We start from the raw sequence: 57,671 nt of genomic DNA on the forward strand, positions 1-57,671 counted from the left end.
CTGGCCAGCCTGCTGTGCGACGAAGTCCTGCGCAGCGGCCGCCCCCTGCTGCTGCAGGCGGGACAACTGGCCGGCCTGCCGGCCGCGCTGCAAACGGCAGCCAGCGCCCTGTCCTCGTGCTGGCTGGCCGTGCCGCTGTATTCTTCCCTGGGCAGCATCGGCGCGCTGGCCTTGCAAGGCGGCCAGGATGCCGTCATCGGCACGGAGCAGGACCAGGATTTGCTGCAATTTGTCGCCAAGCAACTTGCCACCGCCATCGAACGCCGGCAGTTGCAGACGCAGATGCAATTCATGGCCATGCACGACGAACTGACCCGCCTGCCGAACCGCCGCCTGTTCCACGACCGCCTGCACACGGCCTTCGCGCGCGCGCACCGCCAGGAAGGCCGGCTATCGCTGCTGTTCCTCGACCTCGACAACTTCAAGCGGGTCAACGACGACCACGGCCATGCCTGCGGCGACCTGCTGCTGCAAACGGTGGCGAGCCGCCTGCGCGATTGCATGCGCGAAACCGACACCCTGGCCAGGATGGGCGGCGATGAATTCGTCGTGCTTTTGGAAAGCAATGCCGCGCCGGCCGACGTCAGCCTGATCGAGCAAAAGATCCACGCGGCCCTGGCTGCGCCGCTGCACCTGGGCAACGGACAGCATTTGCAGATCGCCGTCAGCATCGGCGTGGCCCACTATCCGGAAGACGGCGATACCATGCAACTGCTGCTGCGCCATGCGGACCGGGCCATGTACGCGTCGAAAATGCTGGCCGTCGCCTCGCGCTAGCGGACGCCCGCTCCTGGCGGCAGTTGCCCCTATGCTATACTTTCCGGCGATGCTAAGACTCTTCAAAACATGGCTGATCCTGCTGCTGATCGCGGCGGTGCCGCTGCAAGCGGCCGCTGCGGGCGCCACGCGGCTATGCGCGCCGCTCGCTGACGAGCCTGCCGTCGCGATGACAGCGGCTTGCCAGCATCACGCTGCGCGCTCATCGGCCGTCGCGGACAGCGCCGGCACGCCGGAAGACAACAAGACCACAGCCAAACACCCCGCGTGCGGCGCCTGCGCCAGCTTTTGCCTGGGCGCGCTGATGCCGCCTGGCCTCGCCCTGCCTGCCGCCGCCTGCAGCGGCGCGCAACAAGTCACCATCGCTACGGCCACCTTGCTGACGGGATTCATTCCCGACGGCCCGCGCCGGCCGCCGCGGCTGCTTTCCGCCTAGATTCCAAGCAAGCCACTAAGGTGGCCACGATAGCCCTATTTCGTCTGAAAGCAACACCATGATCAAACATTTCTTATTGCGCGGCGCCTTCGCCGCCATGCTGGGCCTGCCCACGTTCGCCATGGCGGCCCTGCCCGTCATCGAAGTCTACAAGAGCGCCTCGTGCGGCTGCTGTGCCGACTGGATCAAGCACCTGGAAGCGAACGGTTTTACGGTCCGCGCGAAAAATGTCGAGATGCCGGCGCAATACCGCAAGCTGGCCGGCATTCCCGACGCGCTCGGCTCCTGCCACACGGGCCTCGTCAACGGCTACGCCATCGAAGGCCATGTGCCGGCCAGCGAGATCAAGCAGTTGCTGCGCGACAAACCCAAGGCGAAAGGCCTGGCCGTGCCGGCAATGCCGATGGGCTCGCCAGGCATGGAAGGACCGCGCAAGGATGCGTATGACGTCTTGCTGGTCAAGAACAATGGCAGCACCGAGGTCTACAAGCATTACAAGTAAAAAAACCTGCACGGAAATGAAAAACGCCGCCGGAATCGCTTCCGGCGGCGTTTTTTTTATCAGGCAGCAGTCAAGAACTTACTGCCTGTCAAGACTGCATCAGATGCTGTCCAGCACCGCATTCAGGCTGGCGCTAGGGCGCATGACGGCTTCCGTCTTCGCCGGATCTGGCAGGTAGTAGCCGCCGATATCCGTTTCCTTGCCTTGTACTGCTTTCAGCTCGGCAACGATCTTTTCTTCGTTGTCGGCCAGGGCCTTGGCCACCGGCGCAAAATGCGCCGCCAGTTCCGCATCGTCCTTCTGCGCAGCCAGGGCTTGCGCCCAGTACATGGCCAGGTAGAAATGGCTGCCGCGGTTGTCCAGCTCGCCGGTACGTGGCGATGGCGACTTGTTGTTGTCCAGCAGCTTGCCGGTGGCTTCATCCAGGGTTTTCGCGAGGATTTTGGCCTTCGCATTGCCCGTCTTGATGCCCATGTCTTCCAGCGACACGGCCAGGGCCAGGAACTCGCCCAGCGAATCCCAGCGCAAATGGTTTTCTTCCACCAGCTGCTTGACGTGTTTCGGTGCCGAACCGCCGGCGCCCGTTTCATACATGCCGCCACCGGCCATCAATGGCACGATCGACAACATCTTGGCGGACGTGCCCAGTTCCAGGATCGGGAACAAATCGGTCAGGTAATCGCGCAGGATGTTGCCGGTCACCGAGATGGTGTCCAGGCCGCGGAAGGCGCGTTCCAGGGTGTAACGCATGGCGCGCGTTTGCGACATGATCTGGATGTCCAGACCCTTGGTGTCATGCTCCTTCAGGTAAACCTGGACCTTCTTGATGACTTCGTTCTCGTGCGGACGGTAGGAATCGAGCCAGAACACGGCAGGCATGCCCGAGTTGCGCGCGCGCGTGACGGCCAGCTTGACCCAGTCGCGGATCGGTGCGTCCTTGACCTGGCACATGCGCCAGATATCGCCCTCTTCCACCGTTTGCGTCAGCAGCACTTCGCCTGTTTCCAGGTCGGTGATGTTGGCGATGCCGCCTTCCGGCACTTCAAACGTCTTGTCGTGCGAACCGTATTCTTCCGCTTGCTGCGCCATCAGGCCCACGTTCGGCACGGTGCCCATGGTCTTCGGATCGAAGTTGCCATGCCATTTGCAGAAGCCGATCATTTCCTGGTAGATACGCGCGAAAGTCGATTCCGGCATGACGGCCTTGACGTCCTTCGGACGGCCATCGGCGCCCCACATCTTGCCGCCGATACGGATCATGGCTGGCATCGACGCGTCGACGATGATGTCGTTCGGCGAATGGAAGTTGGTGATGCCCTTGGCCGAATCGACCATGGCCAATTCCGGACGGTTGGCGTGGCAAGCGTGCAAATCTTTCAGCACTTCATCTTTTTGCGACGCTGGCAGGGTTTCGATCTTGTCGTACAGGTTGCTCATGCCATTGTTGACATTCACGCCCAGCTTGTCGAACAGCGCGGCGTGCTTGGCGAACGCGTCCTTGTAGAAGATGCGCACGCAGTGACCGAAAACGATCGGGTGCGAAACCTTCATCATGGTCGCCTTGACGTGCAGCGAGAACATCACGCCCGTCTTGAAGGCATCGTCGATTTCCTTCTCGTAAAACTCCAGCAGCGCTTTCTTGCTCATGAACATGCTGTCGATGATTTCGCCCGCTTGCAGGGAAACCTTCGGTTTCAGCACGATGGTCTTGCCCGAGGCCGTGACCAGTTCCATCTTGACGTCGCGCGCCTTTTCCAGCGTCAGCGATTTTTCGCCGTGGTAGAAGTCGCCATGGTGCATGTGCGACACGTGCGTTTGCGACGACTGGCTCCACTCACCCATCGAATGCGGGTGCTTGCGTGCGTACTCTTTGACGGCCTTCGGTGCGCGGCGGTCGGAATTGCCTTCACGCAAGACCGGGTTGACCGAGCTGCCGATGCACTTGCCGTAGCGGGCTTTCAGGGCTTTTTCTTCGTCCGTCTTCGCATCTTCCGGGTAATCCGGCAGCTTGTAGCCGCGGCCTTGCAATTCGCGCACGCAGGCGATCAGCTGGCCTTGCGAGGCGCTGATGTTCGGCAATTTGATGATGTTGGTGTCCGGATTCTGGGTCAATTTTCCCAGTTCAGCCAGGGTGTTCGGGACTTTTTGCGCGTCCGTCAGGAATTCGGGAAATTCAGCCAGTACACGGGCCGCCACCGAAATATCGCTGGCGACCACGTCCACGCCAGCCGGCGCGGTGAATTTTTTGATAATTGGCAGCAGGGAATACGTCGCGAGCAGCGGCGCCTCGTCAGTCAGCGTGTAGATGATTTTGGATTTTTGTGTTGCCATGTTCATTCCCTTGTATGCGGTGATGCCTGGTGGTTAACTTTCTTCATTCCAAACACAGGACGGTTAGCCTTGCTTTGGACGGCTAGTGTGCCGGCGGTGACGCCGTGCTTGCCCACCACGTATTTTAGACTGTCCTGCCGCTGTTTGTGTATCAGATGGCGACGAATCTTATATAAGACAGCAAATATCCGGATCTGAAGGCCCAGGATGGTCATTTTCCGCGCTGAAATGCCCTCCAGGCATGCGCGCGGCATGTATGCGGCCGTGGCGGCAATGAATATATTAATCATTATAAATCGTAATGATTCTCATTTATAATATCCTATGTGCAATTCCTCCCTATCAACTTTATACGCTTGCCCCTGATGCCCATTCCACATTCCCGACTCGCCCACCCCCACCTCACCACCCGATTGATCCTCGCCGGCCTGCTCGTCGCCAGCGTGACGCCGCAGGCGATCGCCCAGGCGACGGCCGATGCATCCGCCCCGCTCGCCACCGTGCTGGTCAACGGACAAGCCGAAGCGGACGCCGGCGGACAGATCGCCAAGAGCGCGCGCGCCGGCATGCTGGGCGAAAAAGACTTGCTCGATACGCCGTTCAGCGTCAACAGCTACACCAGCCAGCGCATGCTGGACCAGCAGGCGCTGACCCTGGCCGAGGTGCTGGGCGGCGACCCGTCCACGCGCTTCACGGGCCAGATCGGCGGCGTCACGGATTCCTTCTTCATCCGCGGCTTTCCCCTCAACGAGGGCAATCTGAGCGAAGTGGCATTCGACGGCGTGTATGGCGTCTCGCCCAACTACCATTTATTTACGGAGTATCTGCAGAGCGTGGAAGTGCTCAAGGGACCGGCCGCCTTGCTGTACGGCATGTCGCCGAACGGCGGCGTGGGTGGCGTCGTCAACGCCGTGCCGAAACGTTCCTTGCCGCGCGACCTGACGCGCCTGACCGTCGATTACGGCGCGGGCTCGCAGGCTGGCGCGGCCATCGACGTCAGCCGCCGCTTCGGCGAGGAACGGCGTTTCGGCATCCGCTTCAATGGCTTGCACCGCCAGGGCCACACGCCGCTCGACCACCAGACGTCGCGCGCGGAAGTGGCGGCCATCGCCCTCGATTACCAGGGCCAGCGCCTGCGCGCCTCGCTCGACGTGATCGAGCAATACCAGTGGATCGACGCACCCACGCGCCCCTTCCTCGTGGCCGCCCGCCTGCCCGTGCCGGCAGCGCCCGACGGCCGCCGCAACATCGCCCAATCCTGGGGCTGGTGGAAGTCCAACGACCTGGCCACCCTGGGCAAGGTCGAATATGACCTGAACGACAACGTCACCGTGTTTGCCGACGTGGGCGGCACGCGCTCCGACGTGTCGCGCTATTCGGACCAGACGCCGACCATCACCAGCGCGGCCGGCGACATGACGGTCACGCCCATGAACTGGAAATTCCGCGTGCGGCGCGCCAGTGCGGACACGGGCGTGCGCGCGCGCTTTCGCACGGGCGGCGTCGAGCATGCGCTGGTCGTGATGGGCAATGTCTACCAGGACGAATTTGGCAGCGTGAGCAATTCCGGCAAGCTCATCACCTCGAATATCTACCACCCTGTCGCCGTGGCCGACCCCGGCATCGCCGCCCCGGCCCGCGCGCCGAAGCTGTCCGCCTCCACCCTGTCCAGCCTGGCCGTGGCCGACACCCTGGACATGCTGGACCAGCGCGTGCAACTGACCCTGGGCGTGCGCCGCCAGCTGGTCGAAGCGAAAAACTACCATGCGACGACGGGCGCGCTGACCACGCACTACAAGCAGGGCGCCCTGACGCCGCTGGCCGGCATCGTCGTCAAGCCATTGCGCCACGTGTCGCTGTACGCAAACTATATCGAGGGCTTGAGCAAGGGCGATATCGCACCGAACATCGCCGACAACGCGGGCCAGGTCTTCGCGCCCTACAAGAGCAAGCAGTATGAAGTGGGCACCAAGGCCGATTTCGGCGTGGTGCTGGCGACCCTGGCCGTGTTCCAGGTGACGAAACCCAGCGGCCAGCTGTATGGCAAGGTCTACAGCATGGACAGCGAGCAGCGCAACCGGGGCCTGGAACTGAACCTGTCGGGCGCCGCCAGCAAGGCCGTGCGCCTGCTGGCCGGCATCACCTTGCTCGACGGGCGCCTGGTGAAGACCAACAACGCCGCCACCATGGGCAAGCGCCCCGTGGGCGTGCCCACGTCCATGGCCAACCTGGGCGGCGAATGGGATGTGCCGTACTGGCCCGGCCTGACGGCCACGGGCGCCGTCAGCTACACCGGCAAGCAGTTTGTCGACCAGACGAATGTGCAGTCGGTGCCGTCATGGACCAAGGTGGACCTGGGCTTGCGCTACCGCACGGCCATCGCCGGCAAGGCGACGACCTTGCGCGGCGGGCTGATGAACGCGTTCGACCGCCATTACTGGGCCGGCGTGGCTTCGTATGGCACCGTCTCGCAATCGGCGCCCCGCAGCGTGCAACTGTCGGCCGCCGTGGATTTCTGACGGGCGCCGGCATCCGGCATCGCCCGGCTGGCGCATGCACTGCGCGCCAGCCGCAAAGTCAGAAACAATAAATATAGCAATAAGCAGACCAAGCCACCGCCGATGGCGCCAGGACCCACCGCTGGTCCCGCCGCCATCGGCAAACGGCGACACTCCCCCAGCGGCTCGATACGCCGCCCCGCACTACATTCCATACCTCCCTGCCACCGCCCGGCGCACTGCCGCCTGCCATCCCGCCTGCCTCGCTGCGTCGACAAGGACGCAACACCGAACGACAACTACATTGATATTTATCAAATTGACTGCCCGATGCCTGGGCTACTGTCGGTGCCATCTTTGATTTGAAACAGAAACTCTGCAGCCAAGAATCGACCATTCCAGAAACAACGCCAGTTCTCGCCAGGCTCTTCATTCCCCAGCCGATAACGCTCGCCAAGTGCGGTAACACCCAGCGTCCCACCTCCCTTGCCTATACGTGCAGGGGAAACTTTTGCTAGCGATTTTGCAGCTTTTTGATTAATGAACGTTAAAAAGGAATTTCGTATGAGCACGTATTCTGACATTTGCATCGTAGGCGCCGGCATAGGCGGCTTGACTTGCGCCAACCGCCTGATCGACACCGCCGCCAGCAGGAAGCTGCGCATCCGGGTCTTCGACCTGAATGCCACCGTCGGCGGCCGCATCCAGTCGCGGAAAATAGATGGCGAAGAAATCGCCGAACTCGGCGCCGCCCGCTACTCGCCGCAGCTGCATCCGCATTTCCAGCAGCTGATGCAGGGCAGCGGACTGCCGCATGCCGTCTACCCGTTCACCGAGGTCATCTCCCACGACAGCGTGCTGGAAGAGCTGAAGGCAACGCTGCATGGCCTGAGCCCGATGCTCAAGGAGCATCCGAACGACTCCTTCCTCGAATTCTTCAGCCATTACCTGGGCGCCGCCAAGGCCACCCACATCATCAAGGCGACCGGCTATGACGCCCTGCTGCTGCCGATGGTGTCGGCGGCCATGGCCTACGACATCATCAAGAAACACCCGGAAACGCAGCACTTTACGGAAAACGCCGCCAACCAGTGGCGCTATGCCACCGACGGCTACCACGCGTTGCTGTGCCAACTGCAGTACCAGGCCCAGGCCGCCGGGGTGGAATTCCGCCTGGAACACCGCTTGCTGTCCGTCGAAAAATCCGGCGCCGACCATGTGCTCGCCTTCAGCCACCAGGGCGACACGCAGATGCACCGCACGCGCCACCTGGTGATGGCCATCCCGCCGTCCGCCATGCCGCGCCTGAACCTGGATTTCCCGAACGCCTGGAGCCCGTTCCAGTACGACTCGCTGCCCCTGTTCAAGGGCTTCCTCACGTTCGACACGGCCTGGTGGGAAGCGCTGGGGCTGACCGACAAGGTGCTGATGGCGGCCAATCCCCTGCGCAAGGTCTACTTCAAGAGCGACAAGTATGTGCTGTTCTACACCGACAGCAAGAGCGCCACCTACTGGCGGGACAGCCTGGAACTCGGTGAAGACGTGTACCTGGAGCGCGTCCGCCGCCACCTGGAAGACGTCCTGCCGCTCGATGGCCAGCCGCTGCCGCCCATCAAGGCGCACTTCCACAAGTTCTGGCCGCATGGCGTCGAGTTTTGCGTGGAACCGGAAGCCGAGCACCCGGCCGTCCTGCTGCACCGGGACGGCATCATCTCTTGCTCGGATGCCTATACCGCGCATTGCGGCTGGATGGAAGGCAGCTTGATCAGCGCCCAGCACGCCAGCGGCCTGTTGCTGCAGCGGCTAGATCAACGGGAAGACGTCGCCGCCGCCAACGATACCTTCATCACTTCCTCGACCGAGCGCGCATGAGCCTACTTGACTTCCCCCGTCTGCATTTTCGGGGTTTTGCCCGCGCCAATGTGCCGACGGGGAATCGCAATACGCACGGCAACATCGATATCGCCACGAACACGGTATCGATGGCGGGCGAGCCTGTCGACCTGAGCCGGCCGCCGGCTGAATTCCATGCGCACCTGAAACAGCTTACCCCCCGCTTCAACGCCAAGGGCAAGCCCGATCCGGACGGCATCTTCAGCCAGGCGGCAGGCCACAATTTTTGCGGGAATAATCATTTTTCGTGGGAAAACGCGAGGATCACGGGCGTCCAGCTGCGCGATGGCGAGATCGATACGCAAGACCCGCTGGTGGGCGCCAAGCTGGGCCTGTGGGGCCACTACAACGAGTACCTGCGCACGACCTTCAACCGCGCCAGGTGGATCGACAACAACCCGGCCCAGCCGGACACCACGCTGATCTACGCCGGCCAGTTCACCTTGAGCGACAAGCTGGCCACACCCAACACACCCACGCTGTTTACGGCCGACATCGCGCAGGCGCACTCGGTGCGCTGGCTCGGCAGCGGCCATATCACGGAACGCAGCGGGCATTTCCTGGACGAGGAAATCGGCCGCTCCAGGCTGTTCCAGTTCTCCGTGTCCAAGCAAGACCCGCATTTCCTGTTCAATGCGGAGCTGCCGTTGCCGGCCAGTATGCATGTCTTGCAGCAAGCTTTGGCCGACGACGAGGTGCTGGGCCTGACGGTGCAGTATTGCCTGTTCAATATGTCGACGCCGCAAAAACCGGACTCGCCCGTGTTCTACGACCTAGCCGGCAGCATCGGCCTGTGGCGGCGCGACGAGCTGGCCACCTATCCGGCCGGCCGCCTGCTGCAGCCGCGCCAGGCCAGCCTGGGACCGGTGCTGGTGAAACTGCATGCGGACCGCGTCTCGTTCAACATGCCGACCGCCATCCCCTTCACCACGCGCGACGCGGACGCCGTCTCGGAACAGCATCCCACGCATGCCCTGGGCGGCAAGCAGGCGCTCGGCGACCTGCTGCTGCAGGATGACTCCGGCACCTTGCTGGCGCGGATTCCCGAGCAGTTGTACCGCGACCACTGGCGCCATCACGGCGTCTTCGACGTGCCGCTGCAACATGCCCCCGCCGCAGGTTCGCTCAGCCTGGGCAGCGCGCAGGCGCAGTGGGACGAGGCCGACTGGGTATCGCAATCGGACAGCAACCAGCTGTACCTGGAAGCGCCGAACCGCAACAAGCACGAGCAATTTCCGCAGGCCATCACCGTGCAAAGCCGCTTCCGCGGCGAGCTGGCGGCGCCCCCGTCCCTGGCGCAGGCGGAAGACGGCGCGCTGCTGACCGTGGAGCAGCAGCCGTCGCCGCTCGGGCACGGCTACACGGCGCTGACCCTGACGGGGCGCCAGCCGGGCGCGACCCGCATCGTGCTGGGGACGGGCAAACACAAACAATACCTCGGCGTGCGGGTGCTGCCCGACGACTGGCATCTGGATGACGTACCGGCAGAGCAGGTCGACTACGCCTTCCTCTACCGGCATGTGATGAGTTACTACGAGCTCGTATATCCCTTCATGTCGGACAAGGTCTTCAGCCTGGCGGACCAGTGCAAGTGCGAAACGTATGCGCGCCTGATGTGGCAGATGTGCGATCCGCAAAACCGCGACAAGAGCTACTACATGCCCAGCACGCGCGAACTGTCGCTGCCAAAATCGCGCCTGTTCCTGAAATACCTGACGCAGGTCGAGGCCAAGGCCAAGGCGGCGCTGCCGGCACCGGCCACGCCGCACGCCATCGGCAGCAAGGCGGAACTGATCGGCGAGCTGAAAAAGGCCATCGACCTGGAACTGTCGCTCATGCTGCAATACCTGTATGCCGCGTATTCCATTCCCAATTATGCGCAGGGGGCGGCGCTGGTGCAGGCGGGCCGCTGGCTGCCGGCCGAGCTGGAGCTGGCCTGCGGCGCCGAAGACCGGCGGCGCAACAGCGGCACGCGCGGCATGTTGCTGGAAATCGCCCACGAAGAAATGATTCACTATTTATTGGTCAACAATGTGCTGATGGCGCTCGGCGAACCGTTCCATAGAGGCGCCCCGGTGCTGGGCCAGCAGGCGCGCCAGCGTTTCGGCCTGGACACGGAATTTGCATTCGAGCCATTTTCCGAACACGTACTGGCCCGTTTCGTGCGTTTCGAATGGCCCGACTACATTCCCACGCCGGGCAAATCGATTGCCACTTTCTATATCGCGATCCGCCAGGCCTTGGCCGAGCTGCCCGGCCTGTTCGAGAGCGGCGGCGGCAAGCGCGGCGGCGAACACCATTTGTTCCTGAAAGAACTGACCAACCGCGCCTATCCTGGCTACCAGCTGGAAGTGTCCGACCGCGACAGCGCGCTGTTCGCCATCGACTTCGTCACCGAGCAGGGCGAAGGCGTGGCCGTCGATTCGCCGCATTTCGCCTCGTCGCACTTCCAGCGGCTGCGCACCGTCGCCGGCAAGTTCTCCGCCTGCGGCAAGCCGTTCGAGCCGGCGCTGCCGGCGCTGAAGAATCCGGTGCTGGAAGCGCGGGCGGACTGCACGGTAGTGACGGATCAAACGGCGCGGGCGCTGATGCAGCTGTATCAAGGCTGCTACGAACTGACCTTCCTGCTGATGGCCCACCATTTCGCGCAGCGGCCGCTGGGCAGCCTGCGCCGCTCGCGCCTGATGAACGCCTCCATCGACCTCATGACCGGCCTGTTGCGCCCCCTGTCGGCGGCCCTGATGACCATGCCATCGGGCGTGCCCGGCCGCCACGCGGGACCGCCCGTGCCCGAACCGGTCAGCAGCCAGGTCAGCAGCGACTACAGCCTGGGCTGCGACATGCTGGCGCAGAAGTGCCTGGCGCTGGCGCAGTACGCGCGCAGCCTGGAGAGCGATGTCATCGGCATGGCGCCGATAGAAATGTTGGAGTTTTTTAATCAGCAACTTACCGATTTATCTCGGGGAAAGATGTCAAGAGAGGCCTGAAATGCATAAAATCATTATCGTCGGCGGAGGCCTGGCAGGTAGCCTCAGCGCCATTTATCTGGCGCAACGGGGGCACGATGTCCACGTTATCGAAAAACGCGGCGATCCGCTGCTGGAGAATGCCGCCAACGCCGACCCGGTCAACTCGCGCGCCATCGGCGTGAGCATGACGGTGCGCGGCATCAAGGCCGTCCTGGGAGCTGGCATCAGCAAACAGGAGCTCGACCAGTGCGGCGAACCCATCGTCGGCATGGCATTCAGCGTGGGCGGCCGGCACCGGATACGCGAGCTGACCCCGCTCGAAGGCCTGTTTCCCCTGTCGCTGGACCGCACGGCCTTCCAGCGTCTGCTGAACCGGCATGCCGTCAAGCACGAGGTGAAGTATTACTTTGAGCATAAATGCCTGGATGTCGATCTGGAAAGAAAGATCGTGCTGGTCCAGGGCCCGGACGGCGCCGTGCAGCAGCTGTATGGCGACCTGGTCATTGGCGCCGACGGCGCCCACTCGGCCGTACGGCGCGCCATGCAAAGCGGCATGCGCCGTTTCGAGTTCAAGCAGAGCTATTTCCGCCACGGCTACAAGACTCTCGTGTTGCCTGACGCGGCAGATCTCGGTTTCCGCAAGGATTTGCTGTATTTTTTCGGCATGGATTCCAAGGGCCTGTTTGCCGGCCGCGCCGCCACCATCCCGGACGGCAGCATCAGCTTTGCCCTGTGCCTGCCCTACACCGGCACGCCCAGCCTGGGCACGCTCAACCGCGAAGCCATGGCCGACTTCTTCAACCGCTACTTCGGCAGCCTGCCGCCTGAGCGCCGCAAGGAGATGCTCGACCAGTTCATGGCGCTGCCCAGCAACGACCTCATCAATGTCCGCTCCAGCACCTTCCACTACAAGGCCAATATCCTGCTGATCGGCGATGCGGCGCATGCCACCGCCCCGTTCCTTGGACAAGGCATGAACATGGCGCTGGAAGACGTCCACGTCTTCGTTTCCTTGCTGGAAAAGCACGGCAATGCGCTGGGCCCTGCCCTGTCCGAGTTCACGCAGCAGCGCAAGGTGCAGGCGGACGCCATGCAGGACATGGCGATCGCCAACTATGAGGCGCTGAGCAATCCGAATCTGATTTTCTTCCTGCAGACGCGCTACACGCGCTACATGCACAAGAAATTCCCCCGTGTTTATCCGCCGGACATGGCGGAGAAACTGTACTTCACATCGGTTCCCTACGATGAATTGCAGCAAATCCAGAAGAAACAAAACGTTTGGTACAAACTTGGAAGGGTAAATTAATGAACATTCTCGTCATCGGCGCAGGCCCCGCAGGCCTGCTCTTCGCCAGCCAGATGAAACAGGCCCAGCCCGGCTGGAATATCAGCATTACGGAAAAAAATACCCCGGAGGAAGTGCTGGGCTGGGGCGTGGTGCTGCCGGGACGGCCGCCGCGGCATCCGGCCAATCCACTCTCTTACCTGGAGCAGCCGGAACGGCTCAATCCGCAGTTCCTGGAAGAATTCAAGCTCGTGCATCACGACCAGCCCAACCTGATGAGCACGGGTGTTACCCTGTGCGGCGTCGGACGCCAGGCCCTGGTGCAAGCCCTGCGCGCCAAGTGCGTGGCGGCCGGCATCGCCATCCGCTACGAAACGCCGCCAGACGACAAGGCGCAGCTGGAAGCCGAGTACGACCTGGTGGTGGTCTCGAATGGCGTCAATTACAAATCGCTGGACTTGCCGCCAGCCTTGGCGCCGCACATCGATTTCGGCCACAACAAATACATCTGGTACGGCACCACCCAGCTGTTCGACCAGATGAACCTGGTATTCCGCAGCAATGAACAAGGCATTTTCATCGGCCATGCCTACAAATATTCGGACACGATGAGCACCTTCATCGTCGAATGCAGCGAAGAAACGTATGCCAAGGCCGGGCTGGAAGCGCTTTCCGAGCGCGATGCCGCCGCATATATCGCCAGGACGTTCAAAGCCGAACTTGGGGAACACGGACTGCAGAGCCAACCAGGCCAGGGCTGGCGCAATTTCATGACTCTCAGCCGTGACCGGGCCTGCGACGGCAAGTTCGTCCTGCTGGGCGATGCGCTGCAATCGGGGCATTTTTCCATCGGCCACGGCACCACCATGGCGGTGGTGGCAGCCCTGCTGCTGGTGAAAATCCTCGATACCGAAGCCAGCACGGCCGCCGCCCTGGACAGTTTCAATGCCCGCGCCGTGCCCCTGATGCAATTGTTCAAGGAGCACGCCAACAGCAGCCGCCTGTGGTTTGAAAGCGTGGGCGAGCGTATCGGACTGAGCAATGCAGAGCTGACCGCCAGCTTCGACGCCCGCCGCAAGGACTTGCCTTCGCTACAAGAAGCGCTGATGGCCAGCCTTGGCTACGCGCTGGGCCGCTAGGGAGCTGCCATGCCGACACACCCCGCCCCGCCGCTGCTGCCGATGCAATGGAGCAGCGCTTACATTTCCTACTGGACGCCGATGCAGGCGGATGACCAGGTCACGTCCGGCTATTGCTGGTTCGACTATGCGCGCAACATCTGCCGCATCGATGGCCTGTTCAACCCCTGGTCGGAAAAGGAACATGGACACTTGCTGTGGATGTCGGAAATCGGCGACGCCAGGCGTGAACAAAGCCGCAAGCAGAAAGTGGCCTACGCGAGGCAAGCCCAGGCCACAGGCGAGCAGCTGCAGGGCACGGCGCTGGCCGATGAGGTGATCCCGTTCCATGAGCTGTTCCTGCCGCAAGCGGTGCTGCTGGACGGCGGCGCCCGTCACGATGGCCGCCACACCGTGCTGGGCCGGGAGGCGGACGCCTGGGTAGTGGAGCGGACGGGCAAGCCGCCATCGGTCTTTTACTTGGAGGCCGGTGGCAACCGCCTGCTGCGCATGGTCACCGGCAATGACCCGCAGCACCTCTCGGTACGCGACTTTCCCAACCTGTTTGTCGGCGACATTCCGGACAGCGTCTTTACGTCTTGCAACACCTGATCGGGCCGTGGCGCGCGCAAGGGCCGCATGCGGCCGGAGCGCGCGCCACGCCTGGCAAGTGTTTTTGTTATTACTCTCGAAGGATATTGCTATGCCGCTGGTTGTTTACATTTTGGGGTTGACGATCTTTTCGTTAACGACATCCGAATTCATGGTGGCGGGCATGATGCCGTCGCTGGCCCTGGCCATGGACGAACCGGTGACGCGGATCGGCTATCTGATCTCGCTCTACGCCATGGGCATGGTCATCGGCGGACCGCTGAGCACCATTGTCCTGCTCAAGCTGCGCGTACCGAACAAGAAGGGACTGTTGTGGCTGCTGTGCTTTTATGTCCTTGCCCAATCCGTCGCCGCGTCCGCCACCAGCTATGACATCCTGGCCATCGCGCGGGTAGTCACGGGCGTGGCCGCCGCCACCTGCTTTGGCCTGTCCCTGGCGATCTGTGCCGACATCGTCGCGCCCAACGCGCGCGGACGCGCCGCCGCCGTCGTGATCGGCGGCCTTATGCTCGCTTCCGTGGTGGGCGTGCCGGTCGCCACGCTCATCGACCAACACCTGGGATGGCGCGCCAGCTTCTGGGTGGTGGTGGTGCTGGCGCTATTGTGTCTGGCGCTCATCACCGTGCTGGTGCCGCGCACCAAACCATCCGAAGTCGTGAGCCTCGGCAATGAACTGGGGGAATTCCGCAACCGCCACCTGTGGGCGGCGTACGCCAGCAGCGGCCTCATCATCGGAGCGATTTTCGCGGCGTTCAGCTATTTCGCGGCCATCCTGACGGAAATTACCGGTTTTCCAGCATCTTCAATCCCCTGGCTGCTGGGCGTCTACGGCGTCGCCAACGTGGTGGGCAATGCCGTGGTCGGCCGTTATGCGGACCGCTACACCACCGTCATCATGGTCTGGGGCATGGTCATCCTGGGCATCAGCCTGGCGCTGTTCGCCGTCTTTGCGCACGACAAGAGCATCAGCGTCGCCTTGTTGGTCGTCACGGGCCTGGTCGGCATGTCGATGAATCCCGCCATCATCGCCCGCGTGATGAAAACGGCCCACCCGGGGCCGCTGGTCAACACGGTGCACACGTCCGTCATCAACATCGGCCTGGGCGCCGGTTCCTGGCTCGGCGGCCTCGGCATCGCCGCCGGCTACGGCCTGCGCTCCCCGCTGTGGGTCGGCGTCGCGCTGGCCGTGCTTGGCCTCCTCAGCTTGCTGCCTTACCTCGGGCACAGATCGCGCGATTCGGTGCTGTCGCATTAGCGGCTGGCGGCACGGTTGGCATTGCCAACCGCGCGCTACCTTAATGGCGGCAGGGTCCTGTCCAATGACCATTTACAAAAAATTATTGACTTCCTCCTGCGTAAGGATAGTTGTCGCGTCACCTGATTTACCGTAGCATGACCAGGTTTCTCCTTCCCGCCGAAAATCTATAAAAGGAAATATCCTTCAAGATCAACCTACCCTGATCACACATAGCATACCGATTGAGCGCGATCGTTTACCAGACAAGCAGGACATCCTGCGCTGGAGGCTTGACATCCTGCGTCCCAATACCCTGCGACTGAAATCGCCGACCAGAACACAATTCTTGCGAAAAATAATGCGAAAAACTCATTCCATAATTCTTTCTATCATTTTGGCCGGCTTGGCCATGCCTGCATTGTCGGCGGATCAGCCACTATCCCTGCCAGACCGCTTGGCCGCCCTTCGCACGACGATCGCAATCGATCATGGAAAGATGGTTGGTTCCGGCGCGGCAGCATTGATAGATGCAGGTCTGGAGAGCCAATTCGTACTCATCGGCGAGGACCATGGGATTACAGAGATTGCGAATTTTTCGGCGGCGTATTTTGAAGAATTGGCAAGTCAAGGATTTACGACGCTGATTGTCGAAAATGGACCGGCTGTTGCTGATGCTTTGGCAAAGACGTTGAAGGCCAATACTGGCGTTGCTGGCATAGCCGCATTTAATAAGGCCTATCCGGTCGCTACCGCTTTTTACAAGTGGCAAGATGAGGCGCAATTCCTGGCCCGTTTCGCCAAAGCTGCCGGACCATCGTTCCAATTAGTGGGAATGGATCAGGAACTCATGGGCGCTTCGAAATATTTGCTCGAGCAAATGGCCGGGCAACCGCTTGCTCCTTTGGCGAAATCAAAAATCGAGGCCTTCCGCAAGCTTGAAAACGATGACTATAGCCGGGCGTCGGCGAGCGGAGACCCGCGTGATCTTTTCATGTTGAAAGTCAAAGAAGAGGAGTTATTCGCCTTACAGAAGCTGCTCACAGCCCCCAGGGACATGCCCGCCTTGGCGATGTTAAATTCGCTGATCGAAAGCCGCAGCATTTATAGCAAAAACATAACTCCGGGACAGGGATATGCATCCAATACGCAGCGTGCCAAACTAATGAAGCGGAATGTGGCCAGCCATTTGACGCTTGCGCCTGCACAGCGAATGTTGCTGAAAGCCGGCGCAGTTCATGTATTCCGAGGTTATAACCCGCTGAGTGCCGGTAGCCGGGAGATCGGCAATTATTTGGCTGAATATGCGGAAGGCCGCGGGCAGAAATCGCTGCATGTATTAGTGCTGGCGTCCAAGGGCCAGCAGGCGCAATTTGCTGGAATTGGACGCGCGTCGGCCTCAACAGAAATCGAAAAAACCGATATCAAGTCCGCCATGGCTGGCGTATTACCCTTCTTCGCCGCGGCGAGCGAGCATAAGGAATGGTCATTGTTCGACGTGCGCCCCTTGCTGGGATCGGCTAAAACCCTGGCGAATGGAAACAGCAGTGTCCAAGGCATGATTCAGGGCTACGATTTTGTACTGGTCATTCCCGATGGGAGCGCAACGTCGGACCTGTGAAAATGTCCCATGGCCTACGCTGCCTTTATATGGTCAATATTCGGTTAGCGGCAACATTGAGGTCACCTTTCTGGCTTACGGTGCACCTTGTCGCGCCGGTTGACCGCGCGCTCCATCAGCGAGCGCGTCAGGAGCTTATGAAACGGCATGATGATAAACAAATACACTCTTCCAAAGAGATTGTTTATTTTAACCAAGGTTGAAACCGTCACTTCCGATCCCGTCAGACCCGGTTGAATGCTTATCCAGATCCGGAAGTCCAGATGCTTGTCGTCACCACCGACGACGACTTCAGTCTCCGTACTTGAAATAATCGGAAACATGCCAATCTTCCCCAGCCCGCGATCACCAAAGCTAATACTTTTCTTTAGTCCGAGCGGTGCGACGATTCCGTTGCGCAAAATTATGAGCAAGGAAAGCATGCGATGCGGCTCAGCGAAAACGGCGCGCCCTGCTTGTTCGGCGTCAACGTAGGTTCTATCCCCCTGACCGGAATAGCCGTCGGAGAAATCAATGTGCGTCAATCCTGACGCCGACATGGCTGCTGCCGGTGCGGAAATGAGGAAGACTTTGTTTGCTTCGTTTGTCATGAATAAAACTCTCTCTGTAAAGTGAGTGATGGTCGGACTGCGGTTGTCTTGATTAGCGCGCATTCAAGTTTGCAAACGTGCTCTGGCGGACGGAATGCTTTCATCGTGGTCACATAGGCTGGAATGCTCCATAGCGATATCAGATGGTTTGTCCTGTGAAACATGCAAATGCAGCAATGACAACGGCTGAGGTGAGGTGAAAGAAACGTAGATTCATACGGGATCGTCCTCGATTGGCATGCTTCTTGACGGAGCTTGCAAGCGGTTTTCCAATATTGCGCCAACGCCTACTTTCGGGGAGATGGCGTCCCGGATACTCGTATCAATTAGTCGTTCATAGATTGCGCTTTGGCCGGCCGGAATAAGTTCTCTGAGTGTTTCTTGACGTTTTTCCCGGCCGAACAAGGTCTCAACGACCCAACCGATTAGATACACAGCAGACAAACAGCCACCTGCAGTCGCAACATTCCCTTTGCATACCAAGGGCAAATCGAGCACGTCAATTCCTAAGGATTGCAATTCCTCTTTGGCATCGGGATGAGTCGTGGCCGGCCCCATTGCCAGCAGACCCAACTTGGCAAGAATGAACGAGCCGGCACAGATCGATCCAATGAGCTGCGTATTTGGATTCAGCGAAAATGCACGCATGAAATCCGGGTTGGCGATAGCGCCTTTCACTCCAACTTTACCGCTGGAAAACAATACAACGTCGGCGTCATTCGCTTCGCTGATGCACCCGTGGGTCTTGATAACAAGGCCGTTTGCGGATTGGTGCTCTTCCTGTATTCCCAATATCTTCACTTGCCAGTCCGTCTTATTCCTCCCGAGGATGTCCCACATCAAGAACAAATCCAAATCGGTGAAATGATCAAAAATCACGATGACTATTTTTTTCATGTTGCGCTCCGCCGTTTGCGTCGATTCAAAATGAGACCACGGACGAGCAGTCCGCAGTTGGGAATAAGTCCATCAAATCTCTGTTTAAGAAGTACTTCTTTTCCTGATTGGACGGGCTTCAGTGCTGGCCCGCCAGGAATTGCGCCGACGCGGCGTGGCTGCTGCCACGCATGATGAAGACCGCGCATCCCGGAAGCAGAAACGTCGTATTCATTCAACGAATCCAGGGGTTGGTGGTGCGCACACGTGCACCGAGGGTTTTGAGAAGCTGGATCAGACCTAAATAGGTCCGGTCGACATAGGGCAGCTCCTCCGGCAAGGACTGCAGATGCCGAAGTGCCTGGCGATGATGGTCGGCTGATGGACGTGGGTATGGCGGGTGGTGCGTAAAGTCATACACCTCCACGGTAAACGGCAACTTCTGCCAGGCATGCCGCTCGGCCATTGCCGGCAGCAGCAGCTGGCAAAAGTCCTGCTCATTCAGATGCGGCCCAATCAGGCCCAGATCACGATAGGCCTGCTGCATGGCACGGTGGTCCGCCGGGTCGCGCAACTGGGCCGACCAGAGCGCGCTGAGCGCTTGGCAAAAGTCAGCGTCCAGCGCGCGGGTGCAGCCAAAGTCCAGCAGGCCCAGTCGGCCGTCCGGCATGAACAGATAGTTGCCCGGATGCGGGTCGGCTTGCAAGCAGTGCAGCACAAAGGTGCAATGAAAGAAGGTATCAAACAGCAACTGACCAGCCTGATCACGTGCGTTTTGATCGGGTTCGGTCAGCAACCATTCGTTGAGATGCAATCCCGGCAGACGTTGCATGGTCAGCACGCGGCGTGTGGTGCGGTCCATTACCGGCTGGGGGACCACCAGGCCCGGCAGCGTGAGATGCTGTGCGAACCATTGCATGGTCTGTGCCTCATGCAAATAGTCCAGCTCCTCGGCCAGCTTCTGTTCGATGTCATCCATCATGCGCGCGATGATATCGGCTTTGAGCAACATATCCGAGCGCTCCCCCAAGGCTTGCAGCAGGCTGCGTAGCATACGCATGTCGCTGCCGATGGAGTCCGCCATTCCGGGGTATTGGAGCTTGACGGCCACTGCCAGGCCGTCGGCCATGATGGCGGCGTGGACCTGCCCCAGACTGGCGGCAGCAAAGGCGACAGGCTCGAATTGCTGGAACAGGGCTTGCGGATCCTGGCCAAACTCCTGGCGCATCACTTTGATCACCAACGCGCGGTTCAGCGGCGTGACCTGATAGTGGGCGCGAGCCAGTTCCTGGCGCACGCCCTCGGGTAAAAAGCCCAGTTCCATGCTGAGCAGTTGCGAGGCTTTGAGTGCCGTGCCCTTGAGCTGATTCAACGCGGCGAACAGGATGCGCCCGAGTTCCGCCTCATGTGCCATACGGGCCTGATCCATTTTCGCCTCGTCGCACGTGATCGACTTGGCCTTATGGCCCAGGTGGGTCAGCCCGGCCCGCGCCACTGCCATGCCGACAATCGCCCCACGCGAAAGACGCCCGGTACGCGGCAACTGCGAAACTGTGTTCGTCTTGGTCGTGGGCGTCATGAGCGTACCCCTCCCAGGCCGCGACGGGCCAATTGCAGCAGATCCAGCAAGCCATTGCCGTCTTGCATCAGGCGCGCAAGCTGGCTGCGCACCATGAAACCTCCCAGTTCCAGCAGCTTGTCCACCAGGCCGCTGCGCAAGGCTAATACCAGCACGCCCAAGCTCAAATCGACCATTTGCGTGGTGTTGGTAAATTGGTCGGAGGTGTCGCGTAGCCAGTACGCAATGACGCCGTACACATAGTCGGCCAACAGTCCAGCCAGACTGGGCTTGAAGCCGCAAGGCACGATTTCACCGCTCGCCTCGGCCTGCTCCAGCATCTGGACGAAGGTTTGCCGGAGCAAAGGCTTGCCGGGTAGTTGCTCGCCCAACAGCAGCGTGGGAGTGCGCTCCACCATGCCGCGCGCCAGACCCACAAATTCACGGTCAGCCAGCAAACCTTCCAGCAGACTGTTGACTACCAGTTGCAGGCGTTCCTGCAGCGAAAATTCGTTCTGCCCCTCCGTCTTGTCGGCCTGCGCCACTGCGTCTGCAATTGCTTGCTCAAAATAGGCGGTTACCAGTTTCTCCTTGGTAGGGAAGTATTTGTAGATGGTGGCATCACCCACGTCGGCGGCACGCGCGATCTGCTTCATCGTGGTGCCCTCAAACCCATGCTGGGTCATCAGGTCTACTGCGGTCTGAATGATCAACCGATGGTTTTTGGCTTGTTGGGCTTTGGAAGTACGCATGATCGAAATTTGAAGAAGAGTGGAGTGTCGGAGGCAAAACAATCAAGTCTGGCCCCACCATGTAAGAAGTGCGACGGCGAGCAGGCAGACTCAGCCGGAATACCGTGCCCTGGAACCAAAAAATACCAAGGCCGCCCCGGCCAGCATGGCGACGGCGCATGCCTGCACAATGAATCCGGCCAAGCTGCTGCTCACCGAAGGGAATGCCAACTGCAGCAGAACGGCGGTAATACAGAGGCCGAAGACGGCCAGCACATGCCGGCGGGACCCGTGTATGCGTACGTGCCACTCAAGGAGCACGCCGCCAGCATTGCTTGGCGCCAGTTTGCCGCACCGGAGTCGATTGAAGATGCGTTTTTCTCCCCAAACGGAGTGAATCATAGCGACCAGGCCGATCGTTGCCACTGCAGCCACAAAATATTCATTCATATTTGCCATACCCCCTGGTATTACCTCATGCCCTGCACTGCGACATCAATATACGATATCTACTATCGATTAAAGCAATGTAATGCACTTCCATTGAGTAGTCAATTAGTATTACTTAATAAAAAGGAAGATGAATTAAAAGCATGGGTTCATACTGCAATCCATCGAACTTAGCAGCGCCGCGCCTCAGCACGGCTTCTGACTTAGTGATTTGTGCGATTTCGGACGTGGGACTCGAGGCTTCGATTTGATGATGCCAGGGAGGTGCGAGTAGTTGCGGTAGGCAATCAATCGTAGTGCGTCGAGCAGACGCTTGGCGATGTCGGCGTCGAGCAGCAGTGCAAGCAGTAGCGGCTTGAGGATGGAGTGGCGGCTGTGCGGTTGATGCGCCACGCCGGCGGCAGCACCACCTCACGCAGTGCCGTTCCGGTCGCACCGGTCGGGGCGGCCAGCGAGACTATCCGCTCGTCATCGTCTGAGCGCAGGAAGTCGCACGCACGCAAAGCCGGCGTTACCGCCTTTCTCGAGGCGCACGCAGATGCCGACACCGCGCTCGTTGAGCGCGGCGCCCAACCAGCACGATGGATAGTCTCCGTGACCATGGGGAAAGCCACCCTGCTCCGATATCTGCCGCGACGACGCTGGCATACGATTCGGCATCGGGCAGGCCGGCGCCGGTTTCAATCGTAAGCATAGGAAATCCTTCATTCTTAATAAAAATTTAATTGGTGAAATTTTTCAATAAAATTGTCGTATAATTAATTTCGGTATCTTTTTAACATCAAAATAGGGAAAATGATGAACTTATACACAGCTGTCAAAGTTGCACTGCCGAGCATTATTTTGTGCGCTTCCTTCCATGTACAAGCAACAACCTTTTCCAACGAGTTCAACGGTGGCGAACTAGGTTACTTGGGCGCAACAGGTTCGACTACTTATGGAGAAACCTTTACTTCTCCAGGCGGAGTGCTGAACGATTTCACCCTCTATGCGTCTTCCGGTTATGGCACTTCAAATTATGGCACCGGCTATGTCGGATTCGGGATTTCTGCATGGGACGGAACCAAAGCCGTCGGTCCCGCCTTGTACACGAGTGCTCCAATCCCATACAGTGGCAAAACTAAAGCATTTGAAGCAACCGGACTCAATCTGGCATTGCCACTTAATAAAGAATACGTAGCATACTTAACAGTTGCAGGCATCCAAAATCCAGTTTATTTCGTTAGGATGCAAGGATCCAACAACAATGGCGAGTTAACAGGGAACCACGTTTATTCGAATGCCGTGGATCCCCTTAATGCAAGTCAGCCGTGGGGTGTGGACAAGACGTATTACATGAGATTTACGGCAAATTTCACCAATAACACCATTCCTGTTCCTGAGCCAGAAACCTACGCCATGTTACTGGCCGGCTTGGGCATAGTCGGTTTCGCTGGCCGACGCAGGTTTAAATCGGCTTGATGGTGACGGCCAAGCCTCAAGTCTTGGCCGCTTTGGCCCGCCTCTGGGCCGATGCAGCCGGTGGGGCGATTGCTTGTATCAACGCGGCGCCGGCATCTGCGGCTGCCTGGAAGGTGGCAGCTTCGTCGCTCAGGCGCTTCGCTTCGGCTTCGTTGGCGGCGGCCTGCTTGGCGACGTGGATGACGGCCGCCTCGTTTTCGCGCGCTTGCTCGGCAACGTGATCTTTTTCGGCCGCCAGCTCGCGTTGCAGCACATTCAGCCAAGGACAGCACGCGCAACTTCGCGGGTGCAGAAGCGGCCGCATCGAACGGAACTTCCTTCCCGTCGTCATGTACGTAGACTGGCTTGCCATCCTGGACAACGACATTGCCGTTTGCTTCAAGGCATAGTTGCTTGCGTCAAACTCATACACATGATCCGCAAAAGCCAGTTCGCAACGGCTCGCACGGTGATGATGCCGTTCGCCGACCAATTTTATGCGCTGGCAGGACAGGTCCGTCCAGTTTGAGAGTTCATGTGCCATGCCGGGAAAATTTCACCCACCGATCAACAACGCGACAGAACCATCGTGATGACACCTTTGAAGCCGCTGCGTTACTAGCTACTGCTGCTCCTGTGACGGTGATCAATCCGCGTCATGCGAGGGATTTCGCCAAGGGACTGGGTTTGTTGGACAAAACGGAACAGGTCGGCAGCTGGGCGTTGCCGCGCCAGCGCAGTGGACTCGGCGGCGAGCACCTTGGCCTGCCAGCGGCGCGAGAAACCTCGCCGGGACTGGTTAATGCCGCCGAGCACATTCTGCCCGGTTTCCCGGGCGCAATGATCCAGGGCCTGGCGCAGCATCGTATCGATACTGGTCAGGGAAACCTGATACTCGTCCGCAACATCCTGGCGTGTTTTTTCTTCGATCCTCAGGGCGACCAGCACGGAACGGTGCCGGTACGGCATGCGCTGCATCGCGCGCTCGACCTCGGCCAGGTCGGAGCGGGCCAGCGCAATCAGGTCCGGGCCGGGCGCTGGATCCGTCAGATGCTCGATTACCGCGGCATCGTCATATTGCGCGGACCGCCTGCCACGCAGCTCGTCCATCGCGACATTGCACGCCACCCGGTAGACATAGGCGTTCGGGTTTTGCACGGATACCGGGGTGCTGGCGTCCGCCAGCCGCAGCCAGGCGTCGTGCAGGCAATCGCTGGCCAGGTCCGCGCAACCGAGATTGCGCAGCAACCGGCGGTGCAGGCGGGCATAGTTCGCCGCCAGGAAATCGCGCAGCACGATGCCCGGGGCATGCTCGCCGAACGGTTCTGCTACGAGCGCATCGGCAATATTGGAGGCCTCCAGGCCATCCAGGGTACTCGGGTTCATGACATCTACCTCGGTGTTCGGCTGCAAGAATGGGGGAGCGGCCCCGCCTGTTCCCTGCATAGGGCAGGAAACAGGCGGGCACGCGCTACATGCCGCTGGACTGGCGCTCCTGCTGCAACTGACGCAGTTGCTCCGGGCTCAGGCGCGCAAGCTGCTTGGCGTCAAAATCCCGCCCCACGCCGAGGAACTGCACCGGACTGGCAGGGTCGTAGGGAACGCCGCGGGCGGACTGCAAGCCGGCTCGCGGTGGCGGCGGCGGTGCTTCCGCCTCCCCCTCCATCGGCTCGTTGCCAAAGCCGAGCAGGCGCACCGTGAAAATCGACGGCAGGTTCTGGCGCGTCGTCGCGCGTTCGCGCTGCAGCACGTCCTGCGCGGCGGCCGTCGCTTGCGACGCTGCCGCACTGGCATTGCTCAATGCGCCGACGTTTACCGCCGCAAGGGCCGGCATGCCCGTCGACTCGCCCTTGACGGCGATATTGGCCGCATTGACCACTTGCAGGGCCGCCAGGTTCACATTGCCCGACACGCGGATACCCGCTTCGCCCGCGTCGATGGTGCCCAGGGGCGCGATCAGATCGATGTCGCCGGCCGGCACTTCGGGAATCGGCGCCAGCGTGGCAATCCCCGCACCGGTGCTCGGCACGTCCGATGACAGCGTGACGTTGCCCCACTGGTCATACACGCGCTTGGGCGGCGTGTAGACCACGGTGGTCTTCGAACCCCGGCCGGCATTGATGTCGCCCTCGGCCGACCAGCTCATGATGCCGCCGCCGAACGTGGTCATGATGCGGCTCTGGCCCAGCAGGATGCTGCCGAGCGAGTAGATCGCGATGTCGCCCGCGCCCTGGGTCAGTACGCCCGACTCGGACGGCGGCGCCTCGCCCTCGATGCCGTAGACCTGGCGGCCGCCCGGCGTCATGAGCTCGATATTGCCACCGAACAAGGTGCGTACGAAGCCGCTTCGCGGCGTGGCGCCGGCCTTCCCGCGGAACATCGTGATGTCGCCGCTGTAGTTGATCGGCGTTCCGTCCGCCCTCCCCTTTGGAAACAGCGCCGCGATGGCATTGCGCCCGCGCAGGTAACTGCCGAAGCGCGCGCCGTCCGCGTCGTTGTACTCGCGCCCGCCTGCCTTGAGTTCGGCGAAATACACCTGGCGCGCAAAGATGCGTTGCTGCGTTGCCGGCAGCGCGTCGAAGAAAGCCTGCGCCTCGCCGGCCGTGCCGGTGAAGCCCAGGCCGTGGGCCGGTTCGGCCAGCCAGGTAGCCAGCTCGGCCTCGTAGGTCTTGACGACCTTGCCCGGCTGCTCGGCCAGCGGCATGCCAGCCTGGGCGCGCTTGCCTTCGCCGAGGTAACGCGCCAGGAAGCCCTTGTAGTCGGGGCCGTTCACACCTACGCCGGCCAGCATCGAGATGCTCGCGCCGGGCCGGCTGTCGCCCGGCACCACAGGCCCCAGGCTGGTCACGCCCGCGCGGTCTTCCATCTGGATGTGGCGCCCTGCGGTGATCTCCAGCGTGCCGGGGCCCGCCACGTTAAAACTGCTGTAGACGATGTCGCGACCGGCCGAGACTACCGACACGTCGGTCGAGGCGCCGTGCGCGAACAGGTTGCCTGAGCTTTCATAGCGCGCACCCAAGCCTGCGTCAGTGGGCAGGGCCTGACCGATAGGCGTGCCGCTGCCGACGATGTCGCGCCCGGCCATCATCCACACCGGCTGCCCGGCCTCGTAATAAGTCTGGCCAGCGCGTGTCGGGTCGTTGGACGTAAAGACGTTGATGCGGCCCGTGGCCACACCCACGAGGTCGCCGTGCAGGGCATAGAAGCGCGCCGGTTCGCTGCCATGTTTACCGCCTGCCGAAACAGTGTTGGCGCCCAGTGCGAACAATGGCCTGCCATTCTCGATGAGGTTGCCGGCCTCGGCGAGATTGCTCACAACTGTGCCGTTCGCCAGCGTGCCCCGGAAAGCCGGATGGAAGGGCGTGGCCATGGCACTCTCGGCTGCGCCCGAGGGGCTCACGGTGTAGCCGCCGCCATGGATCGAATCGCTGGCAAGAAACTCCAGCAGGCTGTTGGCCGATGGCGCCAGCACCAGCGCGCCAGTCGCCTCTGTCGTCCTGTCCGTGGCCATGCTGCCATAGTAGAGGCTGCCGCTGGCCGCAACCGCGCTCAGGATCGACGGGTAGACGTTCGCCATGTCGGTCGGGAGTGCGCCAAGGTTGGCCATCTGCGGCGTCAGGTCGCCTCCGGCCGAGAACAGGCGGATGGCGGTGTTCGGCGTCCACAGCGTGAACCAGCTGTCGCCGCTGCCCTTGGCCGCGCCGACGTTGAAGGGCGTGGCCTTCGGCAGCACGGCACGGCCCGCGTCGTTGGCATCCGTCACGACCAGGTCGCCGCGCGTGTTCAGCTGGTAGCTCGCATCGCCCGGCACCAGCAGCATGCCGCCCTGCGCCACCGCGCGCCCGGCCGAGAACGGATCAATGGCCTGGGGGTCGCGTTCGGACAGCTGGCCGGTGTACTGCGCGTAGCGCAGCGACTGGGTGCCCATCGCGCCGGCTTGCATCTGCACGTCGCCGCGCAGGTTGACGACGGCGCCATTCAGCACGGCGTTGGTCTGGATGTCGTTCAAGGGATCGAGCGCCAAGGGATTGAGTGCGCCGCCGACGCGCAGGCTCAGATCGCCCCCGCCGGTGAGCGCCAGGCTGCCATCGGCCAGTACGCGGCCGGTGCCGCCCACGGCCAGCACCAGGCCGTCGCTGCGCAGGTTGTCCGTGCCGGTGCGAACGGCCGCACCCCGCTGGGACACAAGGCCCGCGTCGCCGCCCACGTCCACGTGCAGGTCGCCGCCGCCCAGCGTGCCGTAACCGGTGAAACCCAGCAGCGTGTCGGTCGTGCCGCGCGTGGCGTAGCTGCCAAAGTTGATCCACCAGGCCGCAGCCTGATCGTTGCCTCCCCCGAGCGTGCTGCCGCTGCCCTGGCGCCACAGCCAGTTGGCGGTGTCGTTGGTCGTCACGCCCTTGTCGGCCGGATTGGGACGGCCGACGCCGGTCGAGGCGATGGCCTGCGCCGCCTCGCCGGTCAGGTTGCCGCCGGCCTGCAGCGTGAGGTTGCCGCCGCCGGCCGGGTACCAGGCGCGCGCCAGGCTCTCGGCCCCGCCATCGACAAACTTCTCGTAGCCCTTGTTCTTGTCGCTCAGCACCGTGCCGCTGCTGCCCACCACGCGCGGCAGGTTATACGGGTCGCCGGCCTGCGTGGCCTGCGACGAGGCGCCGGCCGTATAGACGCCGTAGAGCGAGTGCATGCCCAGGTTGCCGGCCGCGCGCAGGTCAAGGTCGGCGGCGCCGGTGCGCAGCACGCTGAAGCGGGTGCTGCCGGGCAGGTATTCGTAGTAGATGTTCACGGGCAGCGAGACGCAATAACTGGAACTTCCCTTACATAGCGCCTCAGCCGTCTTGAACGAGCCTCCGGTCAACCGCGCGACATCGGCATCGAGTATCGGCGTATCCGCAAGCGCAGGCTCCTTGAATCTCCGGGCTGCGGACGCCGACCAATTGAACGCGTAGACGGGCGTGCAATAGGATCCGTTCGCCCCGCACAGAGCCGCAGCGGTCTGGTATCTGCCGCCCATGAGTTGGCGGGCGACTTCATCGGTGATCTCTACGCCTGCCTTCAAACCCAGATCGGCAGCCGCGAGCGATGTCCATGCGAACGCGCCTTTGAACGGCAGCGCCTTGGCGAACAGACCGTAGTGGGTGTCGGCCATGCGCAGGCTGCCCGCTGCGGGGTTCTGCTGCAGCGTGCGCGGGTCGGCCGCACCGAGGTCGGCGCCACCCGCCAGCTGCAGCGACCACGACTGCGAGCCTTCCGGCAGCATCGCGGCCACGCCCCACAGCCGGCCCGCGCCGCCAGGACGAAGCTCGACCGACTTGGCGTCGCCCGGCAACCTGATGTCGGTCGAAGAAGGCAGCAGCGCCCCCACGGGCAAGGTCGTGTCGCCATGCATCAGGTACTTCACGCCCACGGCCGGCAGCGCGACGCCCTTGGGCCAGACCAGCGCGTCCAACATGGTGGTACCCGGCAAGCGCGTGCCCGCGTCCAGGCGCGTGCCTTGTGGCAGCGTCACGGTTTCACCGGCGATGCTGCCGGCCGCGTGAATAATCTGGCCCGAGGCATCGCGCACGTTGGCAGCGAGCACGGTCCCGGCGGGCAGCAGCATCTCAGCCGTCAATTCGCTGGACACGGGGATCAGCGTGCCGGCGGCAAAGTCACTCGACTGGATCGGCAGGTCAAAATTGAGCGCGTTGCCGCCTTCGAACGCCGTGCCATCGGCCAGCACGACGCCGGCACGCGGGATCACCGTGTCGGCGCCGAAAAAATTACTTCCTGAAAGCAACAGCCAGCCTTTGTCGTCCTGCGTGGCGGGCGGTGGCGCGAAGCCGTCGTTGATGCTGCCATAGATATCGAGGTTGCCTGCCGCGCGAATGCGCAAGGAGCCGACTTCACCCGAGCCATAGACGCCGGTCTTAGGCGTGTGCGGGTTGACGCTGGCGTAGCGGTAGCCCGACAAATCCAGGTCGCCCGACACGACGATGTCGCCACCCGGGTTGATCAGCGCATTGCTTGTGATCTCGATGCCGGGACGCAGATGGAAGGCGTCGGCATAGGCCGGGTTGCGCAGGCCGGCAAGCTTGCCGGTCATGAGGCTGGCGCGCGCCAGTGCGGCATCGATGAAATCGTTGTTGTCGTCGTGCTTGTCCTTCAGCCAGGTCTGGGTGATCTCCTGGTAGGGTCGTCCGCTGGCAGCCGGCGTGCTGACCAGCGGGGCGTCGTCGTAGCGTTGCATGGCGTTGACCGCGATGGAGCGAGCGCCGCGGATGTCGAGCGCACCGCGCGCGTCGATGGCGATGTCGCCGTGGACCGCCGCATCGGCCGCCCCGTTGATGCCCGGCAAGCCGTTGGCGCCGATGCGCGGCGCCGAGAGTTCGAGCGTGCCGCGTGCGCGGCCGTCGTTCTGCCCCGGCTGCGTGCCCAGGGTCGCGGCTGTGCCGTGGCGCAGGTCGACGCGTGCGCCGTCGGCCAGCGTCAGCACGCCGCCCTGCGTACTCAGGTCGACGATCGCGCGGTTGGGCGAATCGATGATCTTGCCGTAGCTATCCACGCGCAGCAGCGTGCCGTGCGCATCGAGCACGGCCGAGCCCGCCACCGTCAGGGCGTTCTTCGCCGCGAGGTAGATGCGGCCCGCGCGCTCGCCGCTGGCGTCGATGGTGCCGTTGACCGTCAGGCTGCCGTTGTCGACCGACACGTTGACCTCGCCGGCCTTCAAGCCGTCGCCGATGGCGAGGTCGCCCTGCTTGAGCTGGAAGGTGCGCGTGCCGGACACGCCGCCTTCGTTGAGCCGCTGGTTGAGAGATGCGAACTGGCTGTCGAGCGCTGCGCCATCACCGAGATGCTGTGCGCGCACTTCCACGCCGCCAGCCTGATAGGGCACGAGCGTGCCACCCGCGTCGTAGCGCCCCGTGCTGCCGCCGCGGATCGCGCCCTGCAGGTCGACCACGCCGGCCTGGTCACCCAGCGCCAGCGCCTTGAGCGTGCCGGCGCGGTTGTTCCGCGCCGACACATCGATCACCGAGCCCGCGGCCTGGCGCACATTGCCGGCCAGGCTTTCGAGCGTGACGTCGCCGCCCCAGCTGTACTTGGACACGTCGTTGAAATCGATCTTGCGGCCGGCCAGGTCGAGCTGCGCGCGCCCGGTCAGCGTGAGGTCCTTGTCGGCGGTGATCACGAGCTTGCCAGTGGGCAGTGCCAGCATGGTGTCGATGATCACGTCGCGGCCCGCAAGGCGCAGTTCCGCGCCGAGTGCGGCATCGGCGACCGGTGTAGTCAAAGGCACGGAAGCGCTCACGCGCAGGTCGCCGCCCGCGGTGATGCGGTTGACCGAGCCCGCCGCGCCTGTCACCAGCGGCGCGTCGATGCCGAGGTTGCCGCCGCTGTAGGCATAACCCTTGCCGGCTTCATACGCGCCTTGCGACTGGTAGACCGAGAGGCTGCCCTTGTTGTTGGCGGTGATCCGCTCGCCGGCCTTGAGCCGCACGTCAGCGAAGCCCAGCGCCAGACGCGCGTCATCGCTGGTGCCCGCAGCTTGCGTGCCTGGGCCATAGCCAAATTCGATGGTCCCTGCCTCGATGGCCAGCGTGCCGCTGCCGGTGCCGGCGCCGCCCGTGACTACGGCGCCGGGCGCCACGGTCGATCCGGTCCAGATCAGGTGGCCGGTGCGGATGGTCGCCACATCGCCGGCCGCACCCGCGCCGTAGATGGCGGGCGTGCCCAGCACCAGGCGCGCGAGCGTGGATTTGCCGGTGGCCGGGTCGATGGTGTCGAGCGAGGCGCTGCCGAAGAATCGCAGGCCGCCGCTGGCGTTGAGCTGCAACGTCTCGAGCGCCGGGGCGCCGTACCGCGTGTCGCCGCGCAGCAGGCGGTCGAGCAAGCTCTGGTTCAACACCAGGCCGGACGGTAGCGTGTTGCGCGCGGCCGCGTCGGCCAGCGCCACGCTGTCGCCGACGTTGATGCCCTGCACCGCCAGCGTGAGGTTGCGCGTGCCGTAGCGCACCGTGTCGTCGAGTACGAAACGGTCTGGCGTGGACAGCGCGATGGTGCCCTGGGAATACAGCTCGGTCTGGCCCGCGCAGGGCGAGACGGTGCATGTGCCGATCTGCAGGCTGCGGTTCCCCAGCAAGTCCACGCTCGGCAGACCCGGCAGCATGCTGAGCACGCCGTTGGACACGGCCACCAGATTGCCGGCCGTACCCGCGTAGAAAAATCCATCGGCCGAGTCATAGGCCGCGCGGCCCTTGCCCAGTGTGTTGACACCCGCGCCCTGCTCGATCACGAGGTGGCTCGCGTTATCGGTGTTGGTGGCATCGGCCAGCAGAAACACCTCGGGAGCCGACAGCACCGCGCCCTGGCGCAAGGTGAGTCCGTTCGTCCCTGGGTTGAACCTCACAATGTTGCCGCCCGAGCCGTATTCCACATACTGCAGACCGCCGAGCATGAGCCGCGAGGCGCCCATTGCATTGAGCGCATCAGCGTTCAGCGTCACGCCCTCGAAGCCGGCGGTAGCCTTCGCACCGCCGCGCACGACCTCGATCTGGCTTTCAGGCCCCCCATATCCCGCAAAAACAGCCACCGCGCCGCCGTAGCCGCCCTTGGCCGCGTCGAAGCGGCCGATACCCTCGAAATGGAAAGCGTCGGCGCCGGCGTCGGCGCCAGTGTTCGGCATGAGGGCCAGCAGCAGCGTGCGCGCGTCCGCGGGTGCCATCGCGCGCGGCACGCCGATGCGCGCGGCGTCGCTGACGATGAACTGGTTGAACGAGGTCTCGTTGTACTGGGAGTAGGTGCGCAGCACTTCGGCCGGTGTTAGGATCGCCTGGCGGAACAGCGTATCGCCGATGGCGGTATTGGCGATGCCGAGCCGCGCGGCGGCCGACCACGAGCCGTTGCGCATCGCGCTGCCGGGCTGCGCCGCGCCCTGCCCGGCGCTGTCGTTGAGCTCGACGCGGAAGGCACCAGGCATCAGGGCATAAGTGGAAGGCATCAGCGTATAAATGCCCGCGGGCAAGCCCGGCACGCCGGCACCCAGCGTGATCTGCTGGCCGATCAGCGGGTCGACCGCGCCACGTTCGCCGCCCGCCGGGGCGACCGGGGCTTGCACGCCGGGCACGACGGCATACACCGGGTTGCCCGCGAGACCGGGCAGGCTGAAGCTGCCATCGACCGCAGTGCGCACCAGCGGGTGGTAGCGCGCATCGGTCGAGCCGCCGCGGCCACCGATAAAGCCAAAGCCCTTGAGTTCGCCGCCGCCCGAGAGGTTCAGTACCGCGCCGGGCTGCACATTGACGCTCGCTCCGCCCAGCGTGAGGCCGACCGTCAGCGCCTGTCCGCGCGAATCTGCGCCGCCCACGCCGATCAACTCCACCTTCGTGCCGTCGTAGAGGTAGTTGATGCCGTCAACCGTGCCGCCATAAGGCATCAGCAGGCCGTTGCCACTGACCGAGGTCAGGCTCCCAGGCAGGAAGTCGACCCGCGTGGTGTTTGCGTCGCCGATGCGCAGGCTGCCCAGCGGCACGCGCAGCACGCCGCCCTGCTCGATGGTCGCGGCGCCGAGCGTCAGGCCGCCGAAGGCCGCATAAGGCACCGCCGGCGCGGCTTGCCCCTTGCCTTCGATGCGCAGCACGCGATCCGGTGCATAAGTGCCGTCGGGCAACACACCCGCCTGGATCGAGGCCGAGACGCCGATGGCCGGGTAGATTTGCGCAGCCCGCAGTGTGAGGTCGCCAGGGGTGGCCAGGCTGGTCGTCGGCACGCCGTTGGTCAAGGCCGGTACGTCGGACAGAAAGCGCAAGTCGCTATCGCTTTGCAGCGTGGTCTGGCCGAAGCCGCGCCGCTCCACCCTGATGCTGCCCGGGTTCTCCGGCGTGTCGCTGTCGGACGATATCGGTATATCGCCGTTGACACCAGACATTCGAACCGACGAGCGCACGTCGATGAGGCCGGCATGCACCTCCAGATGTGCCTCGGAGGGTAGCCAGTCGCCGGTGCCGATGACGCCGAAGCGACCTCGGGTCACGTCCACCCCCAAGCTCTGCGTGATGCCGGCCAGCCGCACGTAGGGTGCATCCAGCGTAATGTGCGCGTCGTTGCGCGCGTTGTCGGCCAGCATCAGCGCGCCGTAGGTCGACAGGCTCTGGCCGAGCCGCAGGCTGGCGTTGTCTTCCAGGCTGATGCCGCCCGCGCTGAGCAGCGCGAGGTTGTCGAAGCCGCCCCGTGTGACCGTGTCGACGCCCAGCCGGCCGTGGCCATAGACCAGCGCCGCATCGGCCGCGCCGGGGGCCAGTCCGGCCGGCAGGTCCGACGGCCCCTGCAGCCCGCCGATCACCAGGTCGCGGTAGTTGCGCACCGCGTTCTCGGCCAGCGTGTACTGCGCCGGGCCGGAACTCGTGCGCACTTCGGGCGATTCCAGCGCGACTTGCAGCGTGCCGCCGGCGGCGCCCGCGCCGCCCGAGCGGGCCAGCAGTTCGCCGTCCAGGTAGAAGCCGTTGTTCGAGGCCAGCGCGATATGCCCGCCGCGGCTCGCCACCGCGACCGGGCCGGCAGCGCCCATGTCGAGCACGGCGGCGGTACCCGAGGCATCGAGCACGGCACCCTCGCGCACGACGATGAAGCCGTTGGCGGCCGTGGCCGAACCGTCGCTTTCCTTGATCTCGCCGCCGATCACGATGCTGCCACCGTCGCGCACGATGCCGTAACGCCGGCCGTGCGCATCGAGCGCGGTCGCGGGCGTGGCGGACACGTCGATCACCGCCTGCTCGCCGAGCCAGATCGAGCGACTGTGCGCCCCATCCACGGCATGCTCCTGCTCCATGCGCGTGAGGTCGAGGTTCTTCAGCGAAATGCTGCCGCCGTGCGCCAGCAGCCGGCCTTGCAGCGTGAGTTGGCCAACGCTGCGCACGTCGATGGCCTGGCCGGGATCGACCGTGATCTGCGCATCCCGACCGATGACCGCAGCCACCGTCGGCAGGTCGGCTGCCAGGGTCTGCACCGTGCCCGCCTGCAGGCTCAGGCTCGCACCGGCACGCTGCGTGAGCACGCCCTTGACGGCATCCTCGGTGTAGAGCAGCGGCGTCCAGGCTTGCAGTGCTTTGTCCAAAACGGCGGTGCTCGCGACATTCCTGGCTTCGGGCGTTACGCGCAGCACCGGCATCGTCACCTCGACCTGCGTGCCGTCGGTCACCGTGACGCCGCGGTCGCCGATGAGTGCATAGCGGCTGAAGCCCTTGTCGAAGAAGTTGCCTGAGAGGAGTAATGTGCCTGGCTCGGCCGAAGTGTCTGCCCCCCCTCGACCGTCCGTGACGAGCATGCGCCCGGTCTGCAAGCTCAGCGTGCCGCCACCCGAGGTGCCCCAGCCGCGCAGCGCGCCATCGGTCGCCAGCACTCCCTCACCACCGCCGGTCTGCGCATTCGCCTGCAGCCGGACGTCGCCGCCCTTGCCGCCTCGCTGCGAAGTGCCGTTGGCCAGCAAGGCCGCACCTGAGGACACGTCGATGACGCTGCCCTGGGCCAGCAGCACGTCTGCGCTGCTGCGGATCGACACGCTGCCGCCGTTGCGCCACGCCATGTTGCCGGTATCGGCAGGATCGAGCCACAGGTTGCTCCACAGGCCGCGCGTGTCCAGTGCCACGCCCCGGGCCACCGTCACGCCCGCGCGCACGCCTTCCGGCGTGGTGGTCTGCGTGGTGTCATCGAGGCGGTTGGTGCTGGCTTGCGCGAGCGTGTCGCCCAGGCGGATGCTGCCGCCGTGCGTCGTGAGGTCCGCGTTCACACCGACTTTCGGGCCGTAGAGCGCGATGTCGCCGCCATTGCCCAGCGTCAGCGCCGAGTCCACCGTGATCGAGTTCTCGGCCGCAATGCGCACTGCCCCCAGCGAGAAGCCGTTGAGCAACGTGGTGTCGAGGGTCAACGTGTCCTGACGCGCGGCTGGTAACGCCGCCGTGAGGTCGAGCCCGGTTGCGATGCGTTCGGCCGTGTCGCTCAGCACCACGTTCTTCACGCCCGCGGTGTCGAGCCGCCGGTGCATCAGGCCGGTGTTCTTGTCGTGGAGGGTGCCGTAGGTGCCGACCACCAACTGCCCGCCGCGCGCCACCGCCATCTGCGACTGGTCATACCCGTCGAGTCCGGCCTGCGCCGCCTGCGTCTGGCCGCTTCCCCGGAAGGTGTCCCCCGCGATGTCGCCCTCGAGCACCGCGTTCTTCGTCCCGACCACCAGCACGCCCGCATCGCGGCCCACCGTGTAGCCGCTTTCCAGCCTGCGCTGCTGTCCGATCAGCGGGTTGTAGTAATAGCCGGTCGCTTTCTCGCCCCAGCGTTCGTGCTTGTCTTCGTAGCCCTTGTAGACGCCCGTGTAGCGTTGGTCGCCCGGGGCCTTGTTCACTTCGTACAGCCGCCCATCGGTCCCGTTGAGCCAGGTCTGATTGATGAAACCGCTCTGCACATTGACCGTGCCGCCCGAGAGATTGATGCTGGAGCCGGCCTGCGTGACCACATCGTTGCCGCCAAAGCTCACCGTGCCGCCCTGCGCCATCCATTCGCCCACGGTGTGGCCCGCGGTGCCAAGATAGCCGCCCACCTCCAACAGGCCGCCCGCCGTGTACCAGCGCTCGGTGGCGTAGCCGTTCGTGCCCTTGGGTACGAACACCAGGCTGCGGCGGTCGATCCACATGTCGTTGCTGTTGAGGGTCTTGCCATCCCGGTTGACCGGCGCATCGCGCTGTTCATTACCCTGGACGTTGACCTTGACGTTGTTCGATTCCATGGCCAGGTTCACGCCCACGGCGCCGGAAACGTCGATCCGTGCGCGCTCACGCACCAGGCTGCGCTGGGCTGCATTGATGACGATCTGACCGCCAGTAGCCAAGGTCAGGGAGTCGCTCTGGAAGTCGGCCGCGCCGCTGCTGCTGATCTCGATGCGGGACTGGTCGCGGCGATCAGTGATGGCCACGATGTTCTCGGGAGTGCTGATTGCAGGTCCTCGCAGGCTGTCGCGCTGGCTGTCCAGGGCCCTCTTGCCGTCGTCCTCGATCACCACGGCAGTGGCGGCACCCTGGCCGAGGGCGACCTTGCCATCCGCGCCGATGGCGTTCAGGTGCACGGTGCCGCGGGTGTTGACGCTGGTGGTGGCGAGTACGACACCGTTTTGCTGAACGTCACGCCCAACCATGGTCACGTCGCCCTCGCGAGCCTGGATCAGGCCGGTGTTGCTGACCTTGCCCGACAGGCTGTCGGTGTTGAACTGCGGCGTGATCTCGTTGCCGCGCGTGGTCGACGCCTGGTTGCCATCGGTGCCGACACCCTTCTTGATGATGAAGTTGTCACCGGCCACAAGCGCGGTCTGGCCTTTTTGCGTGACGATGTCTCCCCCGTTGTGCACCTCCTTGCCGAGCAGCAAGACATAGCCGCCCCCTTCGGTGGATGTTTTCGGGGCCAACGTGGCGATCCGCGCACCGGCCTGTATCTCTACCTTGCCCTGGGCATTGGTAAAGCTGGGTTGGCTGGCATTGGCCGTGTAGATGCCGCTGGTCTTGAACTGGCCGTCGTCGATCTGGGCGGCGGCCGCGACGAGGTTGCGCGTATTGACCTGGCTGCTGCCATTAAAGACGATGCCGTTGCGGTTGACAATGAGTACCGTGCCATCGGCCTTGATCTGGCCCTGGATTTGCGAGGGCCGTGCGTTCGGGTCATTGACGCGGTTGAGAACGGCCCACTCCTTTTGCTGCCTGAATTCGACCGTCGTGTTGCGACCGACATTGAACGTCTCCCAGTTCAGAATAGCCTTGTCGGCCGTCTGTTCGATGGCGACGTTGCTGCGGCCGTCGACCTGGGTAAGCGTCGGGGCATTGGCGTTGTGCCAGCCTGCGCTCAGCGAATTGGTGTCGATTTTCAAGCCACCCACGGTCATGCCGTCGGGAACGGATGCCCCGTTCGCTGCCGCCAGGCGGGCGGCAGCCTGGGCCGACTGCTGCGCCGCGATGCCGCGCGCGGCCAGGTTCAGGTTGCTGATGGAGCGCTGCAGTTGCTCGTTGGCCTTCTGCTGCTGTCCAAGCGGGCTCGTCAGGTTGGATGCGGGCAAGCCGTTGGGCAGCCGGCCCGTTTGCGACGCCGTGTCCCGGACCGCGCCCTTGTCGGCAAACCATGCCGGACTGAACGCGCGCTGCGCATGAGCCGGCACCGTCACCGCGCCGGCGGCCAGCGTCAGCGCGATGGCCCGCGCCAGCGGCGCCAGCCTGAATACCCGATCCTGTTTGCGTATCGTTTGATTTTCCCTGCCACTGCGCCCGCGTGTGTTCATGTAAGTATCCGCCTGGTCATTGAGTCGATGCCGTCCGGCTGCCCGTCTCGCCCCGGCCAGCCACATTCATGAAGGCCTTCCCCATCGCAGCCGAGTAGCGCCGGCGACAGGAAGAGCCCCTATGCAAGGGTGACGAACCGCACCACGCAAATACCGCAAACTTTTTTGAAACTTTTTTGAAACCTCTGCATAAAGAGCAAAATACGGCGCACAACGCCGGGCGACACGCGCGCCAACGTGCCGGGACTTGCCGTGCAACACGATGGAGCGAGCCGTTCAGCTCAAGAGCAGCAATCCCGCCGGCAGCGACCGTGCCTGCAGCTGAAACGATTCCTGCAGCTGCCACAGCGCCAGGTCCAGCGAGGCCGTGAAGAAACGCCCGCTGACGGGCTTGTTGCGCACGGCATCGTTCATCAGCACCACGCGGCCGGCGCGGTAACGATTGATTTCGTCGAGCACGTCGGCCAGGGGGGCCTGGTCAAACACCAGCATCCCCTGGCGCCAGGCCGACTCTGTTTTCGGGTCGATGCCAGCGATGTCGCCCAGCGAACTGGCGCCATAAACCAATTGCTGGCGCGCATGCAGCTGACGCGCGCCGGCCGGATGCTCCACGCGGACGGCGCCTTCGATACAGGTGACGCAAACCTTGCCATCGAGGTGGCGCACTTCGACCCGTCCGGATTCGAGCAGGCTGCGGCCAACGCCGGCCACGACGGCAAAGGCCGGCCCCGCCTCCCTCAGATCGATGGACGCCTCGCCCGTGAGCAAGTCCAGGCCGACCAGCCTGCCGCCATCGGTCTGGCGGCGTATGCTGGTACGCGTATTGAGGATGACGTCGACACCCTGGGACAGGGCCAGCGTGCGCTGTTCGCCAGGGGCGGTGCGCTCGTCTGCAGCCCACTCGTCCGGTCCCGGCCACAAGCCCAGGGGCGGATGGACCACGGCCACGCCGGCGACGGCCGCCGCGCCGATGGCAGCGCCGAGAAAAGCCCGCCGTCCGCCGGGCGCAAGCAAGGGACGGCGCGCGCGCGCCGGCACGGCTTCCGGCCTGGCGCGCAGCAACTCGCGGGCCGGGGCCTCAAGCGCATCCCAGCGCCGCTTCACGTCGTTGTACGCGGCCTGATGCGAGGGACTGGACTTGACCCAGCGCCGGAACCGTTGCGCATCCACTTCGCGCGCGTCTCCCGAGGTGAGCAGGCGCAACCAGTTCCACGCCTGGGCTTCCAGGTCGGCGGACGAAGCGGCGCGGCTGTCCTTGGGCGGCGGCGTCTTCATCGTGTCAGGTCCAGCGGCCAGGCCGGGCCGCAAGGCAGGAAACCTGCGGGCTGCTGCGTGCTGCTTGCATATGTTTTTTGCTCTCTCATACTTGATGACGAATGGCGCCCCGGAAAACCCGCATTATTTATGCTCCGCCGCCAGATAGGTGTCCAGGCGCTCATGCACGCGCTTCAATTCGTATTCGACCGTCCGCAACGACACACCCAGCCGCTGGGCCGCCTCTTTTTGCGTCACGCCTTCCGCATGCACGAGCAGCGCGACGGCCCGGCGGCGCTCGGGCATGCGGTCGAGCAGCTGGAACAGGGCATCCAGGTCCGAGCGTATCTCGGCCGTCCGCGCCGGGCCGGGGGCCGGGTCCACCAGTTCCTCCAGCAATGCATCGATATTATCGCCTGACAACAGGCGGCTGTGCCGGCGCTGCACGTCCACCGCGATATTGACCGCCATCCGGGACAGGTAGGCACCGGGGTTCTGGACGGGCCCAAGGTCTTCGCCACCCTTGAGGCGCAGCCAGGTGTCGTGCAGCGCATCGCCGGCATCTTCAGCATTGCCCAGCTTGCGCGTCAGGCGCTGCTTGATGGTGGCGTAGTGCTTGCCCAGGTAGTTCAGCAGGAAAAGCTGCGTGCCTTCGGACATGGTTAGCCCTCCCCCTGCTGCTGGCCGCACTGCGGTCCCACGCTGGGGGCGCTGGGTGCAACCAACATGGTCAAAAGCTGGCGCGCGATCGCCGTTGGCGGGACGCTGCCGATATGCACACCGCGCACCGCGTGCAGCAATGCGGCATCGCGACGGGGATCGCCACTGCTGCCGAGCAGGCGGACGCCGCCGATGCGGCCATCCGTTTCCAGGTAAAACCGCAGCAAGGACGTGTAGTTGCCCGGCCGGGTACGCGCATCCGAGCACAGCGCCTGCCAGATACGCATCTGAACCAGCCCGGCATAGCCATCCTCGCCGAACAGCTCCGCCATGCCATTGCGCGGCAAGGTGGATGCCGGTGCTGCGGATGCCACGGCGGCCTCTTTCAGAATGAAGGTCTGGCCCAGGCCAGAACTGCGCCTGTCAGCAACCAGTCCGGTACCTTCGAGCAGAATGCGCAATGCCGCTTCGGCCGAATAATGGCCGTATACCGCCGTGGAGGTACGGGCATGCGCGATATCACTGGAAAACAATGCAGGCTGTCCGGTGATGTCCGCATATTGGTTCAGCGCCGCATTGAGCGGCTGCGCCGGGATACTGAAAGCAAGGAGAGAAATAGCCGCATCAGAAACGGGATTGACACGTGCAGCACCTGTAGGCGGCAAATCGGAAGGAGCGCCATGAGCGTCCCCTGTTAATCCGATAAACCCACTCAGTACCCAGAAGAGCGCCAGCCCGTTGCAGCTCAAGCCGCCGACGTACATACGCACCCCTGTCGATCCCGCCACCGCGCATTGCCGCGAGCGTCGTCAAGCCAGCAGCAGTGCTGCATGGGGCATGGCAGGATGACGGATCGAGTCGGCAAGGTAGCTGCACCATTCTGAAATGGTGCATAGTGGCATTCAAATGTGACGGTGTTGTTACATCAACACTGAATCGCCATGAGTTGCTATCGGTAGCTTAGACTCTTCTGATCCACAGTTCTTGAAAGAGGAAAAACCGGTGGATCGTGTTGGTAGCCTGAGTGTCCTGACAGACGCCAGGTGTACGATCTCATAGCTGCCTGGTTCAAAGACGAGATCGGATCTGCCCTACCCCTGGCGATCCCTTGGCACGTTACAAGACAGTGCCGCCAATCAATAAGCGAGAAAGATAATCATGTTGGATAAGAAATGGTGGCATAACGCCGTCGTGTATCAGATCTACCCTCGTAGTTTTCAAGACAGCAATCACGATGGGGTCGGTGATCTGGCCGGCATCATTGGCAGACTGGACTACCTGCAACATCTGGGAATCAACCTGATCTGGCTGTCGCCAGTGTACCGGTCGCCGATGGACGATAACGGCTATGACATCTCCGACTATCAGGATATCGCCGCCGAATTCGGCACATTGGCCGAGATGGAGCAGTTGATCGCAGAGGCGGCCAGGCGCGACATCCGTATTTTGATGGATCTTGTGGTCAACCATACCTCTGACGAGCATGCTTGGTTCATCGAGGCGAAGAAATCCAGGGATAGCCCCTACCGTGACTACTACATCTGGCGCAATGCAGGCGCCGATGGCTCCCCGCCCGACCAGCAACGTTCGTATTTTGGCGGGAGTGCATGGGAGTACGATGCCGCCAGCGGTGAATATTACTTCCATCTGTTCTCGAAACGACAGCCGGACCTGAACTGGGAAAATCCCCAGGTGCAGGCAGAGGTGTATCGCATGATGAACTGGTGGTTGGACAAGGGCATCGGCGGCTTCCGCATGGATGTGATCGATCTCATCGGCAAACAGGTCGACCAGCAGATCATCGCCAACGGCGCACAACTGCACCCGCTGCTGCAGCAAATGCACCAAGCGACCTTGGCGGCACGCGATGTATTGTCGGTGGGCGAGACTTGGAGCGCCACCCCGGAGACAGCCAAGCTGTATTCCGACCCGGCGCGTCAGGAGCTGTCGATGGTCTTCCAGTTTGAGCACATCACCATGACCCACGATACCAAGGAGGGGAAATGGAAGCCGCGGCCGTTCGATCTGATCGAATTCAAGCAGATCATCGGTAAGTGGCAGACCGAGCTGGCCGATGCCGGCTGGAATTCGCTGTTCTGGAATAACCACGACCTGCCGCGCGCCGTATCCAAATACGGCGACCCCGGCCGTTACCGGGTCGAGTCGGCCAAGATGCTGGCCACCGCGCTACATTTTCTCAAGGGCACCCCCTACGTCTATCAAGGCGAGGAAATAGGCATGACCAATGTACGTTTCGATTCCATCGACGACTATCGCGACATCGAATCGCTCAACCTCTACCACGAACGCACGGCCGCCGGTGTGCCACCGGAGACGATGATGGCCGGCATCCACGCCAACGGGCGGGACAATGCACGCACCCCAATGCAGTGGAACAGCACACACAACGCCGGCTTCAGTACTGGCACGCCGTGGCTCAAGCTGAATCCCAACTACCCGGAGGTCAACGTCGCGGCCGCACTGGAACAACCCGATTCGGTCTTCTTCCACTACCAGAAGCTGATCGAACTGCGCAAGCACTGGGACGTCATGGTTTACGGAAAATACCTGCCGTTACTGGAGCAGCACCCGCAGGTATTCGCCTACCGGCGCAGCTTGGGAAGCCAACAGCTGGTTGTCGTCAACAACTTCTCCGGCGAACACGTCGAACTGGATCTGCCGGCAACGCTGCACGGCATTGCCGGGCAAGGCTTGATCAGCAACTATGCCCAGCGTGACAGCTGGACCGACCACCTCAGCCTGCAGCCATACGAATCGTTTGCTATCGCTTATGTGTGTGAGGCAGGGTGCGGATAAAGCGTTGCTGTGCAATCACATCGTGTCGCGCGAGCGCCTGGGCAAATGGCGCTGGGTGGTTGAGCGCACACTGGGCTGATTGCACCGTTTCCGCCGATTACGCGTCCGCTACGAGCGCCGTGCCGATATCCGCCAGGCGCTTCTCTCGCTTGCCTACATACTCATCTGCTGGAGATACATTCAGCGGTTTTGTTAGGCGTCCTTAGTGTACGAACTTGTTGCTTTGAAAGCAAGGAAGAGGATTGTCAGGCGTTCTAAGCCCGCTTGACGTGAAAACGGCCGCAGGAAGCGGCCGTATCGTTGAGGCTGGGCAGTGGATTAGAAATCCCATTGCCCAAAGTTTGCCCCAAGCTCGTATTCAGACAAGATGTAACATCCTAAATCATTGAATACAAACGAAAATTTTGGTGGGAAGTGCAAGTTTCGAACTTGCGACCCCTGCAGTGTGAATGCAGTGCTCTACCCCTGAGCTAACCTCCCGAAGCGAGGCGAATTATCGCATAGGTGTTGCGGCATCTGCAAGGGCTGGCGAGAGGAAATTTAGCGCGCCCCGCTTTTTTCTCACGCGGCGGCTGGCGGCGCCGTGACGGCGGTCCAGATGCACTGGCCTTTGGCGGCCTTGTCGAGGCCGGCGATGGTGGCTTCGTGGGCGGCCAGTTCGTCGGCGCTGGCGCTCTGGAAGATGACTTCGGCCAGGGGCACGACTTCCAGGGCGGCGCCGTCGGCGGCCACTTCCACCTCTTCTTCCATGCTGAGGCTGTTTTGCCCGCGCGTCATGGCCAGGTAGACGTCAGCCAGCAATTCGGAGTCAAGCAGCGCGCCGTGCAGCTTGCGGTGGGCGTTCGAGACGCCGTAGCGGTCGCACAGGGCGTCGAGCGAGTTGCGCTTGCCTGGGTGCATTTCCTTCGCCTGCACCAGGGTGTCGATCACACCATTTACTTGCTCGTGGACTGGCGGCAAGTTCAAGCGCTTGAATTCCGCGTTCAGGAAGCCGATATCGAACGGGGCGTTGTGGATGATCAGTTCGGCGTCGGCGATGTAGGCGCGAAACTCGTCGGCGATTTCCGCGAATTTCGGCTTGTCGCTAAGGAATTCCGTCGTCAATCCGTGGACGGCCAGCGCACCCTCTTCCGAGTCGCGCTCGGGATTGATGTAATGGTGAAAATTATTCCCCGTCAACATGCGGTTGTTCAGTTCGACCGCCCCGATCTCCAGGATGCGGTCGCCCGTGCGCGGGTTCAGGCCGGTGGTTTCAGTATCGAGGACAATTTGACGCATGGCAGATTCAGTCTTAAAAGCAAAAAGCGAAGGGCACAGTATAGCAAACCTGTGCTCTTCGATTACATCACGGCATGCCCGAATGCTCAACAAAACCGTAGCGAGCGGCAGTGATTTGTGGCAGAGAAGCGCAACCGTACTTGGTACGGGGGCGCCGAGCCGGTGAGCATCGCCGGCCGCAAAGCGCGACGCGCAGCAGGTTTGGTTGGGCGTTCTCAGGCGCGCACGGTTTCCACGCCCAGGTTGGCCAGCTGATCGGCCCGCTCATTGCCCGGATGGCCGTTATGGCCGCGCACCCAGCGCCATTCCACTTCATGCACGGCCTGGGCCGTATCGAGCGCCTGCCACAAGTCGACGTTTTTCACTGGTGCCTTGGCGGCCGTTTTCCAGCCGCGTGCTTTCCAGCCGTGGATCCATTCGCTGATACCCTTTTGCACATACTGGCTATCGGTATACAGCACCACTTGGCAGGGACGTTTGAGCGCCGTCAAGGCTTCGATCACGGCCTTCAATTCCATGCGGTTATTCGTCGTATTCAGTTCCCCGCCGTAAATTTCTTTCTTGGCGCCATCGGCCACCATCAGCGCGCCCCAGCCGCCCGTGCCGGGATTGCCCTTGCATGCGCCATCGGCGTAAATCTCAACTTTATCCATCTTGCTGTTCCCGCCTTTTATTCGTGACCGGTGCGCCTGCGGGCGCCGTCGCCGGTTTTTTGGTCCAAGCCGGACCGATCAAACGCATCCCTTTGACGCGCTTGATCGCCTGCACTATATACACTGCGCCCAGATATGGCCACCAGCGCGCACCGGCCTTGTCCATGAAGGCGTTGCGGCGCAGCCATTTTTCCGTCCTGCAAGCAGGCGCGTAGCAGCCGAAGTGGCTTTGGCTCACGCCCATGTTCAGCAATTTTAACCAGTCTTTCATGCGCGGCATAGAGATCAGCTCGCCCGCCTGCGGCAAGTAATGCCGGCCCGTGACCCGCCCCAGTCCCTGGCGCATACCCCACAGGCTGGCCGGATTGAAGCCGCAGACGATCACACGCCCTTCCGGAATCAGCACGCGCTCCACTTCGCGCAAGACCTGGTGCGGCTCGGCGGCAAATTCGAGGACGTGCGGCAAGACCACCAGGTCCAGGCTTTGCGAGTCGAACGGCAACTCGTCGAAGGCCGACACGAGGGTCAAGCGGCTTTCTTGCGGCGGACGCGACGGCAGGCGCGCATCGAGCAGCCATTTGTTCGGCATGCGGTTGGCCGCCAGCGCATCGAGCTGGGGCAAGCCGATCTGCACGGCATTAAAACCGAAGATATCGACAGTCAGGCTGTCGAGGCATTGCTGCTCCCAGGCACGCACGTACAGACCGGCCGGTGTCTGCAGCCAGCCGTCAAGCGCTATAATGGATTTTTCGGATGCCACACTGTCCATTCAGTTTTCTCTTTTGCTCATGACACACTCCCCTGAACACGCTTTATCGGTACTTGCCGTGCCCGCCTTTGCCGACAATTACCTGTGGCTGATCCATGACGGCCGCCATGCCGCCGTGGTCGACCCCGGCGATGCGACGGCCATCCTCGATGCGCTGCAAGCCCATCAGTTGACCTTGTCCGCCATTTTACTCACGCATCACCACGCCGACCACACGGGCGGCGTACCTGAATTGTTGCAGCATTTCGCCGTCCCCGTCTTCGGCCCGCGCAATGAGGCTATCACAGCCATCACGGAACCGCTTGCCGAAGGCGATGTCGCCCACGTGCCCGAACTGGGCTTGCAACTGACCGTCATCGACGTGCCCGGCCATACGAAGGGCCATATCGCCTACGTGCGCCAGCGCGACGAGCGCAGCGGCGCACCCTGGCTGTTCTCCGGCGACACCCTGTTTGCGGGCGGCTGCGGCCGCCTGTTCGAAGGCACGCCGGGCCAGATGGCCGACTCGCTGGGCAAGCTGGCCGCCCTGCCCGACGATACCGAGGTATTTTGCGCGCATGAGTACACCTTGTCCAATCTGCGCTTCGCCAACGCCGTCGAGCCGGGCAACCAGGCCTTGCAGGAACGCATCGCCATCGACACGGAAAAGCGCCAGCAAGGCTTGTCCACCGTGCCGTCGACCATTGCCCTGGAGAAGGCCACGAATCCCTTCCTGCGCTACAGCGAACCGGCGATCCTGACCAGCCTGAAGGTGGAAGGCAAGCTGGCCACCGATGCGTCGCCCGTGGAAGCATTTGCCGCCTTGCGGATGTGGAAAAACAGCTTTTAAGTCCGCCCTACCGCCATAAAAAATCCCGGCAGATGCTTGTATGCATCGCCGGGATTTTTTTATCGATCTAGTTGATCAGGATCAGATTTCTTCGTACAGCGGCAAGGTCAGGAATTCGGCGAACGATTCCGACGTCGACATTTCCTCGAAGATTTGTCCGGCACGCACATAGGTCGGGCCGTTGCCGCCCGGCGCATCGCGCTGCACCTTGGCCAGCTCTTCCGGAATCATGGCGCGCACCATCTCGGCCGTCACCTTGCGGCCATCTTCCAGCACGCCCTTGCTCGAACGAATCCATTGCCACACTTGCGAACGGCTGATCTCGGCCGTGGCAGCATCTTCCATCAGGTTATGGATGGGCACGCAACCGTTGCCGGCCAGCCAGCTGCCCAGGTAATGGATGCCCACGTTGATGTTGTAGCGCAAGCCCGCTTCCGTGATCGGCGCTTCCGGCTGGAAATTCAGCAAGTCCGACGCTTTCACGTCGATGTCGGGACGCTGTTTCTCGATCTGGTTCGGCTTGTCGCCCAGCACTTTCGTGAACTCGCCCATGGCCAGTTCCACCAGGCCCGGATGGGCCACCCAGCCGCCGTCATAGCCGTCGGTGGCGTCGCGCGCCTTGTCGTTGCGCACGCCGCCCATGGCGATGTCGTTCTTTTCCGGATCGTTCTTGATCGGGATCAAGGCTGCCATGCCGCCGATGGCCGGTGCGCCACGCTTATGACAGGTTTTCAGCAGCAGCAAGGCGTAGGCGCGCATGAACGGCGCCGTCATCGTGACTTTCGCGCGGTCGGCCAGGCAGAAATCCTTGTCCAGCTTGAATTTCTTGATGCACGAGAAGATGTAATCCCAGCGGCCCGCGTTCAAGCCCGAGCTGTGCTCTTTCAGCTCGTACAGGATTTCATCCATCTCGAAGGCGGCCAAAATGGTTTCGATCAGCACTGTCGCCTTGATCGTTCCTTGTGGCAAGCCCAATTCGTTTTGCGTCATGACGAAGATGTCGTTCCACAGGCGCGCTTCCAGGTGCGATTCCATCTTCGGCAGGTAGAAGTACGGGCCGGCGCCGCGCGCCAGTTGTTCCTTGGCGTTATGGAACATGAACAGCGCGAAATCGAAAATACCGCCGGAAATGCGCTTGCCGTCGACCAGCACGTGCTTTTCATCGAGGTGCCAGCCGCGCGGACGCACGACGAGCGTCGCGATCTTGTCGTTCAGCTTGTAGGACTTGCCATTTTGCTCCAGCGAAATCGTCTTGCGCACGGCGTCGAACATATTGATCTGGCCCGTCAACTGGTTATCCCAGTTCGGCGTGTTCGAATCTTCGAAGTCCGTCATGTAGCTGTCCGCGCCGGAATTGAAGGCGTTGATGACCATCTTGCGCTCGACGGGTCCGGTGATTTCCACGCGGCGGCATTCCAGCGCCTTCGGGATCGGCGCGATCTTCCAGTCGCCGTCGCGGATGTGTGCGGTTTCTGGCAAGAAATCAGGACGCTCGCCCGCGTCGAGGCGCTTGGCCCGCTCCACGCGCACGGCCAGCAATTCCTGGCGGCGTGGCTCGAAGGCGCGCGTCAGCTTGGCCACCAGGGCCAGCGCGGCCGGCGTCAGGATCTGTTCGTAGCCGGGTGCAATGGCACCCGTGATTTGCATGCCTTCGGGAAGTGCGATCGTGTTCTGCGTCATGAAGTTCTCCGGTTTTTAGTAAATATAAGCAAAGGTAATCTGGTGATCCAAGTATAAGCCGAACGACTGCGCGGGCAAGCTGGACAGAGGCGCAAAAACACCCTGCCGGGCGGCGCGTTTGTTCTATAGTATTGCACTATAAGGCATGGAAACGAGATTAAAAATCACTTCATCTATGCGTTTTTATCACAAGTGATGGCATGACGGGAGCACAACATGGGCCAGTTCAGACAAATATCAACCTTCGTGGAAGTAGTGGCCAAGGGCAGCCTGTCGGCCGCCGCGCGCGCGGAAGGCATCGCGCCAGCCATGATAGGCCGGCGCCTCGATGCGCTGGAGCAGCGCCTGGGCGTCAAATTACTCCAGCGCACGACGCGCAAACTGGCCTTGACGAATGAAGGCGCCGCCTTCCTGGAAGATTGCCAGCGCATTCTGGGGGAACTGGAAGAGGCGGAAGCGGCCGTGGCCGAGCGCAGCGTGAAGGCCAGCGGCCACCTGCTCATTTCCGCGCCTGCCGGCTTCGGCCGCCAGCACGTGGCGCCCCTGATCCCCTCGTTCGTGGCCGAGCACCGCGACGTAACGGTGTCGCTGAACCTGAACGACCGTCTCGTCGACCTGATCGGCGAAGGCATCGACGTGGCCATCCGCATCGCCAGCCTGTCCGATTCCTCGCTCGTGAGCACCAAGCTGGCGGACAACCAGCGCGTGCTGGTCGGCTCCCCCGCCTATCTGAAACGGGCGGGCACGCCCCGCATCCCGGCCGACTTGGCGAAGCACAATTGCCTGGCGATCAGCAGCGAAGGCAGCCAGCGGGGCTGGACTTTCCGCGAAAACGGCAAGAATGTAATTTTAAAGGTGGCGGGCAATATGGTCTGCAACGATGGCGAAGTGCTGCATGACTGGGCGCTGGCCGGCAAGGGCCTGGCGTGGCGCTCGATGTGGGAAGTGGGCGCCGAGATCGCCTCGGGCCAGCTGGTGACGGTGCTGGACCAGTTCGCCGCCCCGGGCAACGATATCTACGCCGTATTCGCCCAGCGCCGCCACTTGCCGCTGCGCATACGGGCGTTCGTGGATTTTTTAAGGCACTCATACTCACAGCCAGACTACTGGCGCGAACGGGCTATTTGAGGACGCGGGACCGAACCTGCTGCGCGTCGGTTTTGTCCGGCGTCGTGACATTAATGGGAACACCGCAGAGCTCGGCTTAGAGACTTGCGCTGACCAGGCAGGCCTACCCGCCGGCAATGAGGCAAAGTAGCCGAAAGATAGCCGCGCAGAGGCCGCGTAGCCCATCAAACGCACACAAAACCCATGCTTCACGGAAATTAAGGCGAAAAAAAATCCTCGGAGACCGAGGATTTCTTTATTTCGTTTGATCCAGCGTATTAGATTGGCTGAATGTTCGAAGCTTGCTTGCCTTTAGGGCCAGCGGTCACTTCAAAAGAAACGCGTTGGTTCTCTTGCAGGGACTTGAAGCCGTTCGACTGGATAGCCGAGAAGTGAGCGAACAGATCTTCGCCGCCTTCGTCAGGGGTAATAAAGCCGAAACCCTTCGAATCATTGAACCATTTTACGATGCCAGTTGCCATTACAATTTCCTATTTCAGTTAAGTTGGGCTTGCGCCCGTTATATCGTTTGAAGCAAGAAAGAAATGACAGACAAACTGCACTACTACCTCGAATCCAACGATGCCCAATTATACCAACAAAACTGAGAAAAACCATTCTTTCGCAAAATAAACTTGCGAACACTACTTTAATAGCCAAATCCCCGTCTTGCGGCGCCCTGTACCAGCGGCATGGAGACACTATATCCTAATCTGCGACGCGGGTGCTTTGCGTTGTATCAAATGAATCATTGCAACCACATGACTATGTGCGAGGTCACCTAGGCGGTGAAATGGGTGGCCGCCGCATCGCGTCCCGCCCAGTCCAGTAGCGCCACCACTTGCGCCCGCACGCCAGGCCAATCCGCCACCGCTTGCGCAGGGGCATTGAGCATGGCGCGCACCAGCTGTTCGAGGCGCCGGCACTCCTGCCCCAGCGCGGCAAAACCGAAGGTGGCGGCCGAGCCGGCCACCGCATGCAGCGCGCGGTGCAGCTCCGTCAACGGATCCAGGCGGGGGCCTTCGCTGTCGCAGCGGCCGCTTGCCTGCGTGATCGCCTGCATCAGGGCCGGCACGCCAGCCGCATATTTTTCATTCAGGGCGCGCAAACGCGCGCGAAAATCCGGGTCGATCAAGGTTGCCATCGCAATACTCGCCTGAACCGGTTTACTTGGTGCCGAAGATGCGGTCGCCGGCATCGCCCAGGCCCGGCACGATGTAGGCGTGGTCGTCGAGGTGCGAATCGAGCGAAGCGCAGAACATCTTGACGTTCGGATGCGCATTCTGGAACACGGTCACGCCTTCCGGTGCGGCAACCAGGGCCAGGAAGATGATCTGCTCGTCCGTCACGCCCCGCTTTTTCAGCACGTCGACGGCATACACGGCCGAATTGCCGGTCGCCACCATCGGGTCGCACAAGATGAAGGTGCGCTCGTTCAAGTCCGGCAGGCGCACCAGGTATTCCACGGGCATGTGCGTGGCCGGGTCGCGGTACACGCCGATGTGGCCCACACGCGCCGATGGCACCAGGTTCAGCAAGCCATCGCTCATGCCGATGCCGGCGCGCAGGATGGGCACGATGGCCAGTTTCTTGCCGGCGATGACGGGCGCGTCGATGGTCACCAGCGGCGTCTTGATTTCGCGCGTCGTCAGCGGCAAGTCGCGCGTGATTTCATAGCCCATCAGCAAGGTGATTTCCTTGAGCAATTCACGGAAGGTGCGCGTCGACGTGTCGTGCTCGCGCATGTGGCTCAGTTTGTGCTGGATCAAAGGGTGATCGGTAATGAACAAATTCGGGAAGCGTGGATCTTGTTTCATATTGTTTTTCTTTCTATGCTAGCTGGCGCGGCGGCAAGCCTGGGCCGCAAGCGCGCTGTATATCGATAAAATGATGGATTGCAGCATTATCCCAGCCCCCAGCCCGCCTGTGGCCGGAATTTTCGAAATAATTGCGTACCCACGCGGAGGCAAACTCAGTACTCGCGCAGCGCGCGCGCCAGGATGGCCGCGCAATCGGTGCCTGCCGGCAAGCGGCCATACGCCCCGCCCGGCGCCTGCACCAGCCGCGACTGCAGGAACGCTTGCGCGACGAACGGCGGCGCATGGCGCAGCAGCAATCCCGCCTGCACGGCCAGCACGATGCGCTCCGCCAATTGCCGCGCGCCGAATTCATCCGTCTGCGGGCCGTCCAGGTCAGCCAGCAGGCGCGCGCGGTAGCCGGTGAAAATGGCATTGTCATCGCCGGCCAGCGCCAGCTCGGCCGCCAGGGCGTCGCGCGCGGCCGGCGATTTGCCGAAGGCGCGCAAGACGTCGAGGCACATGACGTTGCCCGAGCCTTCCCAGATCGAATTGACGGGCAATTCGCGGTACAGGCGCGCCAGCGGCGCCTCTTCCACATAACCGGTGCCGCCCAGCACTTCCATCGCTTCGAAGCCGAAACCGGGACCGCGCTTGCAAATCCAGTACTTGCCGGCCGGCGTGAGCACGCGCGCCAGCATGGCTTGCCCTGCATCATCCTTTTCATCGAAACAGCGGGCCAGGCGCAGCGCAAACGCCGTGGCGGCTTCCGATTCCAGCGCCAGGTCGGCCAGCACGTTTTGCATCAGCGGCTGTTCGGCCAGCGGCTTGCCGAACACGGCCCGCTGGCGCGCATGGTGCAGCGCCTGCGTCAGGGCGGCGCGCATGATGCCGGCGCTGCCCAGCACGCAGTCGAGGCGCGTGTGGCTGGCCATTTCCAGGATGGTGGGGATGCCCCGCCCCGGCTGCCCCACCAGCCAGCCGTAGGCATTCGTGAACTCCACTTCCGACGAGGCATTCGAGCGGTTGCCCAGCTTATCCTTCAGGCGCTGCACGCGGATGGCGTTGCGGCTGCCGTCGGGCAGGTAGCGGGGCAGGAAAAAGCACGACAATCCCCCCTCGTCCGCCTGCGCCAGGATCAGATGTGCGTCGCACTGGGGCGCCGAGAAAAACCACTTGTGGCCGACGATGCGCCAGGCGCCGGCGGCCTCGTCGCCGAACAGCGCCTGCGCCTCGGCCGGCGGCACCTGCGTAGCGCGCGTGGTGTTGCTGCGCACGTCGGAGCCGCCCTGCTTTTCCGTCATGCCCATGCCGACCAGGGCGCCGCGCTTCTGCTCCACGGGCAGGGAGCGGGGATCGTAGTCGCGCGACAGGATTTTCGGCAGCCAGCGCTGCGCGATTTGCGGCAGATCAAGCGCCTGGCGCAAGGCCGGCACCGAGGCATACGTCATCGTCACGGGACATTGCGTGCCGTTTTCCACCTGCCCCACTAATAGATAGGCGGCCGCGCGCGCCACCTGGGCGCCGGGACCGGGCGACGCCCACGGCGAAGCGTGCGCGCCGGCGCCCACGAGGATGGCCATCAGCTCATGCCAGGCCGGATGGAACAGCACCTCGTCGATGCGGCGCCCGGCCCGGTCGAACTGCTGCAGCTCGGGCGTGTGGATATTGGCCAGGCGCGCCAGCGCATAGGTCTCGGCGCGCCCCAGCCTGTCGCCCAGCGCGTCGAGCTCCTGCAACGCCGCGCCGCCGCCCTCGCGCAGCAGCGCTTCTATCAGCGCCGGGTCGCAGGCGAACAGATTGACGTTTTCAAAGGGCGTGGCCTGGTTGAAAACTTCATGCGTGTCAAAGGCATTCATGGAGGTCTCCCGCGATTTGTTATCATGGCGCCCTTGCCGTCGCTGGCGCACCGTCAACACCGTCTGCCAGCCAGACTAGCGCAAAGCGCATGACGGGGCAAGCGCGCCAGTGGAAGCAAGCGCAGATAAATGTTTCCATGTGGAACGAAAATGCCTGCGTGTGTCGCGCGGCATGATTTTTTTCATGGAAGGCAGGAATATTTACAAAACCTGAAGCAATGTTGCTCTATTTCATGTAATCGGGTGCTTTTCAATGATACATTTCGTGTGGATCGCGTTCCGATAGCCGCCTTCCGGCCACTATGGCACGCGTCACGCACGATGCACTCTTTCCGTTGGCGCCCTGCCCTGCAGCGAGCGCCGGCACTGATAACAAAAAGGTAAAAGCCAGCACGATGTTTTCCAGTACCCCATCCGCCGCCCACCGCGAGGCTCGCCACGAGTTGGACAACCTCATGGAAGAGGCAGGCGACGTCGTGTTCCGGCTCGATACGGACGGCCTGATCCTGTTCGCCAGCAAGCGCGCGGCCACCCTGTTTGGCGCACCTGCGGGCCTGTCCGGCCATTTGCTGCTGCCGCTGGCCGCCGAAGCGTCGCGCGCGGCGCTGCAAGCAGCGCTGGAAGACGCCCTGGAAGAACCGGGCCGCCTGGAAGTGCGGCTGCAGACGCCGGACCAGGAAATCTGGTTCGAGCTGCGCCTGTCGTCATATATGAACGCGGCCGGCGTGGCCGAATTGCTGGTGGTCGGGCGCGACACGTCGGCCCAGCACAATACGGAAGAACGGCTGCGCCACATGGCCACGCACGATGCGCTCACGGGCTTGCCGAACCGTTTGCTGCTGTCGGACCGCATCCGCATGGTGATCGCCCAGGCCGCCCGTTCGGGCCAGGGCTTTTCCGTCGCCACGATCGGTCTCGATGGCTTTAAAAAGGTCAACGATGGCCTGGGCCACCCCGTCGGCGACGCCGTGCTGCGCCTGGCGGCGGCGCGCCTGCGCAAGACGCTGCGCGACAGCGACACCCTGGCGCGCGTGGGCGGCGACGAATTCGTCGCCGTGCTGCCCGGCAGCGCCACGGACGCGCAGATCAAGCTGGTGACGGGCCGCCTGCTGGCGACCCTGCAGGCGCCGTTCGAAGTCGATGGCCACACGATCTACGTGGGCGCCTCGGTCGGCGTATCGATCTATCCGCTGCATGCGGAAGATGAAGTGCGCCTGGTGGCGCTGGCCGATGCGGCCATGTCGCGCGCCAAGGAAACGGGCAAGGCCCGCTGCCTGGTCTACAGCCCGCGCCTGAACGGCCCGTCGGAACACGATATTTCGCTGGAAGCGGCCATGTTCCACGCCGTGCGCGAAGGCGAGTTTTTACTCTTCTACCAGCCCATCGTCGATGCGCACACGCGGCAGATCCAGGGATTCGAAACCCTGATGCGCTGGAAGCACCCGACCCTGGGCCTGGTGCCGCCCGTGCGCTTCATTCCGATTGCCGAAGCCAATGGGCTGATCAACCTGCTGGGCGCCTGGGCGCTGAAGGCGGCCTGCGTACAGCTCAAGCAGTTCCAGGAGGTGGCCAAACGACCGCTGTACATCTCCGTCAACATCAGCCCGCGCCAGTTCCGCAACGACAAATTCCTCGACATCCTCGACGACGCCATCGCGTTTTCGGGGCTGTCCGGCGAACACCTGGTGCTGGAAATTACGGAGGGCACCCTGATGATCGACCCCGTGCATGCGGAAACCATCCTCGTCAAGATGACGGAGCGCCGCGCGCGCATCGCCATCGACGATTTCGGCACCGGCTACTCTTCGCTCGCGTATCTGAAGCGCTTCCCCATTTCCGTGCTGAAGATCGACCGCACCTTCATCAAGGACTTGCCCGAATCGAGCAAGGATGCGGCCATCTGCAACACCATTCTCGACCTGGCCAAGCATTTGAACCTGTCCGTGGTGGCAGAAGGCGTGGAAACCGAGGAGCAGATGCACTTCATGGAATCGCGCGGCTGCCAGTATGTGCAAGGCTACCTGACGGGCAAACCGATGCCGGCCCACGCCGCGCTATCGGCCTTGAGCGACAAAACCTATGCGGCGCTGGTGCCTGCGCCGTCTGCCAATGAACCGCGCGGAGGGGTGCAATGAATCCAGGTCATTTCACGGCGCCGACACAGCTCGGCAAAAACACCCTGGACCTGCTGTGGGCGCGCACGCGCCAGCAGGGCGACATGCCCGGCTTCGCGAAGGCCATCAGCGCCATCCTCGGCGCCATGCGCGGCGAGGATGACCACGAATTCGACATCACGCAAACGGTGCTGTCCGACCCCGTCCTCACGCACAAGGTGCTGCGGCTGGCCAACAGCGGCATGTATTCCGCCTTCGGCCAGCGCGTCAACACGGTCTCGAAGGCCGTGCTGGTGCTGGGCATCGACGCCATCGGCCACCTGGCGCTGGGACTGAAACTGATCGAGGAACTGTCGCAGGCGTCGCCCGATTCCGTCAGCGCCCACGTGGAAATGGAAAAGGCCGTGCTGGCCGGGATGGTGGCGCAGCAGGTGGCCACCAGCGCCGGCAGCCTGCAGGCGGAGCAAGCCGTCGTCTGCTCGATGCTGCACACCCTGGGCCGCATGATGGTGACGTTCTACATGACGGACTTCTGGGCGCGCATGCAGGCGCATGCGGGTCCCGGCAACGAGGCGGCCGCCGCGCGCGAAATCCTCGGCCTGTCGCTGCCGGAAGTGGGCTATGCCACGGCCGCCCACTGGGGCTTGCCGCAACACCTGATCAACGGCATGCGGCCGATGGACCCGTCGCCGGACAATGCGCCCGTCAGCGGCGCCGACTGGATGGCGGGCCTGTCGACGATGGCGGCGCGCTGCGCCGACTCGCTGTGGCATGACGATGCGGCCGGCGCGGCGCAGGTGCACGCGCTGATCGACGATTATGCGGGCACCCTGGGCATCACCGCGACGGACCTGGTGGTGGCGGTGGACAAGGCCAAGGCGATGGCGGCGGCAGACCTGTCGATCGCGCCCCTGTCGAAACCGGCGGAACGGCGCGCGCGCCAGCTGGCGTCGACGCGCATGCGCGCCGAAGGCAACCGCGTGCTGATCGGCGGCCTGGCCGACCTGCGCGGCGCCATCGGCAGCGCCAGCCCGGGCCAGATGGTCTCGATGGCGCTCGAAACGCTGCACCAGGGCTTCGATTTTTCGCGCTCGGTGGCGTTCGTGCGCAACCACAGGGATCATCTGTATTCGGCGCGCATCAGCATGGGCGAAGGCATGGCCGACCTGCAGGACCTGATGGTGTTTGGCGACGCATATGAGCCGAACGTCTTCCACGCGGCCCTCAACAGCGACCGCGTGATCTTCATCGACAATGCGCGCGACCCGAAATTTGCCGCCAAGCTGCCGCAATGGTGGAAAGCGACGCTGTCGGAAGCACGCAGCTTCGTCGTGCTGCCCCTGTCGGCCAACGGCCACCCCACGGGATTTTTATACGGCGACTGGGACGACAGCTTCCCGCCGATCCAGTTGAACCAGACGGAGTTCAACCTGATCAACGATATCCGGGCGTTGCTGGTGCAGTCGGTGGAGATGCGCCACCAATTGGAATTGGTGGCGAATAAGGTGGCATGAGAACACCTGACCAAACCTACTGCGCGTCGGCATAGGCGGCCTGCGATGCTCACCGGCTCGGCGCCCCCGTACTTAGTACGGTTGCGCTTCTTAGCCACCTCTCCCTTCCGCTCGCTACGGTTTTGTCAGGTGTCGCAAGTGTCGTTGTTAAACGAGAAAACGACCATCCAGGTCGCAGGTCGGATCAGGGCCGCAGGCCCGTCATCCGACAACATTCAGCTTACTTCAACTTCGGCGTATTCACGCTGACATCGCCGCACTGCGCGCGGTGCATCAGCACGTGGTCGATCAGCACCAGCGCCAGCATGGCTTCGGCGATCGGCGTGGCGCGGATGCCCACGCAGGGGTCGTGGCGGCCGAACGTTTCCACCATCACGGGATTGCCCTCCTTGTCGATCGAGCGGCGCGGCGTGCGGATCGACGAGGTCGGCTTGATGGCGATCGACACGCTGATATCCTGCCCCGTCGAAATGCCGCCCAGGACGCCGCCGGCGTTATTGCCGATAAAACCTTCCGGCGTCAGTTCGTCGCCGTGCTCGGAACCCTTTTGCGCCACCGAATCGAAACCGGCGCCGATTTCCACGCCCTTGACGGCATTGATGCCCATCATGGCGTAGGCGATGTCGGCGTCGAGCTTGTCGTAGATGGGCTGGCCCAGGCCGACCGGCACGTTCTGCGCGATCACGTCGATGCGCGCGCCGATGGAATCGCCGTCGCGGCGCAACTGGTCCATGGCGTCTTCCATGCGCGCGATCAGGTCCGCGTCATCGCTGGCGGCAAAGAACGGGTTCGCATGCACGTGTTCCCACGACTGGAACGGCACGGGAATGTCTCCCAGCTGGCTCATGCAGCCCTTGAACGTGGTGCCGTACTGCTGCAGCAGCCATTTCTTGGCGATCGCCGCCGCGCCCACGACGGGCGCCGTCAGGCGCGCCGACGAGCGTCCGCCGCCGCGCGGATCGCGCACGCCATACTTGTGCCAGTAGGTGTAGTCGGCGTGGCCGGGGCGGAAGCTTTCCGCGATATTGCCGTAATCCTTGCTGCGCTGGTCTTCATTGCGGATCAGCAGGGCAATCGGCGTGCCCGTCGTCACGCCCTGGTACACGCCGGAGAGGATTTCCACCGTATCCGATTCCTGGCGCTGCGTCACATGGCGCGACGTGCCGGGCTTGCGGCGGTCCAGCTCGGGCTGGATATCGGCTTCCGACAGGATCAATCCCGGAGGACAGCCATCGATCACGCAGCCGATGGCCGGGCCATGCGATTCGCCGAAAGTGGTAACAGTAAACAGCTTGCCAAAAGAATTGCCGGACATAGTAGGAAGTGTGAGGACTGGAAAACTCAATTCTACCAGCCTGCGGGGCATGCCATGCCGCTAATGCCCCACCAGGACCGGATATTCCCCCGCCCGTCTCGCCATTTTAAAATCCCGCGTATTTTTTCATGTAAAAAATACCAAATAAGAGTTGCAATCGTGCAATACAAGAAATATTGCTCCACAGAATAGACTTAAAAAAACATTTTGCTTATTAAATAGCTATATACTTGGATCAAAGCGCGCTACACAATACAGGTTACCAAACCGCATTTGGGCTGCGCCGAGAGCACGTCACAAAATGCCCAGGGCTAGGCGCGTTGCCGAAGACAGTACGCAAGTACGGCGAGGCAACGCAACAACGCCATGGGCTTTTTGTGACGTGCTCGTAAAAATATCGAGTCATCCTGGAGAAGCTATACATGCCCGCACCGATCATCCCCCTTGACGCCAACAAGGACGATCACGACGACCTGGTATTCCTCGATGAGCAACCAGCGGCGCCGCTGGCCGTCGCACCGCGCAGCGTCTGGCGGGTGATGATCATCGATGACGATGAAGACGTCCACTCCACCACCACTTTCGCCCTGGGCAACCTGGAAATGCAGCACCGCCCGCTGGAATTCGTGCATGCGTATTCGGCCGGCCAGGCGCGCGAACTGCTCAAGCATGAAGACGACATCGCCGTCATCCTGCTCGACGTGGTGATGGAACAGGATGACGCGGGCCTGCACCTGGTGCGTTATATCCGCGAAACCCTCAAGATGACGGATGTGCGCATCATCCTGCGCACGGGCCAGCCCGGCTATGCGCCGGAAATCGAC

41 protein-coding genes, 1 tRNA gene and 1 pseudogene (2 of these 43 only partly in view) are annotated in these 57,671 nt (G+C 62.6%); 19 read left to right on the plus strand and 24 right to left on the minus strand.

What is annotated here, in order from left to right; all coding sequences use genetic code 11:
* The 3 genes in view from O3301_RS04495 to O3301_RS04505 are tightly spaced (at most 58 nt apart) and all read left to right on the plus strand, a layout consistent with a single transcriptional unit that may run on beyond the window.
* Nucleotides 1–777, plus strand: partial view of a bifunctional diguanylate cyclase/phosphodiesterase gene (locus tag O3301_RS04495; RefSeq protein ID WP_305055672.1) — the 3' portion only. The gene continues 567 nt to the left of window position 1, outside the view; the window shows 777 of its 1,344 coding nt (coding positions 568–1,344); its start codon lies beyond the left edge, outside the window; the stop codon is at nt 775–777.
* 49 nt (nt 778–826) lie between these two features.
* Entirely contained in the window at nt 827–1,213 is a 387-nt protein-coding gene (locus O3301_RS04500; protein ID WP_305055673.1) for a hypothetical protein, read from the plus strand.
* Between the two features lie 58 nt (nt 1,214–1,271).
* Entirely contained in the window at nt 1,272–1,715 is a 444-nt protein-coding gene (locus O3301_RS04505) for a DUF411 domain-containing protein (RefSeq protein ID WP_099667723.1), read from the plus strand.
* Nucleotides 1,716–1,814: 99 nt separating this feature from the next.
* Here the strand turns inward: O3301_RS04505 and O3301_RS04510 are convergent, their stop codons facing one another.
* Nucleotides 1,815–4,046 carry an NADP-dependent isocitrate dehydrogenase gene (locus O3301_RS04510; protein WP_251348460.1) on the minus strand — a complete coding sequence of 744 codons (2,232 nt, stop codon included), beginning with the start codon at nt 4,044–4,046 and terminating at the stop codon, nt 1,815–1,817.
* Nucleotides 4,047–4,048: 2 nt separating this feature from the next.
* Nucleotides 4,049–4,336, minus strand: a complete 288-nt coding sequence (locus O3301_RS04515; protein ID WP_251348459.1) for a hypothetical protein — start codon at nt 4,334–4,336, stop codon at nt 4,049–4,051.
* 75 nt (nt 4,337–4,411) lie between these two features.
* On the opposite strand from O3301_RS04515, the gene O3301_RS04520 reads away from it, so the two are divergent.
* On the plus strand, nt 4,412–6,565 hold the full coding sequence (locus tag O3301_RS04520) for a TonB-dependent siderophore receptor (protein WP_305055674.1): 2,154 nt from the start codon (nt 4,412–4,414) through the stop codon (nt 6,563–6,565).
* 293 nt (nt 6,566–6,858) lie between these two features.
* Here the strand turns inward: O3301_RS04520 and O3301_RS04525 are convergent, their stop codons facing one another.
* Nucleotides 6,859–7,134, minus strand: coding sequence for a hypothetical protein (locus tag O3301_RS04525; RefSeq protein ID WP_143451551.1), 276 nt, complete (start codon nt 7,132–7,134; stop codon nt 6,859–6,861).
* On the opposite strand from O3301_RS04525, the gene O3301_RS04530 reads away from it, so the two are divergent.
* From O3301_RS04530 to O3301_RS04560, 7 genes are all read left to right on the plus strand, one after another.
* Nucleotides 7,109–8,416 carry an FAD-dependent oxidoreductase gene (locus O3301_RS04530; protein WP_099667720.1) on the plus strand — a complete coding sequence of 436 codons (1,308 nt, stop codon included), beginning with the start codon at nt 7,109–7,111 and terminating at the stop codon, nt 8,414–8,416. The genes O3301_RS04525 and O3301_RS04530 overlap by 26 nt on opposite strands.
* Nucleotides 8,413–11,424, plus strand: a complete 3,012-nt coding sequence (gene vioB / locus O3301_RS04535) for an iminophenyl-pyruvate dimer synthase VioB (protein ID WP_305055675.1) — start codon at nt 8,413–8,415, stop codon at nt 11,422–11,424. The genes O3301_RS04530 and vioB overlap by 4 nt, the downstream gene beginning before the upstream one ends.
* Nucleotide 11,425: 1 nt before the next feature.
* On the plus strand, nt 11,426–12,715 hold the full coding sequence (locus tag O3301_RS04540; RefSeq protein WP_305055676.1) for an NAD(P)/FAD-dependent oxidoreductase: 1,290 nt from the start codon (nt 11,426–11,428) through the stop codon (nt 12,713–12,715).
* Complete coding sequence (locus O3301_RS04545; protein WP_305055677.1) at nt 12,715–13,833, plus strand: tryptophan hydroxylase; 1,119 nt, start codon at nt 12,715–12,717, stop codon at nt 13,831–13,833. Before O3301_RS04540 ends, O3301_RS04545 begins: the two co-directional genes overlap by 1 nt.
* A gap of 9 nt (nt 13,834–13,842) precedes the next feature.
* Nucleotides 13,843–14,424, plus strand: a complete 582-nt coding sequence (gene vioE / locus O3301_RS04550; protein ID WP_305055678.1) for a violacein biosynthesis enzyme VioE — start codon at nt 13,843–13,845, stop codon at nt 14,422–14,424.
* Between the two features lie 91 nt (nt 14,425–14,515).
* A complete protein-coding gene (locus O3301_RS04555; RefSeq protein ID WP_305055679.1) occupies nt 14,516–15,679 on the plus strand; it encodes an MFS transporter in 1,164 nt (387 codons plus the stop codon).
* A 391-nt stretch (nt 15,680–16,070) separates the two neighbouring features.
* Nucleotides 16,071–17,279, plus strand: coding sequence for a hypothetical protein (locus O3301_RS04560; protein ID WP_305055680.1), 1,209 nt, complete (start codon nt 16,071–16,073; stop codon nt 17,277–17,279).
* Nucleotides 17,280–17,341: 62 nt separating this feature from the next.
* On the opposite strand, the gene O3301_RS04565 is transcribed toward O3301_RS04560, so the two are convergent.
* From O3301_RS04565 to O3301_RS04585, 5 genes are all read right to left on the minus strand, one after another.
* Nucleotides 17,342–17,869: a DUF2867 domain-containing protein gene (locus tag O3301_RS04565; RefSeq protein ID WP_305055681.1), complete on the minus strand. Its 528-nt coding sequence runs from the start codon at nt 17,867–17,869 to the stop codon at nt 17,342–17,344.
* 213 nt (nt 17,870–18,082) lie between these two features.
* Nucleotides 18,083–18,766, minus strand: coding sequence for a DJ-1/PfpI family protein (locus O3301_RS04570; RefSeq protein WP_305055682.1), 684 nt, complete (start codon nt 18,764–18,766; stop codon nt 18,083–18,085).
* 214 nt (nt 18,767–18,980) lie between these two features.
* Complete coding sequence (locus O3301_RS04575; protein WP_305055683.1) at nt 18,981–20,324, minus strand: AarF/ABC1/UbiB kinase family protein; 1,344 nt, start codon at nt 20,322–20,324, stop codon at nt 18,981–18,983.
* Nucleotides 20,321–21,055 (minus strand): TetR/AcrR family transcriptional regulator, encoded by a 735-nt coding sequence (locus tag O3301_RS04580; protein ID WP_289907086.1) that lies wholly within the window; start codon nt 21,053–21,055, stop codon nt 20,321–20,323. Before O3301_RS04580 ends, O3301_RS04575 begins: the two co-directional genes overlap by 4 nt.
* Before the next feature lie 90 nt (nt 21,056–21,145).
* Nucleotides 21,146–21,484, minus strand: a complete 339-nt coding sequence (locus O3301_RS04585) for a hypothetical protein (RefSeq protein ID WP_305055684.1) — start codon at nt 21,482–21,484, stop codon at nt 21,146–21,148.
* 798 nt (nt 21,485–22,282) lie between these two features.
* Between O3301_RS04585 and O3301_RS04590 the strand changes: the two genes are divergently transcribed.
* Entirely contained in the window at nt 22,283–22,945 is a 663-nt protein-coding gene (locus O3301_RS04590) for a PEP-CTERM sorting domain-containing protein (RefSeq protein ID WP_305055685.1), read from the plus strand.
* A 16-nt stretch (nt 22,946–22,961) separates the two neighbouring features.
* On the opposite strand, the gene O3301_RS04595 is transcribed toward O3301_RS04590, so the two are convergent.
* The 6 genes from O3301_RS04595 to O3301_RS04620 all read right to left on the minus strand — a co-directional run bounded on the left by O3301_RS04595 (nt 22,962) and on the right by O3301_RS04620 (nt 39,880).
* Nucleotides 22,962–23,468, minus strand: a complete 507-nt coding sequence (locus O3301_RS04595; RefSeq protein WP_305055686.1) for a hypothetical protein — start codon at nt 23,466–23,468, stop codon at nt 22,962–22,964.
* Nucleotides 23,469–23,542: 74 nt separating this feature from the next.
* The gene (locus tag O3301_RS04600; RefSeq protein ID WP_305055687.1) at nt 23,543–24,310 is read right to left on the minus strand and encodes an RNA polymerase sigma factor; all 768 of its coding nucleotides are present in this window, start codon (nt 24,308–24,310) and stop codon (nt 23,543–23,545) included.
* Nucleotides 24,311–24,395: 85 nt separating this feature from the next.
* Nucleotides 24,396–37,202: a filamentous haemagglutinin family protein gene (locus O3301_RS04605; RefSeq protein ID WP_305055688.1), complete on the minus strand. Its 12,807-nt coding sequence runs from the start codon at nt 37,200–37,202 to the stop codon at nt 24,396–24,398.
* A 276-nt stretch (nt 37,203–37,478) separates the two neighbouring features.
* Complete coding sequence (locus O3301_RS04610) at nt 37,479–38,477, minus strand: FecR domain-containing protein (protein ID WP_305055689.1); 999 nt, start codon at nt 38,475–38,477, stop codon at nt 37,479–37,481.
* 123 nt (nt 38,478–38,600) lie between these two features.
* Nucleotides 38,601–39,116, minus strand: coding sequence for an RNA polymerase sigma factor (locus O3301_RS04615; RefSeq protein ID WP_289914496.1), 516 nt, complete (start codon nt 39,114–39,116; stop codon nt 38,601–38,603).
* Nucleotides 39,117–39,118: 2 nt separating this feature from the next.
* On the minus strand, nt 39,119–39,880 hold the full coding sequence (locus O3301_RS04620) for a TonB C-terminal domain-containing protein (protein ID WP_305055690.1): 762 nt from the start codon (nt 39,878–39,880) through the stop codon (nt 39,119–39,121).
* 394 nt (nt 39,881–40,274) lie between these two features.
* On the opposite strand from O3301_RS04620, the gene O3301_RS04625 reads away from it, so the two are divergent.
* On the plus strand, nt 40,275–41,933 hold the full coding sequence (locus tag O3301_RS04625; RefSeq protein WP_305055691.1) for an alpha-glucosidase: 1,659 nt from the start codon (nt 40,275–40,277) through the stop codon (nt 41,931–41,933).
* Nucleotides 41,934–41,970: 37 nt separating this feature from the next.
* Nucleotides 41,971–42,129: pseudogene (locus O3301_RS04630) on the plus strand (transposase); the annotation flags it as partial.
* Between the two features lie 209 nt (nt 42,130–42,338).
* On the opposite strand, the gene O3301_RS04635 reads toward O3301_RS04630, so the two are convergent.
* From O3301_RS04635 to O3301_RS04650, 4 genes are all read right to left on the minus strand, one after another.
* Nucleotides 42,339–42,413, minus strand: a tRNA-Val gene (locus tag O3301_RS04635).
* 81 nt (nt 42,414–42,494) lie between these two features.
* Nucleotides 42,495–43,211 carry a DNA polymerase III subunit epsilon gene (gene dnaQ / locus O3301_RS04640; protein ID WP_305055692.1) on the minus strand — a complete coding sequence of 239 codons (717 nt, stop codon included), beginning with the start codon at nt 43,209–43,211 and terminating at the stop codon, nt 42,495–42,497.
* Nucleotides 43,212–43,426: 215 nt separating this feature from the next.
* A complete protein-coding gene (rnhA, locus tag O3301_RS04645; protein ID WP_034784447.1) occupies nt 43,427–43,864 on the minus strand; it encodes a ribonuclease HI in 438 nt (145 codons plus the stop codon).
* Nucleotides 43,857–44,633, minus strand: coding sequence for a class I SAM-dependent methyltransferase (locus O3301_RS04650; RefSeq protein ID WP_289897638.1), 777 nt, complete (start codon nt 44,631–44,633; stop codon nt 43,857–43,859). The genes rnhA and O3301_RS04650 overlap by 8 nt, the downstream gene beginning before the upstream one ends.
* A gap of 19 nt (nt 44,634–44,652) precedes the next feature.
* Here O3301_RS04650 and gloB point away from each other — a divergent pair, with 19 nt between their 5' ends.
* Nucleotides 44,653–45,462: a hydroxyacylglutathione hydrolase gene (gloB, locus tag O3301_RS04655; protein WP_305055693.1), complete on the plus strand. Its 810-nt coding sequence runs from the start codon at nt 44,653–44,655 to the stop codon at nt 45,460–45,462.
* Between the two features lie 81 nt (nt 45,463–45,543).
* On the opposite strand, the gene aceB is transcribed toward gloB, so the two are convergent.
* Complete coding sequence (aceB, locus tag O3301_RS04660; RefSeq protein WP_289910360.1) at nt 45,544–47,142, minus strand: malate synthase A; 1,599 nt, start codon at nt 47,140–47,142, stop codon at nt 45,544–45,546.
* A gap of 216 nt (nt 47,143–47,358) precedes the next feature.
* On the opposite strand from aceB, the gene O3301_RS04665 reads away from it, so the two are divergent.
* Nucleotides 47,359–48,270 (plus strand): LysR family transcriptional regulator, encoded by a 912-nt coding sequence (locus tag O3301_RS04665; protein WP_035819455.1) that lies wholly within the window; start codon nt 47,359–47,361, stop codon nt 48,268–48,270.
* 257 nt (nt 48,271–48,527) lie between these two features.
* Here O3301_RS04665 and O3301_RS04670 read toward each other — a convergent pair whose 3' ends face one another.
* The 4 genes from O3301_RS04670 to O3301_RS04685 form a co-directional block, all read right to left on the minus strand.
* Nucleotides 48,528–48,731, minus strand: coding sequence for a cold-shock protein (locus O3301_RS04670; protein ID WP_010398811.1), 204 nt, complete (start codon nt 48,729–48,731; stop codon nt 48,528–48,530).
* A gap of 299 nt (nt 48,732–49,030) precedes the next feature.
* Entirely contained in the window at nt 49,031–49,393 is a 363-nt protein-coding gene (locus O3301_RS04675; RefSeq protein WP_305052218.1) for an Hpt domain-containing protein, read from the minus strand.
* A gap of 22 nt (nt 49,394–49,415) precedes the next feature.
* Nucleotides 49,416–50,066 carry a uracil phosphoribosyltransferase gene (gene upp, locus O3301_RS04680; protein ID WP_010398816.1) on the minus strand — a complete coding sequence of 217 codons (651 nt, stop codon included), beginning with the start codon at nt 50,064–50,066 and terminating at the stop codon, nt 49,416–49,418.
* Between the two features lie 155 nt (nt 50,067–50,221).
* Entirely contained in the window at nt 50,222–51,904 is a 1,683-nt protein-coding gene (locus tag O3301_RS04685) for an isovaleryl-CoA dehydrogenase (protein WP_305055694.1), read from the minus strand.
* Between the two features lie 395 nt (nt 51,905–52,299).
* Here O3301_RS04685 and O3301_RS04690 point away from each other — a divergent pair, with 395 nt between their 5' ends.
* Complete coding sequence (locus O3301_RS04690) at nt 52,300–54,039, plus strand: bifunctional diguanylate cyclase/phosphodiesterase (RefSeq protein ID WP_099668486.1); 1,740 nt, start codon at nt 52,300–52,302, stop codon at nt 54,037–54,039.
* Nucleotides 54,036–55,532, plus strand: a complete 1,497-nt coding sequence (locus O3301_RS04695; RefSeq protein ID WP_251348431.1) for an HDOD domain-containing protein — start codon at nt 54,036–54,038, stop codon at nt 55,530–55,532. Before O3301_RS04690 ends, O3301_RS04695 begins: the two co-directional genes overlap by 4 nt.
* Before the next feature lie 220 nt (nt 55,533–55,752).
* Here the strand turns inward: O3301_RS04695 and aroC are convergent, their stop codons facing one another.
* Nucleotides 55,753–56,847, minus strand: coding sequence for a chorismate synthase (gene aroC / locus O3301_RS04700; RefSeq protein ID WP_305055695.1), 1,095 nt, complete (start codon nt 56,845–56,847; stop codon nt 55,753–55,755).
* Between the two features lie 422 nt (nt 56,848–57,269).
* On the opposite strand from aroC, the gene O3301_RS04705 reads away from it, so the two are divergent.
* Nucleotides 57,270–57,671 carry the 5' end (the start) of a bifunctional diguanylate cyclase/phosphodiesterase gene (locus O3301_RS04705; RefSeq protein ID WP_289904785.1) on the plus strand. 1,860 nt of this gene lie beyond the right edge of the window, so only the first 402 of its 2,262 coding nucleotides appear in the window; its start codon is at nt 57,270–57,272; its stop codon lies beyond the right edge, outside the window.

Source organism: Janthinobacterium sp. SUN211, from assembly GCF_030587315.1.
Classification (GTDB): domain Bacteria; phylum Pseudomonadota; class Gammaproteobacteria; order Burkholderiales; family Burkholderiaceae_D; genus Janthinobacterium; species Janthinobacterium kumbetense.

Bases quoted from the DNA above. Each gene is read 5' to 3' on its own strand.
- O3301_RS04500 (WP_305055673.1), top strand. From the start codon at position 827: ATGCTAAGACTCTTCAAAACATGGCTGATCCTGCTGCTGATCGCGGCG.
- O3301_RS04505 (WP_099667723.1), top strand. From the start codon at position 1,272: ATGATCAAACATTTCTTATTGCGCGGCGCCTTCGCCGCCATGCTGGGC.
- O3301_RS04510 (WP_251348460.1), bottom strand. From the start codon at position 4,046: ATGGCAACACAAAAATCCAAAATCATCTACACGCTGACTGACGAGGCG.
- O3301_RS04515 (WP_251348459.1), bottom strand. From the start codon at position 4,336: ATGATTAATATATTCATTGCCGCCACGGCCGCATACATGCCGCGCGCA.
- O3301_RS04520 (WP_305055674.1), top strand. From the start codon at position 4,412: ATGCCCATTCCACATTCCCGACTCGCCCACCCCCACCTCACCACCCGA.
- O3301_RS04530 (WP_099667720.1), top strand. From the start codon at position 7,109: ATGAGCACGTATTCTGACATTTGCATCGTAGGCGCCGGCATAGGCGGC.
- O3301_RS04525 (WP_143451551.1), bottom strand. From the start codon at position 7,134: ATGCAAATGTCAGAATACGTGCTCATACGAAATTCCTTTTTAACGTTC.
- vioB (WP_305055675.1), top strand. From the start codon at position 8,413: ATGAGCCTACTTGACTTCCCCCGTCTGCATTTTCGGGGTTTTGCCCGC.
- O3301_RS04540 (WP_305055676.1), top strand. From the start codon at position 11,426: ATGCATAAAATCATTATCGTCGGCGGAGGCCTGGCAGGTAGCCTCAGC.
- O3301_RS04545 (WP_305055677.1), top strand. From the start codon at position 12,715: ATGAACATTCTCGTCATCGGCGCAGGCCCCGCAGGCCTGCTCTTCGCC.
- vioE (WP_305055678.1), top strand. From the start codon at position 13,843: ATGCCGACACACCCCGCCCCGCCGCTGCTGCCGATGCAATGGAGCAGC.
- O3301_RS04555 (WP_305055679.1), top strand. From the start codon at position 14,516: ATGCCGCTGGTTGTTTACATTTTGGGGTTGACGATCTTTTCGTTAACG.
- O3301_RS04560 (WP_305055680.1), top strand. From the start codon at position 16,071: ATGCCTGCATTGTCGGCGGATCAGCCACTATCCCTGCCAGACCGCTTG.
- O3301_RS04565 (WP_305055681.1), bottom strand. From the start codon at position 17,869: ATGACAAACGAAGCAAACAAAGTCTTCCTCATTTCCGCACCGGCAGCA.
- O3301_RS04570 (WP_305055682.1), bottom strand. From the start codon at position 18,766: ATGAAAAAAATAGTCATCGTGATTTTTGATCATTTCACCGATTTGGAT.
- O3301_RS04575 (WP_305055683.1), bottom strand. From the start codon at position 20,324: ATGACGCCCACGACCAAGACGAACACAGTTTCGCAGTTGCCGCGTACC.
- O3301_RS04580 (WP_289907086.1), bottom strand. From the start codon at position 21,055: ATGCGTACTTCCAAAGCCCAACAAGCCAAAAACCATCGGTTGATCATT.
- O3301_RS04585 (WP_305055684.1), bottom strand. From the start codon at position 21,484: ATGAATGAATATTTTGTGGCTGCAGTGGCAACGATCGGCCTGGTCGCT.
- O3301_RS04590 (WP_305055685.1), top strand. From the start codon at position 22,283: ATGAACTTATACACAGCTGTCAAAGTTGCACTGCCGAGCATTATTTTG.
- O3301_RS04595 (WP_305055686.1), bottom strand. From the start codon at position 23,468: ATGGCACATGAACTCTCAAACTGGACGGACCTGTCCTGCCAGCGCATA.
- O3301_RS04600 (WP_305055687.1), bottom strand. From the start codon at position 24,310: ATGAACCCGAGTACCCTGGATGGCCTGGAGGCCTCCAATATTGCCGAT.
- O3301_RS04605 (WP_305055688.1), bottom strand. From the start codon at position 37,202: ATGAACACACGCGGGCGCAGTGGCAGGGAAAATCAAACGATACGCAAA.
- O3301_RS04610 (WP_305055689.1), bottom strand. From the start codon at position 38,477: ATGAAGACGCCGCCGCCCAAGGACAGCCGCGCCGCTTCGTCCGCCGAC.
- O3301_RS04615 (WP_289914496.1), bottom strand. From the start codon at position 39,116: ATGTCCGAAGGCACGCAGCTTTTCCTGCTGAACTACCTGGGCAAGCAC.
- O3301_RS04620 (WP_305055690.1), bottom strand. From the start codon at position 39,880: ATGTACGTCGGCGGCTTGAGCTGCAACGGGCTGGCGCTCTTCTGGGTA.
- O3301_RS04625 (WP_305055691.1), top strand. From the start codon at position 40,275: ATGTTGGATAAGAAATGGTGGCATAACGCCGTCGTGTATCAGATCTAC.
- dnaQ (WP_305055692.1), bottom strand. From the start codon at position 43,211: ATGCGTCAAATTGTCCTCGATACTGAAACCACCGGCCTGAACCCGCGC.
- rnhA (WP_034784447.1), bottom strand. From the start codon at position 43,864: ATGGATAAAGTTGAGATTTACGCCGATGGCGCATGCAAGGGCAATCCC.
- O3301_RS04650 (WP_289897638.1), bottom strand. From the start codon at position 44,633: ATGGACAGTGTGGCATCCGAAAAATCCATTATAGCGCTTGACGGCTGG.
- gloB (WP_305055693.1), top strand. From the start codon at position 44,653: ATGACACACTCCCCTGAACACGCTTTATCGGTACTTGCCGTGCCCGCC.
- aceB (WP_289910360.1), bottom strand. From the start codon at position 47,142: ATGACGCAGAACACGATCGCACTTCCCGAAGGCATGCAAATCACGGGT.
- O3301_RS04665 (WP_035819455.1), top strand. From the start codon at position 47,359: ATGGGCCAGTTCAGACAAATATCAACCTTCGTGGAAGTAGTGGCCAAG.
- O3301_RS04670 (WP_010398811.1), bottom strand. From the start codon at position 48,731: ATGGCAACTGGCATCGTAAAATGGTTCAATGATTCGAAGGGTTTCGGC.
- O3301_RS04675 (WP_305052218.1), bottom strand. From the start codon at position 49,393: ATGGCAACCTTGATCGACCCGGATTTTCGCGCGCGTTTGCGCGCCCTG.
- upp (WP_010398816.1), bottom strand. From the start codon at position 50,066: ATGAAACAAGATCCACGCTTCCCGAATTTGTTCATTACCGATCACCCT.
- O3301_RS04685 (WP_305055694.1), bottom strand. From the start codon at position 51,904: ATGAATGCCTTTGACACGCATGAAGTTTTCAACCAGGCCACGCCCTTT.
- O3301_RS04690 (WP_099668486.1), top strand. From the start codon at position 52,300: ATGTTTTCCAGTACCCCATCCGCCGCCCACCGCGAGGCTCGCCACGAG.
- O3301_RS04695 (WP_251348431.1), top strand. From the start codon at position 54,036: ATGAATCCAGGTCATTTCACGGCGCCGACACAGCTCGGCAAAAACACC.
- aroC (WP_305055695.1), bottom strand. From the start codon at position 56,847: ATGTCCGGCAATTCTTTTGGCAAGCTGTTTACTGTTACCACTTTCGGC.